At 73.7% G+C, this 56,677-nt stretch carries 48 protein-coding genes and 4 tRNA genes (2 of these 52 running past the window's edge); 27 read left to right on the forward strand and 25 right to left on the reverse strand.

Features of this window, described 5'->3' with window-relative positions; all coding sequences use genetic code 11:
• Positions 1 to 38, forward strand: partial view of a hypothetical protein gene (locus tag HNR61_RS17900; RefSeq protein WP_182844280.1) — the end only. 118 nt of this gene lie to the left of the window's left edge; 38 of the gene's 156 nt are visible here — the last part of the coding sequence; its start codon lies off the left edge, out of view; it ends in the stop codon at positions 36 to 38.
• 389 nt (positions 39 to 427) lie between these two features.
• On the forward strand, positions 428 to 901 hold the full coding sequence (locus HNR61_RS17905; RefSeq protein WP_312897947.1) for a site-specific integrase: 474 nt from the start codon (positions 428 to 430) through the stop codon (positions 899 to 901).
• A 186-nt stretch (positions 902 to 1,087) separates the two neighbouring features.
• On the opposite strand, the gene HNR61_RS17910 is transcribed toward HNR61_RS17905, so the two are convergent.
• On the reverse strand, positions 1,088 to 1,615 hold the full coding sequence (locus HNR61_RS17910; RefSeq protein WP_182844281.1) for a hypothetical protein: 528 nt from the start codon (positions 1,613 to 1,615) through the stop codon (positions 1,088 to 1,090).
• Between the two features lie 157 nt (positions 1,616 to 1,772).
• On the opposite strand from HNR61_RS17910, the gene HNR61_RS17915 reads away from it, so the two are divergent.
• The gene (locus tag HNR61_RS17915) at positions 1,773 to 2,252 is read left to right on the forward strand and encodes a DUF4352 domain-containing protein (RefSeq protein WP_182844282.1); all 480 of its coding nucleotides are present in this window, start codon (positions 1,773 to 1,775) and stop codon (positions 2,250 to 2,252) included.
• A gap of 277 nt (positions 2,253 to 2,529) precedes the next feature.
• Positions 2,530 to 4,026 (forward strand): MFS transporter, encoded by a 1,497-nt coding sequence (locus HNR61_RS17920; RefSeq protein ID WP_182844283.1) that lies wholly within the window; start codon positions 2,530 to 2,532, stop codon positions 4,024 to 4,026.
• Positions 4,027 to 4,431: 405 nt separating this feature from the next.
• On the opposite strand, the gene HNR61_RS17925 is transcribed toward HNR61_RS17920, so the two are convergent.
• Complete coding sequence (locus tag HNR61_RS17925; protein WP_182844284.1) at positions 4,432 to 6,369, reverse strand: tetratricopeptide repeat protein; 1,938 nt, start codon at positions 6,367 to 6,369, stop codon at positions 4,432 to 4,434.
• Between the two features lie 178 nt (positions 6,370 to 6,547).
• The gene (gene fxsA / locus HNR61_RS17930) at positions 6,548 to 6,715 is read right to left on the reverse strand and encodes an FxSxx-COOH cyclophane-containing RiPP peptide (protein ID WP_182844285.1); all 168 of its coding nucleotides are present in this window, start codon (positions 6,713 to 6,715) and stop codon (positions 6,548 to 6,550) included.
• 216 nt (positions 6,716 to 6,931) lie between these two features.
• On the opposite strand from fxsA, the gene fxsT reads away from it, so the two are divergent.
• Complete coding sequence (fxsT, locus tag HNR61_RS17935) at positions 6,932 to 9,478, forward strand: FxSxx-COOH system tetratricopeptide repeat protein (RefSeq protein WP_312897948.1); 2,547 nt, start codon at positions 6,932 to 6,934, stop codon at positions 9,476 to 9,478.
• On the opposite strand, the gene HNR61_RS17940 is transcribed toward fxsT, so the two are convergent.
• The 4 genes from HNR61_RS17940 to HNR61_RS17955 all read right to left on the reverse strand — a co-directional run bounded on the left by HNR61_RS17940 (position 9,475) and on the right by HNR61_RS17955 (position 13,404).
• Entirely contained in the window at positions 9,475 to 10,800 is a 1,326-nt protein-coding gene (locus HNR61_RS17940; protein ID WP_182844286.1) for an HEXXH motif domain-containing protein, read from the reverse strand. The two genes, fxsT and HNR61_RS17940, sit on opposite strands and share 4 nt — an antisense overlap.
• Positions 10,797 to 12,068, reverse strand: a complete 1,272-nt coding sequence (locus HNR61_RS17945; RefSeq protein WP_312897949.1) for an FxsB family cyclophane-forming radical SAM/SPASM peptide maturase — start codon at positions 12,066 to 12,068, stop codon at positions 10,797 to 10,799. The genes HNR61_RS17940 and HNR61_RS17945 overlap by 4 nt, the downstream gene beginning before the upstream one ends.
• Positions 12,069 to 12,140: 72 nt before the next feature.
• Positions 12,141 to 12,926, reverse strand: coding sequence for a class I SAM-dependent methyltransferase (locus HNR61_RS17950; protein ID WP_182844287.1), 786 nt, complete (start codon positions 12,924 to 12,926; stop codon positions 12,141 to 12,143).
• A gap of 169 nt (positions 12,927 to 13,095) precedes the next feature.
• Entirely contained in the window at positions 13,096 to 13,404 is a 309-nt protein-coding gene (locus tag HNR61_RS17955; RefSeq protein WP_182844288.1) for a hypothetical protein, read from the reverse strand.
• 154 nt (positions 13,405 to 13,558) lie between these two features.
• Between HNR61_RS17955 and HNR61_RS17960 the strand changes: the two genes are divergently transcribed.
• Both HNR61_RS17960 and HNR61_RS17965 read left to right on the forward strand, forming a co-directional pair.
• A complete protein-coding gene (locus tag HNR61_RS17960; RefSeq protein ID WP_182844289.1) occupies positions 13,559 to 13,936 on the forward strand; it encodes a helix-turn-helix domain-containing protein in 378 nt (125 codons plus the stop codon).
• A 147-nt stretch (positions 13,937 to 14,083) separates the two neighbouring features.
• Positions 14,084 to 14,356: a hypothetical protein gene (locus tag HNR61_RS17965; protein ID WP_182844290.1), complete on the forward strand. Its 273-nt coding sequence runs from the start codon at positions 14,084 to 14,086 to the stop codon at positions 14,354 to 14,356.
• On the opposite strand, the gene HNR61_RS17970 is transcribed toward HNR61_RS17965, so the two are convergent.
• Complete coding sequence (locus HNR61_RS17970) at positions 14,353 to 15,381, reverse strand: DUF1906 domain-containing protein (RefSeq protein ID WP_182844291.1); 1,029 nt, start codon at positions 15,379 to 15,381, stop codon at positions 14,353 to 14,355. The genes HNR61_RS17965 and HNR61_RS17970 overlap by 4 nt on opposite strands.
• A 192-nt stretch (positions 15,382 to 15,573) precedes the next feature.
• Between HNR61_RS17970 and HNR61_RS17975 the strand changes: the two genes are divergently transcribed.
• Entirely contained in the window at positions 15,574 to 16,872 is a 1,299-nt protein-coding gene (locus HNR61_RS17975; RefSeq protein ID WP_182844292.1) for a COG1361 family protein, read from the forward strand.
• Positions 16,873 to 16,969: 97 nt separating this feature from the next.
• Entirely contained in the window at positions 16,970 to 17,899 is a 930-nt protein-coding gene (locus HNR61_RS17980) for an LLM class F420-dependent oxidoreductase (RefSeq protein ID WP_182844293.1), read from the forward strand.
• Positions 17,900 to 18,073: 174 nt separating this feature from the next.
• Here HNR61_RS17980 and HNR61_RS17985 read toward each other — a convergent pair whose 3' ends face one another.
• The gene (locus HNR61_RS17985; protein WP_182844294.1) at positions 18,074 to 18,928 is read right to left on the reverse strand and encodes a TIGR02452 family protein; all 855 of its coding nucleotides are present in this window, start codon (positions 18,926 to 18,928) and stop codon (positions 18,074 to 18,076) included.
• A gap of 105 nt (positions 18,929 to 19,033) precedes the next feature.
• Here HNR61_RS17985 and HNR61_RS17990 point away from each other — a divergent pair, with 105 nt between their 5' ends.
• From HNR61_RS17990 to HNR61_RS18000, 3 genes are read left to right on the forward strand one after another with little or no spacing between them, the layout of a single operon-like run.
• Entirely contained in the window at positions 19,034 to 20,242 is a 1,209-nt protein-coding gene (locus HNR61_RS17990) for a DUF3152 domain-containing protein (protein ID WP_246442995.1), read from the forward strand.
• Between the two features lie 58 nt (positions 20,243 to 20,300).
• Positions 20,301 to 21,755 carry a 3' terminal RNA ribose 2'-O-methyltransferase Hen1 gene (locus HNR61_RS17995; protein WP_182844295.1) on the forward strand — a complete coding sequence of 485 codons (1,455 nt, stop codon included), beginning with the start codon at positions 20,301 to 20,303 and terminating at the stop codon, positions 21,753 to 21,755.
• Positions 21,752 to 24,307: a polynucleotide kinase-phosphatase gene (locus HNR61_RS18000; protein WP_182844296.1), complete on the forward strand. Its 2,556-nt coding sequence runs from the start codon at positions 21,752 to 21,754 to the stop codon at positions 24,305 to 24,307. The genes HNR61_RS17995 and HNR61_RS18000 overlap by 4 nt, the downstream gene beginning before the upstream one ends.
• Positions 24,308 to 24,358: 51 nt before the next feature.
• Here the strand turns inward: HNR61_RS18000 and HNR61_RS18005 are convergent, their stop codons facing one another.
• The 4 genes from HNR61_RS18005 to HNR61_RS18020 all read right to left on the reverse strand — a co-directional run bounded on the left by HNR61_RS18005 (position 24,359) and on the right by HNR61_RS18020 (position 30,272).
• Complete coding sequence (locus HNR61_RS18005) at positions 24,359 to 24,631, reverse strand: TFIIB-type zinc ribbon-containing protein (RefSeq protein WP_067831966.1); 273 nt, start codon at positions 24,629 to 24,631, stop codon at positions 24,359 to 24,361.
• A 79-nt stretch (positions 24,632 to 24,710) separates the two neighbouring features.
• Positions 24,711 to 25,637, reverse strand: a complete 927-nt coding sequence (locus HNR61_RS18010) for a phosphotransferase family protein (protein ID WP_312897950.1) — start codon at positions 25,635 to 25,637, stop codon at positions 24,711 to 24,713.
• A 12-nt stretch (positions 25,638 to 25,649) separates the two neighbouring features.
• A complete protein-coding gene (locus HNR61_RS18015) occupies positions 25,650 to 28,274 on the reverse strand; it encodes a PQQ-dependent sugar dehydrogenase (RefSeq protein WP_182844298.1) in 2,625 nt (874 codons plus the stop codon).
• A 297-nt stretch (positions 28,275 to 28,571) separates the two neighbouring features.
• On the reverse strand, positions 28,572 to 30,272 hold the full coding sequence (locus HNR61_RS18020) for an AMP-binding protein (RefSeq protein ID WP_182844299.1): 1,701 nt from the start codon (positions 30,270 to 30,272) through the stop codon (positions 28,572 to 28,574).
• Positions 30,273 to 30,353: 81 nt separating this feature from the next.
• On the opposite strand from HNR61_RS18020, the gene HNR61_RS18025 reads away from it, so the two are divergent.
• From HNR61_RS18025 to HNR61_RS18060, 8 genes are all read left to right on the forward strand, one after another.
• A complete protein-coding gene (locus tag HNR61_RS18025) occupies positions 30,354 to 30,902 on the forward strand; it encodes an NUDIX domain-containing protein (protein WP_182844300.1) in 549 nt (182 codons plus the stop codon).
• Positions 30,903 to 30,996: 94 nt separating this feature from the next.
• Entirely contained in the window at positions 30,997 to 32,301 is a 1,305-nt protein-coding gene (locus HNR61_RS49950) for a phytase (RefSeq protein WP_312897951.1), read from the forward strand.
• 101 nt (positions 32,302 to 32,402) lie between these two features.
• Positions 32,403 to 32,645 (forward strand): sigma factor-like helix-turn-helix DNA-binding protein, encoded by a 243-nt coding sequence (locus HNR61_RS18035; protein ID WP_312897952.1) that lies wholly within the window; start codon positions 32,403 to 32,405, stop codon positions 32,643 to 32,645.
• Positions 32,646 to 32,963: 318 nt separating this feature from the next.
• Positions 32,964 to 33,049: transfer RNA gene (locus HNR61_RS18040), tRNA-Ser, on the forward strand.
• A 4-nt stretch (positions 33,050 to 33,053) separates the two neighbouring features.
• Positions 33,054 to 33,126: transfer RNA gene (locus tag HNR61_RS18045), tRNA-Met, on the forward strand.
• Positions 33,127 to 33,162: 36 nt separating this feature from the next.
• A tRNA-Arg gene (locus HNR61_RS18050) sits at positions 33,163 to 33,235 on the forward strand.
• Positions 33,236 to 33,237: 2 nt separating this feature from the next.
• Positions 33,238 to 33,310 (forward strand) — tRNA-His (locus tag HNR61_RS18055).
• Positions 33,311 to 33,472: 162 nt separating this feature from the next.
• On the forward strand, positions 33,473 to 35,293 hold the full coding sequence (locus tag HNR61_RS18060; RefSeq protein ID WP_182844301.1) for a glycoside hydrolase family 3 protein: 1,821 nt from the start codon (positions 33,473 to 33,475) through the stop codon (positions 35,291 to 35,293).
• On the opposite strand, the gene HNR61_RS18065 is transcribed toward HNR61_RS18060, so the two are convergent.
• On the reverse strand, positions 35,274 to 36,179 hold the full coding sequence (locus tag HNR61_RS18065) for a Rossmann-fold NAD(P)-binding domain-containing protein (protein ID WP_182844302.1): 906 nt from the start codon (positions 36,177 to 36,179) through the stop codon (positions 35,274 to 35,276). The genes HNR61_RS18060 and HNR61_RS18065 overlap by 20 nt on opposite strands.
• 71 nt (positions 36,180 to 36,250) lie before the next feature.
• Here HNR61_RS18065 and HNR61_RS18070 point away from each other — a divergent pair, with 71 nt between their 5' ends.
• Genes HNR61_RS18070 through HNR61_RS18080 form a run of 3 tightly spaced genes read left to right on the forward strand, consistent with a single transcriptional unit; the run spans position 36,251 to position 38,984 of the window.
• Complete coding sequence (locus HNR61_RS18070) at positions 36,251 to 37,201, forward strand: GlxA family transcriptional regulator (protein ID WP_182844303.1); 951 nt, start codon at positions 36,251 to 36,253, stop codon at positions 37,199 to 37,201.
• Between the two features lie 5 nt (positions 37,202 to 37,206).
• Positions 37,207 to 38,184 carry an endonuclease/exonuclease/phosphatase family protein gene (locus HNR61_RS18075; RefSeq protein ID WP_182844304.1) on the forward strand — a complete coding sequence of 326 codons (978 nt, stop codon included), beginning with the start codon at positions 37,207 to 37,209 and terminating at the stop codon, positions 38,182 to 38,184.
• 47 nt (positions 38,185 to 38,231) lie between these two features.
• Positions 38,232 to 38,984, forward strand: coding sequence for a PIG-L deacetylase family protein (locus HNR61_RS18080; RefSeq protein ID WP_182844305.1), 753 nt, complete (start codon positions 38,232 to 38,234; stop codon positions 38,982 to 38,984).
• Here HNR61_RS18080 and HNR61_RS18085 read toward each other — a convergent pair.
• The 10 genes from HNR61_RS18085 to HNR61_RS18130 all read right to left on the reverse strand — a co-directional run bounded on the left by HNR61_RS18085 (position 38,964) and on the right by HNR61_RS18130 (position 50,593).
• A complete protein-coding gene (locus HNR61_RS18085; RefSeq protein WP_182844306.1) occupies positions 38,964 to 39,791 on the reverse strand; it encodes an SMP-30/gluconolactonase/LRE family protein in 828 nt (275 codons plus the stop codon). The genes HNR61_RS18080 and HNR61_RS18085 overlap by 21 nt on opposite strands.
• A complete protein-coding gene (locus HNR61_RS18090) occupies positions 39,788 to 40,933 on the reverse strand; it encodes an aldose epimerase family protein (protein WP_182844307.1) in 1,146 nt (381 codons plus the stop codon). Before HNR61_RS18090 ends, HNR61_RS18085 begins: the two co-directional genes overlap by 4 nt.
• A complete protein-coding gene (locus HNR61_RS18095) occupies positions 40,930 to 42,318 on the reverse strand; it encodes an aldehyde dehydrogenase (NADP(+)) (RefSeq protein WP_182844308.1) in 1,389 nt (462 codons plus the stop codon). The genes HNR61_RS18090 and HNR61_RS18095 overlap by 4 nt, the downstream gene beginning before the upstream one ends.
• A 28-nt stretch (positions 42,319 to 42,346) precedes the next feature.
• The gene (gene mmsB / locus HNR61_RS18100; RefSeq protein WP_182844309.1) at positions 42,347 to 43,624 is read right to left on the reverse strand and encodes a multiple monosaccharide ABC transporter permease; all 1,278 of its coding nucleotides are present in this window, start codon (positions 43,622 to 43,624) and stop codon (positions 42,347 to 42,349) included.
• Positions 43,621 to 45,159, reverse strand: coding sequence for a multiple monosaccharide ABC transporter ATP-binding protein (mmsA, locus tag HNR61_RS18105; protein WP_182844310.1), 1,539 nt, complete (start codon positions 45,157 to 45,159; stop codon positions 43,621 to 43,623). Before mmsA ends, mmsB begins: the two co-directional genes overlap by 4 nt.
• Before the next feature lie 4 nt (positions 45,160 to 45,163).
• Positions 45,164 to 46,291 carry a multiple monosaccharide ABC transporter substrate-binding protein gene (gene chvE, locus HNR61_RS18110; RefSeq protein ID WP_182844311.1) on the reverse strand — a complete coding sequence of 376 codons (1,128 nt, stop codon included), beginning with the start codon at positions 46,289 to 46,291 and terminating at the stop codon, positions 45,164 to 45,166.
• A gap of 18 nt (positions 46,292 to 46,309) precedes the next feature.
• Positions 46,310 to 47,269, reverse strand: a complete 960-nt coding sequence (locus HNR61_RS18115) for a hypothetical protein (RefSeq protein ID WP_182844312.1) — start codon at positions 47,267 to 47,269, stop codon at positions 46,310 to 46,312.
• Positions 47,270 to 47,291: 22 nt separating this feature from the next.
• Complete coding sequence (locus tag HNR61_RS18120; protein ID WP_182844313.1) at positions 47,292 to 48,299, reverse strand: zinc-dependent alcohol dehydrogenase; 1,008 nt, start codon at positions 48,297 to 48,299, stop codon at positions 47,292 to 47,294.
• On the reverse strand, positions 48,296 to 49,453 hold the full coding sequence (locus tag HNR61_RS18125) for a mandelate racemase/muconate lactonizing enzyme family protein (protein WP_182844314.1): 1,158 nt from the start codon (positions 49,451 to 49,453) through the stop codon (positions 48,296 to 48,298). Before HNR61_RS18125 ends, HNR61_RS18120 begins: the two co-directional genes overlap by 4 nt.
• Before the next feature lie 99 nt (positions 49,454 to 49,552).
• Positions 49,553 to 50,593, reverse strand: coding sequence for a LacI family DNA-binding transcriptional regulator (locus tag HNR61_RS18130; protein ID WP_220509463.1), 1,041 nt, complete (start codon positions 50,591 to 50,593; stop codon positions 49,553 to 49,555).
• Positions 50,594 to 50,956: 363 nt separating this feature from the next.
• On the opposite strand from HNR61_RS18130, the gene HNR61_RS18135 reads away from it, so the two are divergent.
• Together HNR61_RS18135 and HNR61_RS18140 are read left to right on the forward strand one after the other, a co-directional pair.
• Positions 50,957 to 52,354 carry a family 43 glycosylhydrolase gene (locus HNR61_RS18135; RefSeq protein ID WP_220509464.1) on the forward strand — a complete coding sequence of 466 codons (1,398 nt, stop codon included), beginning with the start codon at positions 50,957 to 50,959 and terminating at the stop codon, positions 52,352 to 52,354.
• Positions 52,355 to 52,365: 11 nt separating this feature from the next.
• Entirely contained in the window at positions 52,366 to 53,835 is a 1,470-nt protein-coding gene (locus HNR61_RS18140) for a family 43 glycosylhydrolase (RefSeq protein ID WP_182844316.1), read from the forward strand.
• Positions 53,836 to 53,871: 36 nt separating this feature from the next.
• On the opposite strand, the gene HNR61_RS18145 is transcribed toward HNR61_RS18140, so the two are convergent.
• Positions 53,872 to 54,240 carry a hypothetical protein gene (locus HNR61_RS18145; RefSeq protein WP_182844317.1) on the reverse strand — a complete coding sequence of 123 codons (369 nt, stop codon included), beginning with the start codon at positions 54,238 to 54,240 and terminating at the stop codon, positions 53,872 to 53,874.
• A 364-nt stretch (positions 54,241 to 54,604) separates the two neighbouring features.
• Here HNR61_RS18145 and xylB point away from each other — a divergent pair, with 364 nt between their 5' ends.
• Together xylB and xylA are read left to right on the forward strand one after the other, a co-directional pair.
• Positions 54,605 to 55,984, forward strand: a complete 1,380-nt coding sequence (xylB, locus tag HNR61_RS18150; protein ID WP_182844318.1) for a xylulokinase — start codon at positions 54,605 to 54,607, stop codon at positions 55,982 to 55,984.
• Positions 55,985 to 55,994: 10 nt separating this feature from the next.
• A protein-coding gene (xylA, locus tag HNR61_RS18155; protein ID WP_182844319.1) for a xylose isomerase crosses the window boundary here: on the forward strand, positions 55,995 to 56,677 show its 5' portion. It continues 481 nt past the right edge of the window; 683 of the gene's 1,164 nt are visible here — the first part of the coding sequence; it begins with the start codon at positions 55,995 to 55,997; the stop codon falls past the right edge of the window.

The following is a 56,677-nucleotide window of genomic DNA, read 5'->3' on the forward strand; positions in this document are numbered from 1 at the left end:
GGGGCCGGACGGCGACCGGGCGACCGCTGGCCCGCTGAGACGGCAGAAGACGGCCCGCCTCTCCATCTGCAGGAGGGGCGGGCCGTCGCTGTGTCCGGCGCCGAGGTCTACCGCCCGGCCACATCGCGCCATTCCGGAGCAGACCGCGTGTCCCGCGCGTACCGTCCCGCGCCTGCACCACCGCCTTCTCCTCCCGCTCCTCCTCGCCGTCCTGGCGTTCACCGCGTGCGGCGCTAACGGCCAGGCGTCGAAGATCGCCACGGCGCCCAGCTCGTCGGCTTCCCCACCACCAGCCGACGGCGGTTATTTCGACTCGCCGCGTGATCTGGTCGCCAAGGCGGGCAACGCGCTGCCCTGCTCCGACATCAAGGGCACCCCCGAGCCTGTGGGCGCACGGGCACAAGTCACCTGTTCCAACGGCGACATCGTGATCCGGGTCTACAACAACCGGGCGGATGCGACGAAGGCCGGGAACATCATGCACCTGACGGGCGGTAATCTGCTGTTCGGTCAGAACTGGACCGTGAATGCCCCGCCCGCGCCGCTACGCGCGGTCCGTGAGCGTCTGGGGGAGGCATCGAGCACTATCCGTGCGAGCCGCCGGAGTGCGCCCTGTCCCCGAAAGACTGAGGCTGAGCGTAACGAAACAGCCCAGCGGATCGATCCGATCCCGCGCCCGGACCCGCACGACTGCCGGCACACGGCGGCGAGCTGGCTCGTGCAGGAGGGTGTTCCGCTGTACCACGTGCAGGCGCTGCTGGGGCATGAGTCGGCGTCCACGACGGAGCGGTATGCGCATCTGGCGCCCGACCGGATGGACTCCATCATCGAGGCGTGGACGAAGATCCGCGCGTACCAGGAACGCATGGCGGTCCGGAACCAGGTGCGATCACAGGGCTGACCTGCTGGCCAGGCAATTTGCATGTGCTCCCCATGACCCAAGACGTGGAGTGCATGGCTACCCTGGTCAAGGGCTAGACCACGGCGCTGACCTCCTGCGATCTCCAGGTTCCTGGTGGGGCGAGCGGCCCGTCCGGCCCTCACCCCACCGGTCCGCCCTCCGGCATGACCGGGTGCGGGCGTCGGCTCACGCCCTGGTCAGGGTCCAGAACTGACCGACCCATGCCAGCAGTTCGACGAACATGAAGACCATGCCGACCACGAGCCACCACTGCAGTCGGCGAATCTTGAACTGGTTGGCGCGGGCCCACGCACCGAAATCCTGTATGAGCGTGCGGTAGAGGGCGTCGACGTCACGACCGTCGTCGATGGCCTGCAACAGAACGCCCGGTTGAACGACGAAATCCCAGCCGCGTCGTGGAGCGACGATGGCCAGGGCGCTCACCAGGACGACGGCGAGGGCGACCATACCCACCGCGGCCCACCATCCAAGATCTTGGTGGCGCTGTAGGGCGAAGCCTCCGAAGAGGGAGGTGACCAGCGCCGCGCCGGCGGTGAGCAGCGTTGCGCGAGTTCGCAGGCTGTCCAACGTGTTGATCTGCAGAGTCAGCACGCGGAGCGCCTCATCGTAGGCCACGATGAGCCGAGGGTCGGAAGCGGGTTGCCCGACAGGAGGAGTCGTCGACTCCGCGGACGTCGAGCCATCGTTGTTCACTGCTCGACGGTAGGCCAGAAAGCAACTCTTGCGAAGAGCGGGGCCAGTGATGGTCGCTGACAAGCCCCAACGGTGTGATTCCATATGGCCGTCACCGGTGAACGGGATTCTCGGTGTGCGCGTCACACCCATGCCACCCCCAGCACCGGGAGCGCCCGTGATCAAGCGTTTCGTGATCCCCTTCGTCGCTGTGTTCGTCCTCGCGACCGCCTGCGGGGGCGAGGACGAGCCCGTCCGCGTTCCGCCCGCCGCTCCGTCCGCCGACGGGGGTGGCGCGGCCAGCGGGACCGCCCGGGCGGAGAGGGCCGTGGTGAAGCTCGCCGCGGAGAAGACCAAGGCCCGGGAGACGGTGTTGAACGCAGGTGCGCCGTTGTCCTGTGTGAAGGTCACCGTGACCAACCAGGGCAGGCGGAACGTCACCGTGAGCCCCCTCTACTTCTCGATCACCGACGCCGAGGGAAAAAGGCATGACGGCGGTGAGGCGCTCGGCACCTACGAGAACCGGGTCCCCACCACCACCCTCGCGCCCGGCGGGAAGGCGACGGGCACGGTCTGCGGGAAGGGCGCGTTCGAGCCGAGGACCGTCGCGATGACCGACGAGGCGGTCCAGGAGATCGCCCGCGCCGAGGTCGGCTGAGTTCCCGGTTACGCGGCGAGATGAACCGCGGAACACCGGCGGCCCGCGGGCGGTCCAACGGGTATGCCACGTGAACCGGGGGACCTTGCCGTAGATCTAGCCGTTGCTGATCTTTTCCGCACCGGGTCCCGGGTAGACGGATCTCGGCGAATCGATCTTCGTGATTTCCGGGCCTCGGCGAGGCGCGATGGCTAAGCTTGCCCGCGTCCCTGTAGGACGCTGGCCGTTTCCCACCGCCGGAGCCCGGTCACCAGATGCTCTGGGGGAGAGGGAGAGGGTGATCGACCGTACCCTCCGCGCGTCACCGGCGAAGGCGCGGGGGACACCGTGGCCACGCGACTTCACACTGCTGTGGCGTGGCACGGCCGTCTCCCAGTTCGGGGCCGCCAACGCCGCGCTCACCGGACCCCTGCTGGCGCTCGCGCTGACCGGGTCGCCGGTGCTGGCCGGATGGGTCACCGCCTGCGGGGCGCTGCCGCGCATCGCGCTGCTGCTCCCGGCGGGGGTGCTGGTCGACCGGTGGGACCGCCGCCGCGTGATGATCGGCAGCCAGCTCGTACGGATCGCCGCCATCGTGGTGCTGCTGGGCGCGGTGCTGCTGCTGGACGCCTCCCCCTGGCTGATCGCGGTCTGCGCCGCGGTGCAGGGGGCCTGCACCACCTTCTACACCACCGCCGAGACCGCCGCCGTGCCCACCCTGGTCGAGCCCGGGCGGCTGCCGCGCGCCATCGGCCGCAACGAGACCCGGCTGCACGCGGCCGAGATGACCGGACGGTCCGGGGGCGGGCTGCTGTTCGGGCTGTGGCACGGTCTGCCCCCGCTCGCCGACATCGCCAGCGCGCTGACCGCGGTGCTGATGCTGCTCCGGATGCGGGGCCGGACGCCGCGTCCCGCGCGGGCCGCCCCGGCGCGCTTCGGCGACCTGGCCCGCGACCTGGGCGAGGGGTTCGGGCACCTGTGGGGCGACCGGCTCCTGCGGCGGGTGCTGCTGGTGTGCACCGTGACTAACTTCCTCTTCCAGAACCTGCCGCTGCTGCTGCTCTTCCTGGGGCGCGAACGCCACCTGCCCGGTGTGGTGGTCGGACTGCTGTGCGCGGCGTCCGGGCTGGGCGGGCTGGTGGGCGCGTCCGTCGCGTCCCGGCGGCGGTGGGTCCGCCCGGCCCGGCTGGTCATCGGCTGCGTGTGGGCCTGGGCGCTGCTGTCGGCCGGGCTGGCGCTCGCCGGGACCGTCTCCTCGGGCCTGCTGCTGGTGGCGCTCCCGCTGGCCTCGGGCTGCATCGGGTTCGTGGGGGCGCACCTGAACGTGGCCCTGGGCGTCTACCAGGCCACCGCGGTCTCGCCCGGCATGCTCGGCCGGGTGGTCAGCGCCAACCGCTTCTTCACCGGCGGCGCGGTCCCGCTGGGCGCGATGTTCAGCGGCTACCTGGTCACCTCCGTGGGTCTGCGGCAGGTCCCGACGATCGTCGCGGTGGTGGTCGGCACGCTGGCGCTGCTGCTCACCCTGCGGACCTTGCTGGACGCGCGCGGCGCCGGCCCCAACCGCCTGGGGACGGCGCGGGCGGTCCTGGCGCTCGGGCCGGCGTTCACCCTGCGGATCGTGTCGAGGGCGCGGGACTCGGCCGGGGGCGGTCGGGAGGCTCTTCGGGGCGCGGCGCGGGCACGAGCGGCGGGCCGGGCAGCACGGTGTCGGACACCACCTGCCAGCCCTCCAGGATCCGCCGCTGGGTCTCCTCGGGCCCCGTGGTCTGAGCCGCTCCCGGCTGCACGTGACTGAACGTCCCGCTGACGGCCGCGTTCAGGGCGTCGAGTTCCGCGCGGGTCTCGACCGGGCACAGCGGGCGCAGCCGGGCCAGCGCCTTCAACGCCTCGGTGTACTGCGCGCGGGCACGTTTCAGCAGGTCACCGGCTGACTCTTCGGCGACGGCGATGGGGTGGGGGCGGCGCGCCTCCAGGATGAGTCGCGCGGTCACGCCGAACTCCAGCACCGCCGCCCGCGCCTGTTCGGTGACCTCCTCCAGACGCTCCCGCCGGGCCCGCTCCTCGTCGGCGGCGCGCTGCGCGGCCTCGGCGGCCCGCTGCCCTTCGGCGCGGGCCTGCTCGGCGGCCAGGTTCTGCCGGGTGGTCAGGACCGTCACGACCCCGGTGATCAGGACGCCCAGCAGGGCGGCGGCCGCCGCGATCAGTGCCGTCGCCATCGGCGTCCCCTCCGCTGGTCGGCCATCTCCATCACGCGCTCGGCGTCGGGCCGCTGGTGCGGCGGCAGCGGCGGGTCGTCGGCCGACAGCGCCTGCCGCGCCAGCCCCGCGGCGCGTTCCGGCTCGCCCAGCCGCAGCAGGGCACGGGCACCGGTCAGCAGCACCGCGCCGCTCTGGGGGTCCCGGGCCACCGCCGCGCGCACGCCGCGCCGGGCGGCCTCGGCGTCCCCGATCGTGGCCTGCGCCAGCGCGCGGGTGGCCTCGTCGGACGGGGCGAACGGCCCGGACCTGATCCGCGAGTACTCGCGCAGGGCGCGTTCGGCGAACGTGCGGTCGTCGCTGTCGGCGAGGGCGGCGGCCAGCGCCCGCTGCGGCACCAGCGGGTCGTCGGCGCGCCGCACGGCCTTGTCCAGCAGGCTCACCGCCTGGGTGCGCATCCCCGCCTGCTTGAGGGCGACGCCGAGCCAGGTCTGCACGGCCGGGTTGTTGGGGTCGCGGTGGATCGCGTGCTCCAGCCACTCCACGGCCTCGTGCGGGTCCCCGGCGTCGAGGGCGACCCAGCCGCGCGCGGCCAGCAGCAGCACCGCCCGGGACTGGTCGCGGACCCGGTCGAACAGCCCGGAGGCGGCCTCGTAGTGCTGCTTGGCGTCGTCCGGCCGCCGCCGCAGCACGGCGATCCCGCCGAGCAGCGTCTCGGTCTCGGCGGGGGTGCCGGGGAGGACGGCCGACGGTTTCGTGGCCGCCAGCGCGAGCCGTTCGGCCCGGCCGAGATCGCCGGTGACGAACGTCCCGGCGGCGGCGTTCAGGACGCTCTCGGCGGTGGGGGCGGCCCGCGGCCACCGGTCGGGGTCCCACGGCCGCAGCGCGTCCTCCAGCAGCGGATGGCGCAGCCGGTAGGGGTGCGCGCGGTCCTCCGCCCGCCGGGTCAGCAGGTACCGGTCCTCCAGCGCGTGCAGCACCGCCTCGGTGACGGCGCCCCGGGCCTCGCCCGCCGGCCGTCGCAGCCAGTCGGCCAGGTCGGGCCGGTCCACGTCGTGGTCGGCGGCGACATCGGCCAGCGCCCGTTCCCCGAACGCCCGCAGCGCCCGCCTCACCTCGGCGGGCAGCTCGGACCCGGCGGGCGGATCGGGCGAACCCCACAGCCGGGCGCACGCCACCTGCAGCAGGACGGGATCGACGTCGCCGCCGCCCAGCCGTTCCAGCAGGTCGGGCGTCCACGGCACGTCGAACCGCCGTCCGGCCCCGCGCAGCGACCCCCGCACCACCTCCCGGGCGGCCTCGGCCGGCAGCGGTCCCAGCGCGAACTGCGCGTACTCGACCTCGTCCAGTTGCTTGGCCACACGCAGCACCGCGTCCAGCTGGTCGGTCCGCACGACCACCAGCAGGTGGGTCCGGGGCCGCTGGAGCAGCGCCGCGCACAGCTCCTCCAGGAACAGCCTCCGGTGCCGGCGCAGCGGGCCGTCGCCCCGGGTGATCCGCTCGGCCTGGTCGATGGCCGCCAGCGTGGGCTGCGCCGCGCCGCGCCGGTCGGCCCGCTCGCGGCGCTGGAGGAACCCGGCCAGGGACGTGGCGGCGAGCCGGGCGGGTGACTCCTCGGGCGCCCAGGAGCGCAGGAGGGTGAGCGAGTAGGGGTTGATCCGGGGGAGCGCGGCGACGGGATCGGCGGCGGTGGACTCACCGGGCGGCAGCACGTTGGCGCCCTCGGCGCGCAGCGCGGGAACGAGCCCGGCGCGCAGCAGCGAGGTCTTGCCGGTCCCGGTGTCGCCGTGCAGGACGGTCAGCCGGTTGGCGCGCCAGAGGCGGGCCACCTCCTCGGTCGCGTCGCGGCGGCCGAAGAACATCCCCTGCTCGTGGACGTCGAAGGGCCGCGGCCCGACGAACGGGCCCGGACGTCGCGGGAAAGGAGGGGAGGATGCTGTCATGGGGGCGGCTCTCGGTCACCGGGAATGGTGTCGTTCAATGGGACGGGAATTCGGCGCAGGGCCATATACCGGGACGCCCCCGGCGCGTTCCCCTGGTCCTGCGATGGTACGGCTCCTGCCGCCGGGCCGTGCCGCGACCCGTCATGCGGCCGGTTCCGGCCGTCGACGCACGGTCCCGTTACGAGTTGTCGAAGCCCGCGACCACCTCCGTCTCGCCGGGGGCCGGGTCGAGTACCTCGCGCAACGCCCACGCGATGGTGCCGTCGTCAAGATCGTCCAGGTCGTGGAGGGTGAGGCCGGAGATGTCGACAAGACCACTGGCCGGTACGGCGGTCTGTTCTGGCATATGCGCTCCCTGTGCGCCGTCATCTGTCTTCGATGGTCGCGTCCGGTCGGGGCGCTGACAATAGCGCGATCGCCATTCCCGTATTCGGTGGACCGGAATGGGTCAGGGTGTCGGCCGGAATTGGTAAGGGGCGAAGCGGCCTGTTGATGGTTCAAAAGAACGTTTATTGTCTTTACCCTGGCGAAGTCAGCACGCCGGTACCGGGAGGCGGGTCGCGTGACGAGTGTGGAGCCGAAACCACGGCGTTCCTCGGCCGTTCCCACGATCTGGGGCCGGGTGCCGCCGAAGAACAAGAACTTCACCGGCCGTGAGGACCTGCTGACACGGCTGCGGGAGGGGATCGCCGGCGGGGACGGCGGGCAGGTCACCGCCGTCGTTCCGCATGCGCTGCACGGCCTGGGCGGGGTCGGCAAGACCCAGCTGGCGGTCGAGTACGCCTACCGCTACCGGTCCGAGTACGACCTGGTGTGGTGGATCTCCGCCGAGCAGCCCGGACTGGCGCGCTCGACGCTGGCACAGCTCGCCCTGGAGGCCCCCGACCTGGGCGTGCCCGACCCGGCCACGCGGGGCATCGAGGAGGCCGCCGACCGCGTGCTGAACGCGCTGCGCCGCGGCGACCCCTACGACCGCTGGTTGTTGATCTTCGACAACGCCGACGAGCCCGAGGAGATCAACGACATCGTGCCGCGCGGCGGGCCCGGCCACGTACTGATCACATCGCGCAACCATCGGTGGGAGAGCGTCGTGGAGACGCTGCCGGTGGACGTGTTCACCCGCGAGGAGAGCGTGGCGTTCCTGATCGCACGGGTGCGCCGGGGGCTCACCGAGCAGGACGCCGACCGGCTGGCGGAGGCGCTGGGCGACCTGCCGCTGGCGCTGGAGCAGGCCGGGGCGCTCCAGGCCGAGACCGGCATGTCGGTGGAGGAGTACCTGCGGCTCCTGGAGGACCACACCGGTCAGGTCCTCGACGAGGGCAAGCCCAGCGAGTACCCGCTGTCGATGACGGCGGCGTGGGCGCTGTCGGTGTCGAACCTCCAGCAGCGCCGCCCCGAGGCCATGGAACTGCTGCGCTGCTGCGCCTTCTTCGGCCCCGAGCCGATCCCCCGCGGGGTGTTCACCCGGACCGACGACCCGGCCGTGCGGCCGGAACTGCGTGCCCTGCTGGGCGCGCCCCTCGGGCTCAGCAAGGCCATCAGCGAACTGGGCCGTTACGCCCTCGTGCGGATCGACGACAGCCGCAACATCCAGGTGCACCGGCTGATCCAGGCGCTGCTGCGCGAGGAGATGGGACAGGAGGAGCAGGCCCGCATCCGCGCCGAGGTGCACGCGCTGCTGGCCGCGTTCGCCCCGGAGAACCCTTCCGACTCCAACGCCTGGCCGCGCTACTCCGAGCTGCTGGCCCACGTCCTCCCCGCCCGGCTCCTGGAGAGCCGCGAACCGAAGGTGCGGGGGCTCGCGCTGGACACGCTGAACTACCTGTTCGCCTCGGGGAACTACCGGTCGGCCAACCGGTACGTCGACACGATGATCAGGTCGTGGACGCGGGACGCCACCGGCCCGCCGGACCTGGACGTCCTGCGGGCCCGGCACGTGCAGGGCAACCTGCGCCGCGAGATCGGCCAGTACGAGGACGCCTACCAGCTCGACGTCAGCACGCTGCGGCAACTCGACGAGACGGTCGGACCCGAACACGAGTTCACCCTGATCCTGCACAACAGCATCGGCGCCGACCTGCGGGCGCGCGGCGACTTCCCGGAGGCCCGCGAGCACGACGAGCGGTCGTTGGCGCTGCATCGGGCCGCGCTGGGCGAGAACGACCTGCGCACGCTGCGCGCGATGAACAGCCTGGCTCTCGACCACGGCCTCACCAGCGCCTACCTCAGGTCGAAGGAGCTGCACGAGGAGGCGTACGAACGACTGCTGGCGCTGGACGACATCCCCCCGGTGACCCGGGTGGTGTTCTGGAACGGGCTGGCCCGCGCGGTCCGGCTGTGTGGTGACTACATCTCGGCCGGCGACGTGGGCACCGACGCCTACTCGTTCGCCCGGCAGGTGCGCGCCGACCACCCGTGGACCCTGCGCACCGCCCGCGACCTGGCCATCGCCCGGCTCCGCGCCGGAGAGACCGAGGAGGCCCTGGAACTGGCCGAGGACGTCCACGCCCGCTGCGTCCGGCAGTTCGGGCTCGACACCCCCGACACCCTCGCCTCCGCCGTGAACCTGGCCAACGTCCTGCGCTCCGCGGGCCGGGCCCAGGAGGCGTTCAACCTGGCCCGGGACACCATGAACCGTTATCCGCGGATCTATGGCGACCAGCACCCCTTCCACCACGGCTGCGCCAGCAACGTGGCGGTGCTGCACCGCGTGCTGGGCGACCCGGAGGCGGCCCGCAGGCTGAACGAGCGGTCGCTGGCGGGCCTGGAGGCCAAGCTGAGCCGCGACCACCACTACACCCTCACCGTCGCCGTGAACCTGGCCAGCGACCTGGCCGCGCTGGGCGAGCGGGAGTCGGCCGTGCGGCTCGGCCGCGGCACGCTGCGGCGGCTGCGCGCGCTGCTCGGCGAGGACCATCCGACGACGCTGGCGGGCGCGGCGAACCTGTCGGCCGACCTGCTGGCGTCCGGCCTGAAGGAGGAGGCCGAGACCCTGCGGGCCGACACCCTCGACCGGTACGCGCGGACGCTGACGCTGGACCACCGGGACGCCGAGGTGTTCCTGGAGGGACGCCACCTGGACTGCGACTTCGACCCGCCGCCGATCTAGGTCGCCCGCTGGAGGGCCGGGAGCGGGCCGTTGCGCTCCCGCCAGTCCGCCAGCCGGCGGGCCTCGGCCGCGCGCGCCGCGGCGAGCGCGGCGGGCGGCACCGGCTCGGCCGCCCAGTCCTCCAGCGTGCGGGTCATGCCCGCGACGAAGACCCGGCCGTGCGGCGTGAGCCCGCCGCTCGCCGCCAGGGTGCGGCACACCCACAGCGCGGCGTCGCGCCAGCGGGCGAAGCAGGTGTGCGCGTACGTCGCCATGTCGCCGCTCTCGTGGTGCCGCTGCCGACGCCAGAAACCGGCGATGCCCAGATGGGCGTAGGCGCCCTGGAGCAGCCCCGCGACCGGGCGCGGGTCGTCGCGCCACGGGGCCCGGTAGCGGGCGCCGTCGTCGGGCGCCGTCAGCGGCACCGCGTCCAGCAGGGCGGTCAGCTTGGTGTGCTGCACCTCGTGCGCGAACGTGACGGCGAAGAAGTGCCGGTGCGGCGGCTCGGACAGGCCGATCCCGCCGAACGCGTGCTGGGCGGTCGCGCTGGACTGCCCGCCGCCCTCCGGCGCCGGCAGCGGGCTGAGGGTGCGCAGGACCGCCGCCGTCTCCGCGCAGATCGTCCAGTGCCGGGGGACCAGCAGCTCCCACGCCCCGCGCAGGGTGGCCCGCCAGCGCTCCACCTCCGCCTCCGGCAGCCGGTCGCCGAGGCGGGCGGTGCCGGGCATCCGGTACGGGTCGTGGTCGTCCAGCAGCAGGTCCAGGCGGCGGCCCCCGCTCTCGGCGGTCAGCCGGCGCAGCGCCTGCCAGCCGGGCGCGTCGCGGTGCGGGTCGGCCGGGACGGCGACGGAGGCGTCGCCGCCGGTCACCGCCGCGCCGTGCGGGCCGCTCCGCACCCGCGCCGTGGTCGCGCCGGGCAGCAGCGCGCGCCCCAGCGACGGCAGCGTCACCGCGCCGTCCCGCACCGGCACCCCGATCTCGGCCGGGAACCGCGCACGGACGGCCGCCGCGGCGGCGAGCAGGGCCATCCCGTCGGCCCGGGGGTCATCGGAACGCCCGTCCTCCAGCGCCCGCGCGGTGCGCCACGCCCACACCCCGACGGTCGGGTACCGCAGCACCCGGTCGGCGGCCTCCCGGTCGTTCTTCTGGACCTCCTTGAGGAGGTCGTAGCCGGTCGCGGTGCGCGGGGCCAGGGCACGGATGTGGCGGACCAGCAGCAGGTGCTTGCCGTGCTGGACGGCGTTCAGCAGTTCGAGGGCGGCGTTCCCGCCGGAGCCCGCCGCGAGCGCGCGCAGGATCTCGTCGGGCACCGTGCGCCCGGGTGCGGTGTGCGGGGACGTCATCGCCCGCCTTTCCGCAGCGCGGCCACGTCGCGGGCCACGGCCGCGTGGATGTGGGTGATCAGCCGGTAGAGGTCGGGGCAGTACACCGACGGGTTGCGGAAGCCGCTGCCCGCCCGGTGCCGGTGCGGGTAGAGCCCGCCGCCGCACACCGGGCGCAGCGCGCAGGCCGTGCAGCGCTCCGACAGCGCGCGGACGCCGATCTGCCGGGCGACGATCGGCGGCAGCAGCAGCGCGGCGTCGAACGCGTCGCGCAGCACGTGCAGCGCCGTCGCGGCGGCCCCGTCGTAGGCGGCCTTGAGCGAGTCCACCTGCTCCAGCGACCCGTCGGTCTCCACCACCACCATCGCGGCGGGCGACAGCCCGACCGACTCGCTGCGCGAGGGGCGGCCCAGCAGCAGCCGGATGATCTCGCCGAACAGCCGGACCCGGGTCTCGCGGGCCGGGACGCGGTACCAGCGGTCGAACACCGCCGCCAGCCAGTCGCCGTAGGGGGTGGCGGGGTCGTCCGGGACGCGGCCCGGGGGCGGGGCGTCCCAGGTGCCGTGCGGCAGGTGGAAGTCCACCATGGGCGGGTCGAACTCCAGCAGCGCCTCGTAGGTGGCGACCGGGTCGTTGCGCAGGTCGATCGTGCACAGCAGGCCGCCGAACAGGTGCCGGTAGCGGGGCGCGGTCAGCCGCTCCAGCCCGGCCCGCACGTCGGCGTGGCTGCCCCGGCCGCCCCTGCGGCGGCGGTGCCGGTCGTGCCCGGCCTCGTCGCCGTCCAGGCTGACGCCGACCCGCACGTCGAACTCCGCCAGCAGGTCCAGGAACAGGGTGTCGAGCAGGGTGGCGTTGGTCTGGACCGACAGCGCGCACTCGACGCCGCCGGGGACCGCCGCGCGCAGCGTCGCCAGGGTGTACCGCAGGTGTTCCACGCCCGCCAGCAGCGGTTCGCCGCCGTGCAGGATGATCTCGACGCGGGTCAGGCCGTGCGCGCGGGCGTGCTCGGCGATGCGCCCGGCGACGGCCGCCACGACCGGCCGGGACATCCGGCGCGGCCGGGCGCGCCAGCCCTGGTCGGCCATCTCGTACAGGTAGCAGTAGTCGCAGGCCAGGTTGCAGCGGCCGTGCACCTTGACGATGAACTGCCGGAACGGGGTCGGCCGCCAGCCCTCCGCCAGCAGCGCGCCGACGTCGAGGGTCGCGGGCCACTCGGTCCCGGCCCGGTCGTTGGGGCCGACGTCGATGGCCACGCTGACCAGCTCCCCGATGAGATCCGAGCGCGGCACTGCGCGGGGCTGTTGTCGTTGATCAGTCTGCTCTGTCAGAAAGGCCGTCAAACCTGGACGGACCGGTCCCGGTCACCCCCCGTTCGGGGCGGGCCGGGTGACGCGGAGTTTGGACTGCTTGTGGGGGTTCTTCTCCCAGTCGTCCATCAGCCGGGCGGTCAGGCCGTGCTTTTCGGCCAGGGCCGTCAGGCTCTCGGTGCGGTAATAGAAGTCCTCGCGCAGGACGTGGTGCTCCCGGCCCGTGGTCCGGTTGAAGGTGAAGTCGAAGAAGCCGTCCGGGGCGAGCAGCCGGTCCACGTGGGCCAGGCACTCGTCGATGACCTCCGGCGGCGAGTGCGAGAAGACGCTGTGGGCGTGGATCACGTCGAAGTGCCCCTCCGGCAGGAACGCCAGGCGCAGGTCGCGGACCGGGGTCAGGTGCGGCAGGCGGTCCTGGAGGCCGTTCCGGGTCACCGTCTCCTGCGCGGCGAACAGGATGTCGGGGGAGATGTCCACGCCGTAGTAGTGGCCCGGCTCCAGGTGGCCGATGAACAGGTGGCCCGCGCGCAGGTTGCCGCAGCCGATCTCCAGCATGCGGTGCGACGGCTTCAGCCCGTGGGACAGCAGGTAGTCGAACTGGAGGCGGCCGATCGCGAGCCAGTGGTCGTGGTCGGCGGTGCCGACGGCGCCGTAGGGGCTGCGGGCGGCGTCGGAGCGCATCACCGCGCGGTAGTAGGCGACGTGGTCGCGTGCACGCAGCCGCAGCCAGGTGTCGCGGGCGAGGCGGCGGGCGTAGGGGGCGATGCGGTCGGGGTTGCGGGCGGCGTAGCGGAGACGGTGGGCGATGCTGGCGCGGTTGCGTGACAGGCGTTCGGTCATCGCCTCAGTGAAGAACGGACCGGCCCGCCTGACAAGGACGGGGGCGGCGTGTCGGGAGGTGTGTCGACCCGGGGAGTCCCGGCACGCCGTGCCCCCGCCGGTCCTGCGCGTCCGTCGGCTCCGTGGTGCCCGCCGGCTCCGTGGTGCCCGCCGGTTCGCGGAGCGCCCGTCAGTTCAGCACGGTCGCCCAGAGGGTGACGGCCGCCGAGGCCGCCGCGGCGAGCATCGACAGCAGGGCCACCGTGTGGCGGAAGCGGGCCTCCAGATGGCCGCGGGTGACCTGCTCGCGTTCGGCGCGGGTCAGGCGGTCCTCCACCTCGGAGAGCAGACGGACCTGATCGGTGATCTGGCGTTCGTGGTGTTCGTCGCGCTGGAGCAGGAGGGCGAGCTGGCCCTCCAGGCTGGTGAGCCGGACGTCCATCCCCCGCCGCAGCTCGGCCAGCGCCAGTTCGACGGTGAGGGGTCCTTCCTGGTGCACTGTCCCACCCCTTCGGTCGTGGGCCTGCCCCTCAGCCTAGGAATGACCCGGTAAGACATCAAGGGATGACCGGAAATAACAAGAAATAGCGATGAAGGAAATATGCACCCGCCGGTTACTGGATGTTCCTTACTGTTTCCGCCATCCTGAAGGCATGGCCGGAGAGCTGGACCGGGAGCGGGTCGCCAAGTACGTGGTGGCGCGCCGTGGCTCGCTCGGCCTCACCCAGGAGCGGCTGGCCGAGCAGGCCGGGGTGACGGTCAAGACGATCTACAACCTGGAGTCCGCCGGGCGCTGGCCGCAGGCGCGGACCCGGGCCGCCGTCGAGGCCGCGCTGCGCTGGCGGCCCGGCGACCTGGCCCGGATCGGCGAGGGCGGCGAGCCGGCCGGCGCGGTGTCGCTGGGCGAGGCGCTGCGCGAGCTGGAGGAGCTCGACTCCTACTTCGCCGACCTGCGCGCCGACGAGGGCGGGAGGCGGCGGATGGCGCTGGCGTTCCTGCGCGCGCTGTACGGGGAGCCCGACGGCCGGTGACTTTCCTCGCAGTCTGAAAAAGTTTCTGGAACTGACTGGTTGTTGCGCCCTTGACAACCGGCCAGACTGGGAAGGCCGGTCCAGGTCAGGAGCGCCGCCCCGCACCCCTCCGGGCGGCGGATCCCCGGTCGCGAAGGAGAGTCCGTGATGCGCGTACGCGCGACCTGTGTCCGGTGGGCGCTCGGCACCGCGACGGCCTGCGCGGGGGCCGCCGCGGTCGCCGTCGCCGCCCCCGTGGCCCTTCCGCCGGACGTGCTGCGCGCGACGCTGGCGTCCGCCGCCGTCGTCGTGCTGAGCGCGGCGGTGTGGGCCTACCGCGACCTGCGCGCCCGGCAGCGCCGCATCCTGCGCCACATGGAGACCCAGACGCGGGTGCTGCACAGCGCCGCCCGCGCGGCGGGCCGCCTGGAGGACCGCTAGCCCTTCCAGAACAGCAGCCTGGCGCCGCCACCGGTGATCCGCGCCGGGGCCGGGCCGTGCTGGAACACCTGGAGCCGGACGCGGCGGTCCTTGCCGACGACGTCGGCGGCGAGGCCGTACAGCAGGTTCGTCTCCTCGCCCGCCGCCGTGAAGTCCCGCACCGGCCCCGCGTCGAACCGGTCCGGCGCGGCGGCCTCGGCCTCGACCGCGCGGGCCCGCAGACGCGTGCCCTCGGGCAGGCCCCGCACCCGCACCGCGGCGGTCAGCGCGTACCGCGCGGGCCCCGACAGCACGTCCGGTCCGCCCGCGGGGTGCTGGTCGTCGCCGTCGGCGTACTCCCGGTCCCACGTCACGGTCGTCCACACGCCGGGCGGCAGCTCCTGTTCGGCGGCGAGGCCGACCGAGACGTAGCCGGGCCGGTCCTCCTCCCGGGGCGGCGCGTCGCCCACGCGCCACTGGCCGTAGTCGTCGGCGACCGCGCGGTTGTAGTCGACGCTCACGCCGTTGAGCCGGTGCTCGTTGGAGTACTGCTGGAGCTGCGCCCGCCGGTCCCAGCGGCCGCCCGACCAGGCGTAGGTCTGCCACGCCCACGCGGCCCTGCCCGCGTCCAGGGCGCGCTTCACCGGCCCGTACCCGCCGTACAGGCCGACCCGGAAGCGCCCGAGCACGCCGGCCGCGCCGTCCAGGTAGGCGTTGATCGCCGCCTGGTGGGAGGGCCCGGCGTCGAAGTCGACGGCGAAGTAGATCGGCCGCCCGGCGGGCATGCCGACGGCGCTCGCCTGCCGCTGCGCCTCGCGGGCGTCGGCGACCCCGCCCGCCCGGCCCGACAGCGCCCGGCTGGCGGTGGTCTCCCACACCACCACCAGCCAGATCCCGGCCCGCGACAGCTCCTCGGCCTCGGCGCGGGTCAGGTTCTTGCCGGTGCGGTCATGGGACAGGTAGCGGCACACGAACTTCGCCCCGGCGCGCTTCAGCGCCGCCGGGCCGGGACGTCCCCACGCGTAGTCGATCCCGAAAACGGCCATGCGCGCGATGATCCCCCAACGGCCGGCGGCATGCCACCGCACGGCCGGGGAGGCTTTCCTTGCCCCGCGCGGATGACCAAAGGTTGACGTCACCATGGGTGAGGACACGCCGACGGGGCGCTAGGTGATCTTCGGTGGCCGGGTTACAACGGAGACGGTCATGAAGTCCGGCCGGCTCACGGGGGAGCAGCAATGATCCACAAGCACCACGGACGCCCCGGCGGGGGGTGGGGCGTCAGGGGACTGGCCGTGCTGGCGGCCGCTCCGCTGCTCGGGGTCGTCCCGCTGCCCGGCGCGGGGGCGCCGGCGAGCGCCGACGGGCCCGTCCAGGTCCGCGACCGCCGCGACCACCAGCCCGCCGAGCACCGCTCCGGCAAGGGCCGCGCCAAGAAGCGCACCAAACCCGGCAAGGCGGGCCACCCCGTCCGGGCCGTCAGGGGCGCGCGGTCGCGCGCCGCCACGGTCCGGCTCGACACCGCGGGACCGGGCGTCCCGCTGGTGCCCGGACGCGTCTACACCTGGCCGTTCTCGGTGACGGGGAAGGGCCCGTCGAGGAACGCCCCGGCGACGCTCACCGCCGAGCTGCCGCGCTCGCTGGAGTTCGTGTCCGGCACGCGGGACTGCTCCTACGTCCCCGCGTCCGGCGACGCCATGGGCCGGGTGGTCTGCGAGCTCGGCGCGGTGCGGTCCGGCGAGACCGAGAAGGGCGCGCTCACCGCGAAGGTCGCCAAGAACGCCCAGCCGGGCAACCACGTCGTCGGCACCGCCTCGGTGTCGTGGGCCGGGGCGCGGGCGTCCCGGGCGTTCCCGGCCGCCACCGTGGCCGACATCGCCGACGTGTCGGTGGCCGGACGGGCCCCGGCGGTGATCCGGCCCGGCGAGGCGATCCCGTACACGATCGAGGTGCGCAACGAGGGCCCCTCGCCCGCCCGGCAGGTGACCGTCACCTCCGAGATGCCCGCCGAGATCGCCGACCGCGACGGCGCCTGCACCGCGACGGGCCGCCGGCTCGTGTGCGCGGTCGACCGGCTGTCGGCGGGCGGGACCAGGACCTTCCACGCCCGGGTCCGGCCGCGCCAGCGGCCCCGGCCCGGCACCGTCCTGGAGGCCCCCTCGCGGGTCGCGACCACGACCGCCGAACTGAACCTGGACAACAACCGGGCCACCGCCCGCACCAAGGTGCTGCGGCCCCAGCTGACCCCGGTGAGCCGCCCGCTGGTGACGCCGGAGCGCGCGCGGCCCGGCGCGGCCCCGGACCGGCGGTCCACGGCCAAGGTCCGGCGGGCCGGCGTCCCGGCCGGCCCGGCCCGGCCGGCCGAGCCGTCCGCGCCGTCCGCGGGGGGCACGGCGCCCGCGCCGACCCGGACGCTGCGGGAGCTGCCGCGCACCGGCGCGGAGACCGGCGTCATGCTCGACCTGTCCCTCGCTCTGGTCGGCACCGGCCTGATCCTGACCCGTCTCGGCCGCGCCCGCCGCCGCGAACAGGACTGAGCGGGGCGCGCCGCCGGACGGGCGGCGACCACGGGGCCCGGCGGCGCGCGCCGGGCCCCGTTTTCCGTGAGGTGAGCAGGGGTAGCAGGATGGGACCATGCGTCTTCGGATCTTCACCGAGCCCCAGCAGGGGGCCACCTACGACACGCTGCTGTCCGTCGCCAGGGCCACCGAGGACCTCGGCTTCGACGCCTTCTACCGTTCCGACCACTACCTGAAGATGGGCGACGTCACGGGCGAGCCCGGCCCGACCGACGCCTGGATCACCCTCGCCGGGCTGGCCCGCGAGACCCGGCGGATCCGCCTCGGCACGCTGATGACGGCCGCGACGTTCCGGCTGCCGGGCCCGCTGGCCATCGCCGTCGCGCAGGTCGACCAGATGAGCGGCGGCCGGGTGGACTTCGGCGTCGGCACCGGCTGGTTCGAGGAGGAGCACACCGCCTACGGCATCCCGTTCCCCGGCCTGAACGAGCGGTTCGAGAAGCTGGAGGAGCAGCTCCAGATCATCACCGGACTGTGGCGGGCCCCCGCCGGCGAGACGTTCGACTTCGAGGGCGCGCACTACCGGCTCAGGGAGTCCCCGGCGCTGCCCAAGCCGGTCACCGCCGACGGCCCGCCCGTCCTCATCGGCGGCTTCGGGGCCAAGCGCACCCCGCGGCTGGCGGCGACCTACGCCGACGAGTACAACGTGCCGTTCCACAAGCCCGACGACACCGCCGCCGCGTTCGGCCGGGTCCGCGCCGCCTGCGAGGCGCAGGACCGCACGCGGCCGATGGTGTACTCGGCGGCGCAGGTGGTGTGCTGCGGCCGCGACGAGGCCGAGGTGCGCCGCCGCGCCGACGCGATCGGCCGCGAGGTGCCCGAGCTGCGCGAGAACGGCCTGGCCGGGACCCCGCAGGAGCTCGTCGACAAGATCGGCCGGTTCGCCGAGCTGGGCGCCGGCACGCTCTACCTCCAGGTCCTCGACCTGTCGGACCTGGACCACCTGGAACTGATCGCCACGGAGGTCATGGCGAAGCTGTCCTGACCCGGCGCGACGGCCCGGACCGCGCACCGGTCCGGGCCGCTCCGCGCCGGGCGGCCCCGCCCTCCGGCCGCCCGGGCGCCACGCCACGATCGTCCCAAGGGCCGATGGGCCGACCGGCGGTGATGGGGAACGCTCCGGGCGCCCTCCCGGCCCGTTCACGCGCGGCGCCGCGTCCTACGGGGTGGAGAGCCCCGCGAACGCCTCCTCGAACGCCACCTGGCGCGGCGCGCCCGGCGCGGTGTCCCACACCGCGAACACCACGTGCGCGAACCGCCCGTCGAACTCCGCGCCCGGCCGCAGCAGACCGGCGAACGTCCCCGCCACCTCGGCCGGGTCGTTGCGGAACACCCCGCAGCCCCACGCGCCCAGCACCAGGCGGCGGTGCCCGCGCGCCACGGCCACCGCCAGCAGCCTGCGGGCGCGCTCGCGCAGCACCTCGGGGACGCGCGCGGCCTGCTCGGGACGGCGGATCGCCCCCCGGTTGGGCGCGGGCGAGGTCAGGAACGCGACCCGGTACGGCTCCTCCAGCAGCGCCCCGGAGTCGTCCCGGAACACCGGCACGCCGGGGGAGTAGATCATGTGGTCGCTGTAGAGCAGGTCGCCCTGGGCCCGGTGGAAGTCGTAGTACTCGCGGGCCGCCAGCAGCGACGCGTACAGGCCCGAGGACCGGGCCAGGCCCTCCTCCTGGGCGTGGGCGCCGTTGAGGAACCCGCCGCCGGGGTTCTTGGCGGAGGCGAAGTTCAGCACGAACGGCATGCCGCCGTCCGCCGGGCCGTCCGCGCACAGCCGCCGCGCGGCGGCCAGGGTCGTCTCGCCGGTCACCTCCAGCCGGGTCGACACGCCCGGGATGGACGGCGACCGGGACAGCAGGGCGTCGAGTTCGGCGGGACGGTACAGGACGGTGTTCCGTACGCAGTCCGTGACCTGGTCGGCGAGGCGCACCTCCCGGCCCGAGGGCGCGCGATACCCGCCCTCGTCGAGGATCCGGACGGTCTGCTGGGCGACGGCGCGCCGGGGATGTCTGCTCATGACGTTACGGATTGTCATGGTTTGTCCGACAACTTCGCCACCACTTTTCGGGCGTCGGCGGGTCCGGACTCATGGGATTTGATCATAAAGCCCCGGATATCTGGCATGCTGGCGAGCGCCATGCAGCCCGAACGTCCCCGCGCGGGCCGCCGTCGCCGGAACGCCTCCGGCCGACGGGACGCGCCTCCCCCCGCCCCCGCCGATCGCGCGCCGACCGGCCACGAACCGACCGGTTACGAGCCCTCCGGTTACGAGGCTCCCGGTTACGGAGCCCCCGACCACGGGGCTCCCGACCACGGGGCTCCCGACCACGGGGCTCCCGGCCGCGGGGCCCCCGGCCCCGCCTACCCCGGATACCCGCCGGACCCCGCCTCCCCACCGGACGCCGGGTACCCGCCGGACCCCGGATATCCGCCGGACGGGTACGGGCCCGACGGGCACGGACCGGCGCGGCGGGCGCAGGACGACCCCTTCGGGGTGACCTCCAAGCACGGCATGGGCGGCGACCTGGACCGCGCCTTCGAGGGCGCGCGCCGGGAACGGGCCAAACAGGTCGTGGTGACCGTGCTCGCCGTGACGACCGTGGTGGCGATCGGCGGCGCGGGCTTCGCGGTGTGGGCGACCTCGGGCGCCGCGCCCCTGCCGCCGGGCGCCCCCACCGACGCCGGGCCGTCCGGCTCCCCCTCCGGCGACGCCCACCACCCGCCGAGCGAGCCGCCCGTGGCCCCGACCCGGCAGCCGGTGTACATCCCGGAGCGGGGCAGCGGGAAGTTCACCCGGCCGATCGGCGGCGGACGCGTGTTCGGGCGCGGCAAGCTGATGCGGTACATGGTCCAGGTCGAGGGCGGCCTGCGGCAGAACCCGGTGACGTTCACCCAGGAGGTGGACCGGGTGCTGGCCCACCGCCAGGGCTGGACGGCGGGGGGCAAGTGGGCGTTCCAGCGGGTCTCGGCCCCTCCCTACGACTTCGTGGTGCGGCTGGCCTCGCCCGGCACGACCGACAAGCTGTGCGGCGCCTACGGCCTGACCACCGAGGGGAAGGTCAACTGCAGCGCGGGCAAGCAGGTCGTGGTGAACCTGCGCCGCTGGCTGCTGCTGACCACCTACTACGCGGGCCAGCCCAGGCAGTACCACGCGCTGGTCATCAACCACGAGGTCGGCCACCGGCTCGGCGTCAAGCACATGACCTGCGCCGGGAAGGGGCGCCTCGCGCCGGTGATGATGCAGCAGATCTACGGGCTGAAGGGCTGCCGGATCAACGGCTGGCCGTACGACGCGCGCGGCCGGTTCGTCAGCGGCCCGGTCGTTCCGTGAGCGTTCGCGGCGGAAAAACCGGTGCGGGGGCGAGAGCCCGTTCTGTCATCCTTGACCGGTGCTTCTGACCCTCACCACGACCCTGGAACCGGCCACGGACCTGGGTTTCCTGCTGCACAAACACCCCGACCGGGTGCAGCGGTTCGACCAGGCGTACGGCGCGGCCCACGTCTTCTACCCGGAGGCGGACCGGGCGCGCTGCACGGCGGCGCTGCTGCTGGACGTCGATCCGGTCAGGCTGGTGCGCACGCGCGGTAGGAACAGCCCGGACTTCTCCCTCGGCCAGTACGTCAACGACCGCCCCTACGCGGCGTCGTCGCTGCTGGCCTCGGCGATGGCGGGCGTGTTCCGGACGGCGATGCGCGGGCGCTGCGACGCCCGCCCCGAGCTGGCGGCGTCCCCGATCCCGCTGGAGATCACGCTGCCCGCGCTGCCCGCGCGCGGCGGCCCCGCCCAGGTGGAACGGTTCTTCGCCCCCCTCGGCTGGCGGGTCGCCGCGACGCCGGTGCCGCTGGACCCGGCGTTCCCCGCCTGGGGCGACTCCCGGTACGTCACGCTCACGCTGACCGGCGAGCGGCGCCTGTCCGACGCGCTCAACCAGCTGTACGTGCTGCTGCCCGTCCTGGACGACGCCAAGCACTACTGGATGGCGCCCGACGAGGTGGACAAGCTGATCCGCGCGGGGGAGGGCTGGCTCGCCTCCCACCCCGACCGGGCCGCGATCACCCGCCGCTACCTGGCGAACCGGCGCGCCCTGGTGCGCACCGCCCTCGGCCGCCTCGCCGACTCCGACGACTCCCCCGAGGACGCCCTCGACCGGCACGACATCGAGGAGGAGGCCCCGGCCACCGAACCGGCGGCCACCGATGCGGCCTCCGAGCAGGCCGGGGAGCCCGAGGTCGCCGCCGCGACGCCGCTGGCCGAACGCCGCATCCAGGCCGTCGCCGAGGAGCTGCGCCGCGCCGACGCCCGCCGCGTCATCGACCTCGGCGCCGGCTCGGGCAAGCTGGTGGCGCGCCTGCTCCAGGACGCGTTCTTCACCGAGGTGACCGGCGCGGACGTGTCCTACCGCGCCGTCGAGGCCGCCGAGCGCCGGCTGCGCCGGCACCTCCGGCCGCACCGCGACGCCGAACGCGCCGCGGGCGTCTTCCAGGCGTCGCTGACCTACGCCGACGACCGCTTCCACGGCTACGACGCCGCCGTGCTCATGGAGGTCGTCGAGCACGTCGACCCGCCGCGCCTCGGCGCGGTCGAGCACGTGGTGTTCGGCGACGCCCGCCCGCGCGTGGTGATCGTGACGACCCCGAACGTCGAGCACAACGTGCGCTACGAGGGCCTGGCGCCCGGCGCGATGCGCCACTCCGACCACCGTTTCGAATGGACCCGCGCCGAGTTCCGCGCGTGGGCCGACCGCGTCGCCGCCGAGCACGGCTACCGGGTCCGCCACGTACCCGTCGGCGACGACGACCCCGAGGTCGGACCGCCGACGCAGATGGGGGTGTTCACACGATGAGCCGTGAGCTCAGGCTGCCCGAGATGGGGCTGGTCGTGCTGGTCGGCGTGTCGGGGTCCGGCAAGTCGCACTTCGCGCGCAGGCACTTCGCGCCCACGCAGGTGGTGTCGTCGGACTACTGCCGCGCGGTGGTCGCCGACGACGAGAACGACCAGTCCGCGACCGGCGACGCGTTCGACCTGCTGCACTACATCGTCCGCAAGCGGCTGCGGCGCGGGCTGCTGACCGTCGTGGACGCCACCAACGTGCAGCCGCGCTCCCGCCAGGCCCTGGCGCGGATCGCCAAGGAGCACGACGTGCTGTCGGCGGCGATCGTGCTGGACGTCCCCGAGCACGTCGCCGCCGAACGCACCCGGGCCCGCCCCGACCGCGACCTGCCCGACCACGTCATCCCCCGGCAGCGCCGGGAGCTGCGGCGCGGGATGCGCGAGCTGCACCGCGAGTTCAAGCGCGTGCACGTGCTGGAGGGCGTCGAGGAGATCGACGCGGCGACCGTCGTGTACGAGAAGGCGTGGAACGACAAGCGGGAGCTGACCGGGCCGTTCGACGTCATCGGCGACGTCCACGGCTGCCGCGCCGAGCTGGAGGACCTGCTGCGCGACCTCGGCTACGAGATCGGCCACGACGCGCTCGGCCGTCCGGTCGGGGCCACCCACCCCGGCGGGCGCACCGCGGTGTTCGTCGGCGACCTGGTGGACCGGGGCCCCGACACCCCCGGCGTGCTGCGGCTGGTCATGGGCATGGTGCGCGACGGCGACGCCCTGTGCGTGTCCGGCAACCACGAGAACAAGCTGGTGCGGGCCCTGCGCGGCCGCAAGGTCCGGGTCGCGCACGGCCTGGCCGAGTCGCTGGAGCAGCTCGCCGCCGAGCCCGAGGGGTTCCGCGCCGAGGCGATGGCGTTCATGGACGGCCTCATCAGCCACTACATGCTCGACGGCGGGAACCTGGTCGTCGCGCACGCCGGGCTCAAGGAGGAGTACCACGGGCGCGCCTCGGGCCGCGTCCGGTCGTTCGCGCTGTACGGCGACACCACCGGCGAGACCGACGAGTACGGGCTGCCGGTGCGGTACCCGTGGGCGCGCGACTACCGGGGCGGGGCGCTGGTGGTGTACGGGCACACGCCCGTCCCGCGCGCGGAGTTCATCAACAACACGATCTGCCTGGACACCGGCGTGGTGTTCGGCGGGAAGCTCACCGCGCTCCGCTACCCCGAACGCGAGATCGTCTCCACGCCCGCCCGGCGGGTCTGGTACGAGCCGGTCCGGCCGCTGGAGGCCCGGCCGGCCGCGGGCGACGGGCGGCGCGCCTCCGGCGTGCTGAAGTTCGCCGACGTCATGGAGGTCGGGGGCGTCGAGACCCGCCTGATGGGCCGGGTGTCGGTCCGCGAGGAGAACGCCCTGGCCGCGCTGGAGGTCATGAGCCGCTTCGCGGTCGACCCGCGCTGGCTGGTGTACCTGCCGCCGACCATGGCCCCGGCCGCGACCTCCGCGCTGCCCGGCTATCTGGAGCACCCGGCCGAGGCGCTGGAGGACTACCGGAAGGCGGGCCTGAGCAGGGTGGTCTGCCAGGAGAAGCACATGGGCTCGCGCGCGGTGGTCGTCGTCGCGCGGGACGCCGGGGTCGCCGCCGGGCGCTTCGACGTCACCGACGGCTCCCTCGGCGCGGTCTACACCCGCACCGGCCGCGCGTTCTTCCGCGACCCCGCCCTGACCGCGGCGGTCCTGGACCGGGTCCGGGCCGCCGTCGGCGCGGCCGGGCTGTGGGAGGAGCTGGACACCGGCTGGCTGGCGCTGGACACCGAGCTGCTGCCCTGGTCGGCCAAGGCCATGGATTTGATCCGCACCCAGTACGCGGCGACCGGGGCGGCCGCCCGCGCCGCGCTGCCGGCGGCCTCCGCCGCGCTGGCCGGGGCCGCCGCACGCGGGCTGGACGTCGCCGGGCTGCGCGAGCGCGTGGACCGGCGGGCCGCCAACGCGGCGCTGTTCCGCGACGCCTACGCGCGGTACTGCTGGGAGGTGGACGGCCTGGACGGCATCCGGCTGGCGCCGTTCCAGGTCCTGGCGGGCCAGGGCACCGCCTGGGCCGCCGCGCGCGACCACGGCTGGCACATGGAGATCGCCGGACGCCTGGCGGGCGCCGACTCCTCGGGGCTGCTCCAGCGCACGGCGTTCCAGGTGGTGGACCTGGCGTCGCCGGAGTCCGAGAAGGCCGTGACCGGGTGGTGGGAGGAGCGCACCGCCGCCGGGGGCGAGGGCATGGTCGTCAAGCCGCTCGGCCCGTTGCCCGAGGACCACAAGGTCCAGCCGGGCATCAAGTGCCGGGGCCGGGAGTACCTGCGGATCATCTACGGCCCGGACTACACCGAGCCGGCGAACCTGGACCGGCTGCGCGGCCGTTCGCTGGGACGCAAGCGCTCCCTGGCCATGCGCGAGCACGCGCTGGGGGCCGAGGCGCTGGACCGGCTGGCCGCCGGGGAGCCGCTGTGGCGGGTCCACCAGGCGGTGTTCGCGGTCCTGGCGCTGGAGTCCGAGCCGGTGGACCCGCGCCTGTGACGCGCGCGTGCGCGGGGCCGGGCTCTCCGGAAGGCCCCGCGCACGTCGCGGTCAGGTCGAGAACAGCATGTGGAACACGCCGCCGCCGTGGTACGGGCGGTGGTGGTGGACCGGCGCGCCGTGGTGGTGGTGCACCTGGACCGGGGGCGTGCCCGCCGCCGGCGGCGGGGCCGCGGCCCAGCCCGGGCCCTGGGCCTCCAGACGGCTCAGCGCCTCCAGCTCCCCGTAGTCGAGGAAGATGCCCCGGCAGTTGTCACATTGCTCGATGTGGACGCCGCTGCGGGTGTAGGTCCGCATGACGCCACGACACTTAGGGCAGTGCATCGCTTTGTCGTCCTTCCGTGTGGAATCCCCAGGTAGAGGCTAAATGTAGGGCAGACGTCGCCGCACGTCATGCTGGGCGTCACGTCGGGCCGGTGTTCACCGCCACCATCCTGGAGATCCTCGTGCAGGCGTCGACCAGGGCCGTCTCGGCCTCGTCGAGCGGGCGATCCGTCCCCCGCGCCGATATGACGCACGTGGCGGCGATTTGGATCGCCAAAGTTCGGGCCGGAATGTCCAGCCGTGCCCACGGGTCGCCCAGCAGCGGCACCGCCGGGCCCCCGGCGGCCCGGTAGGAGGTCAGGAACGCCGTCCAGTCCGCCGGGCGCAGCACCCCCGCCGAGTACAGCGCGGCGGGCCGGGCCAGGTCCCAGACCGGGTCGCCGCGCCCCAGGTCCTCCACGTCGATGAACCGCCAGGACCCGTCCGGGAGCCGCACCATCTGCCCCAGGTGCCAGTCGCCGTGGATCAGATGCTCCCCGGCCGGTTCCGGGTCGGGGGATCCCTCGCGGATCCAGGCCGGGAGGGTGGCGAACGCCCGCCGCACCTCCCCGGCCGCCGGGCCGTCCGGGAGGCGTTCCACCAGGCGCGCCACCCGGGTCGGGCGGCCCCAGCCCGGCGCGTCCGGCGGGACGGGCCGCCGGTGCAGGCCGGCCAGCAGCCGCGCGGCGGCCTCCCAGGGAAGATCATCGGGGCGGACGGGCTCGCCGAACGCCGTGACGGTGACGGTGCGTTCGCCGAAACCGCCGGTCACGCGCAGCGGCGGCCCCAGCGGCGCGGCGAACAGCTCCGGCAGGTCCCCGGCGAGCGCGACCCGCCGCCCCAGGTCCGGGTCGTCGCCCCGGTCGGCCTGGTGCGCCTTGACCACCACGCCGCCCACCCGCACGACCAGCACCCCGTGCCGGTCGTAGAGCGGCTCGGGGGGAGGCGTCCCGCCGGGACCGGCGCGTTCGCGGCCGATCCCGGCGAGCAGGTCGAAAAGCTCAGGCTGGGAGATGTCGGGAGACACCGGCCCAGTCAATCACCTCTCGTAGACCTCCATCTCCCACAGCGAGTAGCCGTAGCTGGACCTGACGCGCTGGGTGCCGTACATCCGCACCCAGCGGGCGTCGGCCGGGGTGAAGCCCACCCAGTCGTATTTGCCGTTGCCGTTGGTGCGGCTGTGCACGGTGGTCCACCGGCCGCCGCCGGTGGAGATCTGGACCCGGTAGGCCTTGCCGTAGGCGGTCTCCCAGTTCAGCAGCACGAACCCGACCTTGCGCACCGAGCCGAGGTCCACCTCGATCCACTGGGGGTCGCTGTGCCTGCTGGCCCAGCGGGTGGTGGCGCTGCCGTCGAACGCCTTGGGACCCTCGCGCCCGGTGGCCTCGACGCTGGAGACCTTGGACCCCCTGTCCCGCGCCAGGTTGGTCATCTTCCGGTAGGTGGCCGTCAGCGTCACGTCCTGGGTGGGCGTGATGTTGTGCGCCGACGCGCCGCCGTCGGACCAGCCCACGAACTCGTAGGGGACGTCCCCGAGCATGACCCGCTGGGTCGGCGCGGCGATCGACACCGTCGAACCGGTGATCACCGAGCTGTCGAACGGCGCGGCCCTCGTCGTCTCGAACAGCGTCAGCGGCACGCCCGCCGGGCTGCTCCGCAACGTCACCCTGGTGACCTTGGGGTGCAGCTCGACGCTCCGGGTGCCGGTCAGCCCGTCGGCGTCCCGGGCGGTGACCTTCAGCTCGATCCACGAAGGGTTCTCGTGGTCGGGCGCGGTGAACTCGCCGGTCGCGCCGTTCTGCCCGGTGATCGTGTGGGTGTGGCAGTTGCTCGGGCAGTGGTGCATGATGATCTCCCATTCCAGGGAGTCGCCGGTCAGCGCGCCGTCCTCGGCGTCGGTGGCCTCGGCCGCGAACTCCACCCGGTCGCCGACCGCCCACCTCAGGTCCGTCCCCGGCTTGGTGATCCGGACGGTCGGCGGGGTGGACCCGGCGGTGATCACCAGGGTGGTGGTGTCGGTGGCGCCGCGCGTGTCGGTGACCCGCAGCCCCACCGTGTAGCGGCCCTTGGCGGTGTAGGTGTGGGTCGGCTTGGCGGCGGTGGAGTCGTCGTAGGCTCCGTCGCCGTCCAGGTCCCAGGCGTAGGTGAGCGGGGTGTTGCCGTCGGCGTCGCTGGAGGTGGACCCGTCGAACCGCACCGCCAGCGGCAGGTTCCCGCTGGTCACGTCCGACTTGATCGCCGCGACGGGCGGGTTGTTGACGCCGTGGTAGGTGTAGCGCACGACCGCGCCGCCGATGACGTCCACGGCGAAGATGTCGCCGTTCGGCCCGGCCTGGAGGTCGACGATCCCGCGGGAGCCGGTCGCGAACGTGGAGATCTTCGTCTTGTCCGGCACCCCGTTCGTGCCGGGCTTCATCACCCACACGCACTTGCGGGCGTAGTCGGTGAAGAACAGCGCGCCCCGGTAGTCCCTGGGGTAGACCGTGCCGGAGTAGAACGCCATGCCGCTGGTGGAGGAGCTGCCGGTGCCGCACGCCTCACCCGAGACGATCTTGTTGGCGTGGTTGTAGACGAAGTGCGGCGCGGTGATCGAGCCCGATCCCGCCCGGTAGAGGTTCTCGCAGACCGTGAGGTTGGCGGCGTCGTAGCCCTTGGTGCGGCCGTTGCCCTCGTAGCAGGGCCAGCCGAAGTTGCGGACCTTCCGGGTCGGGTCCGGGTGCCGGTTGACCTCCTCCCAGGTGGTCCAGCCGACGTCGCCCGCCCAGATCTCGTCGTTGCCGGGCCGCAGCGTGAACCGGTAGGGGTTGCGCAGGCCGAAGGCCACGATCCGCCGGGCGTTGTCGTCGCCGGAGGTCGCGGGGTTGCCCGCGGCGGCCTTGCCGGTGTCGGGGTTGATCCGGATGATCGTCCCGTCCAGCGTCGTGGGGTCCCTGGTGGTGCGCAGGTCCTGGGCGCGCAGCGCGCCGCCCTCGGCCGACGGGGCCTTCAGGCCGGTCCCGGCCCTGCCGGGCGGGTCGCCGCAGGCGTTGTTCTTCTGGCCCCAGTCGGCGTAGCCGAAGCTCGCCCCGTCACCGCCGCTGGCGTACAGCGCCCCGTCCCGGCCGAACGCCAGCGTGCCCACCGAGTGGCTGGAGAACTGCTGGCACCAGTCCTCCAGCAGCACCTTCTCGGTCACCGGCCCGGCCTCGGCGCGGGTGGCCAGCGCCCCCGCCGCCGGGCTGGCCTGGCTCAGCACCGAGATGCGGCCCGCCACGACGCAGCCGGCGTTGTTGGCGCCGGGCGGGTCGGGGCAGTTGTCGTTGGACCCGTCGGGGGAGGGCCACTTCGGGTAGGGGCCGCCGAGCGGGCCGTTGTAGGTGTACATCACGTACACCCGCGGGTCCACGGGGAACTTCGGGTGCAGCGCCATGCCGAGCATGCCGCGGTCCCAGCCGTTGAACACCTGCCGGCGCAGGTCCGCGTAGATCTCCGGCGTGGTGTCGGTGAGCGAGGAGTAGAGCTTGATGATCCCGCTCTTCTCCGCGACGAACACCCGGCCGTCCGGGGCGAACCGCACCGCCGTGGGCCGGGTCAGGCCGGAGATGACGGCCTTCTCCTGGAAGTTGGCCGGGAGCGCCGCGGCGGCGGGCCGCGGCCAGGCGACCACCGCGATCAGCGTGGCCATGAGCGACAGTACGACGAGAACGGCTGCCGAACGGCGCGGTCCCCCGACCGCGAACCCCGTTGACGGACGTCCCCCCAGCAGAGCGTGAGAGGGCATGGTCCACCTCTTCGTCCGAGACCCCTGGCGGGACGGAGGCGAAAAGTCCCACCTGAGCGCAGAATGAAGCACTTCGACAGGGAGTGAACCTTCTGGACCGCTTGTGGTCATCAGGACAACGGGCCGCGCGTTCGCGGCGTCGTCCCCTTGGGTGGGCGTCGAAAAGCGGGAGGAACCGGGGCGTCGCGGACGCGTTTCATCTCACGGCACGGGCGGGCGCTCCCGCTCGCGCAGCCGCCGGCGCAGGACCTTGCCGAGGACGCCGCGGGGCAGCTCCGCGCACGGGCGGAACTCCGCCGGCACCTTGTAGTGCGACAGGTACCGCTCGCAGTGGCGGCGCAGCTCGTCGGCCGAGAACGGGTAGGCCGGGTGCTCCACGACGTGGGCGATCACGCGTTCGCCGCGCCGGGGGTCGGGCACCCCCACCACCGCGCAGTCGATCACGGCGGGATGGCGGCGCAGCACCTCCTCCACCTCGCCGGGGAACACGCTGAACCCGCTCACCTTGATCAGGTCGCGGCGGCGGTCCAGGATCGAGAAGAACCCGTCCTCGCCCATCACCGCGATGTCCCCGGTGCGCAGCCAGCCCTTCGACAGCACCCGCGCGGTCTCCAGCGGCCGGTTCCAGTACCCGGCGAACACCTGCGGGCCGCGCACCACCAGCTCGCCCGGCTGGCCCGGCGGCAGCAGCCGGGTCGGCTCCCGCGGATCGACGACCACCGCGTCGGTCAGCGGCAGCGGCACGCCGACGGTGAGGTTGCGGGCGTCGGCGGTCAGCGGGTTGGCGGTGACGGCCGGGGACGCCTCGGTCAGGCCGTAGCACTGGATCAGCCGGTGGCCGCCGAGGGACTCCAGGCGTTCCACGGTGCGCTGCTCCAGGGGGTAGGTGCCGCAGACGAACACCCGGACCGGGCGCAGGAGGCGGGGCTTCATCCCCGGCGCGTCCAGCACCTCGTCGTACAGCAGCGGCACGCCCGGAAAGATCGTCGGCCGGTACCGCCGGATCGCCCGCACGGTCCGCCTCTGGTGGAACCGGGGCAGCAGCACCACCGCCCCGCCCGTCATCGCGGGCGCGACCAGGCTGCTGGTCAGCCCGAACGCGTGGAACAGCGGCAGCACGGCCAGCGTGACGTCCTTCGGGCCGCTGGCGCTGTCCCAGGAGTTCTGCTGGACGGCGTTGGCGACCAGGTTGCGGTGGGTGAGCATCACCCCCTTGGGGCGGCCCTCGGTGCCGCCGGTGTAGAGGATGACGGCCAGGTGCCGCGCCGGGTCCAGCGGGTACTGCCGCACCCCGCGGCGCGGGGGCCGCTGCATCTCGGCGAACGGCACCACGTCGGCGTTGCGGATCTCGGCGGTCAGCGCGCGGCGCATGCGCTGCGCCTGGAGCAGCGGCAGCCGCAACGCCAGCCGGGCCCGCAGCGGCAGGTAGTCCAGCAGCGAGGTGACCACCACCTGCTCCAGCGGCAGCCGGTCGCGGATCGCGGCCACCGTCGGATGGGAACGGTCCAGGACCACCGCGACGCGCGCGCCGCAGTCGGCGAGCTGGTGGTGCATCTCCTCCGCGGTGCACAGCGGGTTGACCGGCACCGCGATGGCGCCGCGCCGCCAGACGCCGAAGAACGCGATGACGGCCTGCGGGCAGTTCGGCAGCACCAGCGCCACCCGGTCGCCGGGCTGCACGCCGAGCCGGTGCAGCCCGGCGGCGAACCGTTCGGCGGCCCGGTGCAGTCCCCGGTAGGTGAGGCGGCGGCCGAAGTAGTGCAGCGCCGGCCGGCGGGGGTGGCGCGCGGCCGAGTCGTCCAGCAGCCCGGTGACCGGGACGTCGGGTACGTCAGGTCGCGTGGGAACGGTCGGGGGATACCACTTGGTCCACGGCAGGGGGCGACGTGACGAGGGCCACATACCCGGCGATTCAATCATCAAAGCGGCGCCGATGCCCGCCGCCGGCGGCCGGATCCCGGGGGCTGGCTAGGGTGGTGGCCCATGAGCGATTTCCGTCGGGTGTCGTCCCGCGTGGTCTACGAGAACCGTTGGATGGCCGTCCGCGAGGACGAGTTCGAACGCCCCGACGGCTCGCGCGGCGTCTACGGCGTGGTCGACAAGCCGGACTTCGCGCTGGTCATCCCGTTCGAGAACGACGGCTTCCACCTGGTCGAGGAGTACCGCTACCCGGTCGGCCGCCGCGCGTGGAACTTCCCGCAGGGCTCGCTGCCCGACCGCGCCGCCGGCGCCCCCGAGGAACTGGCCCGGCGCGAGCTGGCCGAGGAGACGGGGCTGCGCGCGGGCACGCTGACGCGCCTCGGCACCCTGCACGCCTCGCACGGGACCAGCAACCAGCACGTCCACGTCTTCCTGGCGACGGACCTGACGCCGGGGGAGCCGTCCCGCGAGCCGGAGGAGCAGGACATGCGGCAGGCGTTCGTGTCCCGCGACGAGTTCAGGAAGCTGGTCCGCGAGGGCGTGATCGCCGACGACTCCACGGTCGCCGCCTACACCCTGCTGCTCCTGCACGAGGAGGGCCTCGCCCGGTGACGGGCCGGGGGCGACAGGGGCGTTAACGGGATGACAACCGAACCGTTGCCTCCAGGGCCCTCGGACGTTATCGGCCCGCTCCACGATCGCTCGCGTGATCCCGACATTCGTGACAGACAGGGCCCGCTGGCCGCTCGCGACGGCCGGGGCGGTGCTCGCGGCGACCGCCGTGGCCGTCCCCGCCCACGCCTCCGCGCCCCTGCCCGCCCTCACCCCCAGGGCCGAGACGCCCCCGCTCCACGACGACGAGGCGGGCGGTAACTCCGACGCCGACGACCCCGCCATCTGGCGGAACGACGCCGACCCCGACCGCAGCCTGGTGATCGCCGCCGTCAAGGAGGGCGGGCTGCGCGTCTACGACTTGGACGCCCGCCCGGTGCAGTCGGTCGCCCCGCCGCCCGCCCCCGGCCCGGACGACGCGCCCGGCCGGTTCAACAACGTCGACCTGGTGCACGGCCTGCGCCTCGGACCGTCCCGCGCCGACGTCGCGGTGACCAGCGACCGCGGCCACGACCGGCTGCGGATCCACCGGATCGACCCGGCGCGCCCCGGCGGCCCGCTGACCGACGTCACCGACCCGGCCGCCCCGCGCGTGTTCTCCGCGGACCAGGACGAGGTCAACGAGCAGGCCACCGCCTACGGCCTGGCCACCTGGACCGACCGGGCGACCGGCCGTTCCTACGCCCTGGTCAGCCGCCGCAACCGCACCGCCGTCGCGCTGCTGGAGCTGACCGGGACGGCCACCGGCTCGGTGACCTACCGCAAGGTGCGGACCCTGGAGCTGCCGTCGGCGTTCCGGCTGCCCAACGGCGCCACCTGGACCCCGTGCGCCGAACCGGGCGAGCTGCCCCAGGTGGAGGGCATGGTGGTGGACCCCGCCAACGGCATGCTCTACGCCGGGCAGGAGGACGTCGGCGTGTGGCGCGTGCGCGCCGACCTCACCGGGACCCCGAAGCTGCTGGACAGGGTCCGCGAGTTCGGCGTCCCCGGCGAGTACGACGAGGAGACCGAGGAGTGCGTCCCGGGCCCCGACCCCGGCTACGGCGGCACGCGGCTGTCGGCCGACGTGGAGGGCCTGACCCTGCTGGCCGAACCCGGCGGCGACGGCCACGTGCTGGTCTCCAGCCAGGGCGACGACACCTTCGCCGCCTACGACCGCGAGCTGGACGAGGGCAACGAGTACGAGGGCGGCTTCCGCGTCACCGCCGCCTCCACGACCCTCGACGGCTCCGAGGAGTGCGACGGCGCGGCCGCCCTCGACAAGCCCCTCGGCAGGCGCTACCCCCACGGCCTGCTGGTCGTCCAGGACGGCCGGGAGACCCCCGCCGCCCCCGACCGGGAGGCCACCGGCTTCAAGTTCGTCGACCTGGCCAAGGTCCGCAAGGCCCTGGACGACTGAGGGCACACCGCCGGCACCGCGGCTTTCGCGGGGCCTTAGCGGTTCCTTAAGCGGGCCCTAAACGGGTGTTCGCGTGGGACGGGCGGTGCGAGGTTCGTCCCGTGGCACTGCGAGAGAAGACCAACGGGCTCGGTTCCGGCGTCGTCGCGGAGCGGGCGGTGATGGTGCGGGCGCTGCGGGCACTGCCGGCGGCGCACCGGGAGATCCTCGACGAGACCCTGTTCCGGCGGCGGAGCGTCAACGAGGCCGCCGCCGCGCTCGGCGTCCCCGTCGAGACGGTCAAGGTCCGCGTCTACCACGCGCTGCGCGCCCTGCGGATCGCGCTGGACACCCCCCGGCCCTGAACCGGGGAACGGCGCGGACGAAACCGGTTCCGGTGACCGGGCAGGGGGGCCGCCCGCGCCCCGCGGCCCTTTGTCCGGGGCGTCGATTCCGCCGCTCCGAATAAAGGGTTGCGATCCGGGAACCCGTCGGGCAGAGTAAACGTCGTACAGAACAGCGGGACCAACGGAAGGGAGAGGGCGATGCGACGTCATCACCGAATGCGCAGCAGTAGCCGTCCCCACGGTCCCGGGAGGCGTGCCATGCGGTAGCGAACCGCACGGCCGAACGCCATCACCGCCCACGGACCTGGGGATCCGTCGGGCGGTTTCGTTTTCCCCGGAGGGTTGGCCGAGCGGTAAGGCAGCGGCTTGCTAAGCCGTCGTCAGGGTCACCCCCTGCGTGAGTTCGATTCTCACACCCTCCGCCGAGATGGATGGGAGCGCTGGTGTGCTCGACGGTCTCATAAACCGTAACAGGCAGGTTCGATTCCTGCATCCATCACGAATTGATGCTGACCTGTCAAAAACCGAATAGCAAGTCCCCGTGGCGTAGTGGATAACGCGTCGGACTACGAATCCGAAGATCGCAGGTTCGAATCCTGCCGGGGACACGGCGGCCGTGGTGTGGTGGTCTGCACGTCAGGTTGTGGTCCTGAAGGTCCACGGTTCGACTCCGGGCGGTCGCCCTTCGCGGCCCCGTCGGCATCCCCCTGCCCGGCGGGGCCGCGTGCCGTGCGCGGGACGGAAAGTGGGTCTTGCCGGGGGCGGGAGATCGACCTACGGTGCGTTTGTTGGTGGCGACAACCAATTGCGCCGGTTCGTGCGAGCTCCCACCCCGGAGGCGGATGATGCGCCGAACACGACCGTCCCGAGTCCTCACCCTCGCCCTGTCGTCCGTGCTGGCGTTCTCCGGAACGACCGTCGCGGCCGGGGCCGACACCGGCCGCGACCCCGTCAAGCGGCGGGTCGAGGCGTTGCTGAGGGGCATGACCCTCGACGAGAAGATCGGCCAGATGACCCAGGCCGAACGGGCGAACATCACGAACGAGGAGGTCACCCGCTACCGCATCGGCTCGATCCTGTCGGGCGGCGGCTCCACGCCCACCCCGAACACCCCGCAGGCGTGGGCCGACATGTACGACGGCTTCCAGCGCGCCGCGCTCGCCACCCCGAAGAGGATCCCGCTGGTCTACGGGGTGGACGCCGTGCACGGCCACAACAACGTCGTCGGCGCGACGATCTTCCCGCACAACATCGGGCTGGGCGCGACCCGCGATCCGCGCCTGGTGCGGCGGATCGGCCGCGCCACCGCCGAGGAGGTCGTGGGCACCGGTCCGACCTGGAGTTTCGCGCCGTGCCTGTGCGTGGCCCGCAACGACCGGTGGGGCCGCACCTACGAGTCGTTCGGTGAGATCCCCGAGCTGCCGACCCGCATGTCCACGGTCATCACCGGGCTGCAGGGCCGCCCGGGCGGGCCCGCGTCGGTGATGGCCACCGCCAAGCACTACGTCGGCGACGGCGGCACCACCGGCGGCAAGGACCAGGGCGACACCCAGGTGTCGGAGGCCGAGCTGCGCCGGATCCACCTGCCGCCCTACCGCGAGGCCGTGCGGCGCGGTGTCGGGTCGGTGATGGCGTCGTTCAGCTCGTGGAACGGCCTGAAGCTGCACGCCCACAAGTACCTGATCACCGATGTGCTCAAGCGCGAGCTGCGGTTCGACGGCTTCGTGGTCTCCGACTGGAACGGCATCGACCAGATCGACGGGCAGCCCGGCTTCACCGCCGAGGAGGTCCGCGCGGCCGTCAACGCGGGCATCGACATGTTCATGGTGCCGCAGGAGTGGCGGCGCTTCATCGAGACGCTGCGCGCCGAGGTGCAGGCCGGGCGCGTGCCGATGGCGCGCATCGACGACGCCAACCGCCGCATCCTCACCAAGAAGATCCAGTTCGGCCTGTTCGAGCGTCCCTTCGCCGACCGCCGGTACCTGGGGACGGTCGGCAGCGCCGAGCACCGGGCCCTCGCCCGCGAGGCCGTCGCCCGGTCCCAGGTCCTGCTGAAGAACGACCGGAACGTCCTGCCGCTCGACCGCCGGAACAACAAGATCTTCGTGGCGGGCAAGAGCGCCGACGACATCGGCATCCAGTCCGGCGGCTGGACGATCACCTGGCAGGGCTCGCCGGGGAACATCACGCCCGGCACGACGATCCTGCAGGGCATCCGGCAGACGGCCGGGCGCGGCACGACCGTGACCTACTCCAAGGACGGGACGGGCGTCGACCGTTCCTACAAGGCCGCCGTCGCGGTCGTCGGCGAGCTGCCCTACGCCGAGTTCGAGGGCGACCGGCCCGGCTCGATGGGGCTGGACGCGACCGACCTGGCCACGCTGGAGCGGCTGCGCGCCTCCGGCGTCCCGGTGGTCGTCGTGCTGGTCTCCGGCCGCCCGCTGGACATCGCCGCCGAGCTGCCGAAGTGGAACGCGCTGGTGGCGTCCTGGCTGCCGGGCACCGAGGGCCGCGGCGTCGCCGACGTGCTGTTCGGCGTCACGCGTCCCACCGGCAAGCTGCCGGTGACGTGGATGCGCAGCGCCGACCAGCAGCCCATCAACGTCGGCGACGGCAAGAAGCCGCTGTTCCCGTTCGGCTACGGCCTCACCTACCGCCGTCGCTGAGCGTCTCCGCCAGCACCTGGCCGGGCACGGTCGGCTTGACCCCGAAGGTCTCCTCGATCCGGGTCGAGTCGACCGTGAACGGCCGGTGCGACATGTACGAGGTCTCCCACAGCTCCTCCCAGAACGGGTCGGAGAGGGCGAGGAGGGTCAGCTCCCGGTCGGACATGGTCTCCAGCCGGGGCCGCGGGGCTCCGGCGAGGTCGGCCAGCGTGGTCGCCAGCTCGCGGACCGGGACGTTGCCGACCGGCGCGTGCCAGGCCCGCCCGAAGGCGCGCTCGTCGCGGGAGACCGCGACGAGCGCGGCGGCGGCGTCGCCGATCGCGGTGAACGCGTGCGGGACGTCGAACTCGGCCGGGACCAGCGCGAGCCGCCCGGCCAGCACCTTCGGGACCACCATCATGTTGAAGATCGAGTACGCGCCCGGCCCGTAGAACTGACCGGCGCGCACCTCGGTCACCGGGACGCCGCTGTCCAGGGCCTCCCGCCACATCCGCGCCCGCACCCTGCCCTTGGGGCCGGTGGCGTCCAGCGGGTGGTCCTCGGTGAGCGTCCCCTCGGGCGGCCCGTAGCCGTAGAGGTTGCCGAGCATGACGTAGTTCGCGCCGGTGCGGCGGGCGGCCTCCAGGATCGCGCCGAACAGCGGCGGGATCGTCTCCGGCCAGGTGTGGTAGGGCGGCATCGCCGCGTTGAACAGGGTCGCCGACCCCTCGGCGGCCTCGGTGAGCCGGTCGGCGTCGTTGGCGTCGAGCGCGATCCGCTCGACCAGGGGGTGGTCGGGGCCGTTCCCGCTCCGGCTCACCATGCGGACCCGGTCGCCGGACCCGGCCAGCAGCAGCGCGGTGGCGCGGGCGGTGGCGCCCGCGCCGACGATCGTGTGTGAGGTCATGTGCCCACCCTCGCGCCGGGCGGGGAGAATCGGCAGGGGAGAGATCGCCAACCGACCGGAGGATCGGGCCAATGCACCGCATCGTGTTCGTCGCAGTCCCGCCGGTGATGGCGTTCGACCTGGCCATCGCGCAGATGGTGCTCGGCGCGGCGGCCGTGGACGGCCGTCCCGGCTACGCGGTGCGGGTGTGCTCGGCCGAGCCGGGGCCCGTCGAGACCGTGGGCGGGCCGCCGCTGCTGACCGAACTCGGCCTGGACGCCGCGGCGGGCGCCGACACGGTCGTCGTGATCGGCGGCGGGGGACGCGAGGACGTCGACCCGCGCGTGCTGCGGACGGTCCGCGACGCGCACGCCGCCGGGCGGCGGGTGGCCGGGATCTGCACCGGGACGTTCGTCCTCGCGCGGGCGGGCGTGCTGGACGGCCGCCGCGCGACCACCCACTGGGGCCTGACCGGCGACCTGGCCCGCCGCTTCCCGGCCGTGCGGGTCGAGCCGGACGTCCTGTACGTCGCCGACGGCCCGGTCGTCACCTCCGCCGGGGCCGCCGCCGGCGTCGAGCTGTGCCTGCACCTGGTGCGCGAGGACCACGGCGCGGCCGTCGCGGCGGAGGCGGCGCGCGGCACGGTCGCCGCCCCGCCGCGCCCCGCCGACCAGCCCCAGACGGTCCGCACCCCGTTCCCGCCCGACCGCGACGCCTCCCTGGCCGCGACCCGCGCGTGGGCGCTGGAGCGGCTGGACGAGCCGCTGACCCTCGCCGTCCTGGCCGCGCACGCCAACATGAGCACCCGCACCCTGACCCGCCGCTTCCACGACGAGACCGGCCAGAGCCCGTTGCAGTGGCTGCTGCACCAGCGCCTGGCGCGCGCCCGCGAGCTGCTGGAGCGCACCGACCTGCCGATGGACCAGGTCGCGCGCCGCAGCGGCCTGGGCGGCGCCGACTCGCTGCGCGCGCACATGGTGCGCCGGCTCGGCGTGACACCCAGCGCCTACCGCGCCGGCCGCGCGGTGGCCGGTAGCGTGTGACGACCATGAGAGGGAAGCGGAACGGGCACGGCCGCCGCGGGGCGACCGTGCTGGTATGGATCATGGTGTTGCCGTTCGCCGCCTGGGCCGTGCTGCGGTGGACGGGGTACGAGCCCGGCTTCCGGTGGCGGCAGCTGGTGGCGTTCACCCCCTACGTGGCGGCGGCCGCGCCCGTGGTGCTCGTGGCGGCGCTGGCGCTGCGCCGCTGGCCCGCCGCCGTGGTCGCGGGCGCGGTGTCGGTCGCGCTGGCGGCGGCGGTGCTGCCGCGCGCGGTCGCCGACGACTCCCCGGGGGCGCGCGGCCCCGCCCTGCGCGTGCTGGCCGCCAACCTGCTGTACGGCCAGGTCCCCACCAAGAGCGTCATGGACCTGCTGCGCCGCACCGGGCCCGACGTGCTCACCCTCCAGGAGCTCACCCCGCAGGCCCTCGCCGACCTGCGGAACGCGGGCGTCGACGCGCTGTTCCCCCACAGGGTCCTGCACGCCCGCCACGGCGCGGGCGGCTCGGGGATCTACTCACGGTACCCGCTGCGCGGGCGCGGGCCGATCGACATCGGGTTCCTCCAGGCCCGCGCCGAGGTCCTGGTGCCCAAGGCCCCGCCGGTGGAGGTCGTCTCGGTCCACCCGTGCGCCCCGGCCGTCCCCGCCTCGGCGGACTGCTGGCGCAAGGGGCTGGCGGCCCTGCCCGGAGCCGAGCCCCGGGGGAGGCCGCGGATCCTGGCGGGCGACTTCAACGCCACCCTCGACCACGCCTACCTGCGGCGCCTGCTGGACACCGGCTACCGCGACGCCGCCGACGCGGCGGGGGAGGGTCTGCGCGGGACCTGGCCCAACATCGGGAAGTACAGCCGGACGACCCCGCGCGTGACCCTGGACCACGTCCTGGTGGACCCGCGCGTGGCCGTGCACGACTTCACCACCCACACCCTGCCGAAGACCGACCACTCGCCGGTCCAGGCCGACCTGGTCCTGCCCGCCCGCTGAGCCCTGCCCGCCCGCTGACCGGTGGCGAACCGAAGGAGACCTGACCGATGGCGACCGTCGTGGCGTTCCACGCCCACCCCGACGACGAGGTCCTGCTGACCGGCGGCACCCTCGCCCGCGCCGCCGCCGAGGGGCACCGCGTGGTCATCGTCACGGCCACCGACGGGCTGATGGGCCCGGTCCCGCCCGGGGGCGCGCCGCGCCTGGCCGAGCTGCGGGCCAGCGCCGCCGCGCTGGGCGCGCACCGGGTCGAGCACCTCGGCTACGCCGACAGCGGGCACGGCCCCCTGCTCTACCCGGACCCGCCGGACCGGACGCGGTTCGCCCGCGCCGACACCGAGGAGGCCGCGCGGCGGCTCGCCGCGCTGCTGCGCGAGGAGGACGCCGACGTGCTGCTCGGCTACGACGCCAACGGCGGCTACGGCCACCGCGACCACGTCAAGGTGCACCACGTCGGCAGGCGCGCCGCCGAGCTGGCCGGGGTGGGGCGCGTGCTGGAGGCGACGGCGCCCGGGGAGGCCGTCGCCCGCGTCATGCGGACCGCCCGCGCGCTCCGCCTCCTGCGCCACCACGAGGAACCGGACGGCCTCTACACCCCCGGCGCGGCCATCACCCACCGGGTGGACACGCGGCGGTTCGCCCGGCGGAAGCAGGCCGCGTTGGCCGCGCACCGTTCCGTGGTGGACGGGAACGGCCGCGCCTCGGCGGTCGTGCGGGTCCTGGTCCGCCTTCCGGCACCGGTGTTCGGGCTGCTCCTCGGCCGCGAGTGGTTCGTCGCCTCACCCCGGGAAGGGCGGTGAGGGCAGGCCCGCGCCGATGCCGGGGAAGACGAACAGCGCGCCCGCGTGCGGCTCGTCGGCGGGGGCGTCCAGGGCGGCGGTCGTGACGTACAGGTCGCGCAGGTCCGGGCCGCCGAACGCGCACGCCGTCGTGCGGGCGACGGGCAGGTCCAGGACCCGGTCCAGCGCGCCGGTGGGCGTGTAGCGCAGCACCCGGCCGCCCTCCCACACCGCGACCCACACGCAGCCGTCGGCGTCCACGGCCAGGCCGTCGGGGATGCCGGGGCCCGGCAGGTGGGCGAACGGGCGGCGCCCGCCCTCGTCGAGCACGTCGACGCGGCGGGTCGGGCTGTCCACGTAGTACATGAGCCGCCCGTCGGGGCTCCATCCGAGGCCGTTGCTGACCGTCACGTCCGGAAGGACCGTCTCGACCGTCCCGTCCGGATGGATCCGGCGCAGCCGCCCGCCGCCGGGGGCCTCGTCGTAGCGCATCGTCCCGGCCCACAGCGCCCCGTCGGGCGCGACGGCCGCGTCGTTGCCCCGGCAGCCCTCCTCCGGGAACTCCGCCAGCCAGCCGAACGCGCCGTCGGCGTCGTACAGGCCGACGCCGTCGCGCAGGTTCACCACCAGCCCGCCGCCCGCGCGGGGCCTGGCCGCGCCCACGTGCTGCCCGGTCCGGCGCAGCAGGGTGTCGCCGGTGGCGGGGCCGTAGGCGTGGATCTCGCTGGACAGGATGTCCACCCACAGCAGCGTCCCGGTGGTCGGATCCCAGACGGGCCCCTCGCCGAGAAGGGCCCGCCCGGGAACCGCGATGTCCCATTCGGTCATCGGGCGGAGAAGGCGTACGTCGTGGTCGTGTCGTAGGTCTGGCCCGGCCGCAGCACCGTCGAGGGGAACGACGGCTTGTTCGGCGAGTCCGGGAAGTGCTGGGTCTCCAGGCAGAACCCGTCGCCCTGCCGGTACATCCGGCCGCCGGTGCCGACCAGGCGGCCGGTCAGGAAGTTGCCCGAGTAGAACTGGATGCCCGGCTCGGTGGTGTGCACGTCCATCACCCGGCCGGTGCGGGGCTCGGTGACGCGGGCGGCGTGGCGGCCGTCCAGGACGAAGTTGTGGTCGTAGCCGCGGCCGAGCACCATCTGCGGGTGGCCGTCGCGGATGCGCTCGCCGATGGCGCGCGGTTTGGTGAAGTCCAGCGGCGTGCCCGCCACCGGGTCGATCTTCCCGGTCGGGATGAGGGCGGAGTCCACCGGCGTGTACCGCTTGGCGTTGAGCTGGAGGCGGTGGCCGTAGACGTCGCCGGAGCCCTCGCCGGCCAGGTTGAAGTAGGTGTGGTTGGTCAGGTTGACGACGGTCGGCTTGTCGGTGGTGGCGCGGTAGCCGATGCGCAGCTGGCCGCGCTGGGTGAGGGTGTAGGTGACCGCCACCGACAGCTTCCCGGGGAAGCCCTCCTCGCCGTCGGGGCTGACGCGGGTGAGCCGCAGCGCGACCTCGTTCCCCTTCCTGACCGGCTCGGCCTTCCAGACGCGCTCGTCGAAGCCCGCGTCGCCGCCGTGCAGGGTGTTGCCGTTGTCGTTGGCCGGGAGCGTGTAGGTCTTGCCGTCGAGCGTGAAGCGGGCCTTGCCGATGCGGTTGCCGAACCGGCCGATGATCGCCCCGAAGTAGGGGTTCTCGGTCTTGTAGGCCTCGCTGAGGTAGCCGTCCAGGGTCTTGAAGCCGAGCGCGACGTTGCCGGAGCGGCCGCGCCGGTCGGGGACCTCCAGCGACTGCACGATGCCGCCGTAGGTGAGGACGCGCACCCGCATCCCCTTGCCGTTGGACAGGGTGTAGCGCTCGATCGCGGTGCCGGAGGGGAGTTTCCCGAAGGCCTCCTTGCTGATCTGCGGGGCGCGGGTGGCGGCCGAGGCGGGCAGGGCGGCGACGGTTCCGGCGGCGACCAGCGCGGTCGCGGCCAGGGTCGGGATGAGCCTCATGAACGTCCTTCCAGGGGGGAGAGGGAATCGGGAACGTTCTGGTAGACGACGGGGACGAGGAAACGGCGGATCGCGGCGGTGCCCACCGAGGTGTGCAGCGGCGCGGTGGTGGCGGGCCAGGGCCCGCCGTGGTGGATGGCGGCGGTGACGGCCACGCCGGTCGGCCAGCCGTCGAACACGATCCGTCCCGCGCGCCGCCGGACGCGGGCCACCAGGTCGCGGGCCAGCGGCTCGCCGCCCTCGGTGTGGATCGTGGCGGTGAGGGAGCCGGGCATGGCGGCGGCGGCCGCCAGCAGCTCGTCGTCGGTGTCGTACTCGACGACCAGCGACGCCGGGCCGAAGTGCTCCTCCCACAGTTCGGGGGTCAGGTCGCGGGCGGCCACCGCGAACAGCACCGGCGCCGGGTCGCCGGCGGGGTCGCCGGCGGGGTCGTCCGCCGTGCCGGGCACGTCTCCGGCGAGGACCCGCACCTCCGGCCGTTCGGCCAAACCGGACACGCCCGCAACGTACGCCTCGTGGATGCCGGACGTCAGCAGCCGGTTCCGGACACCCTCCTCCACCGGCCGCCGCAGCGGCTCCTCCAGCCCGTGCCCGGACGGCAGGAACAGCAGGCCGGGCTTGGTGCACATCTGCCCGGCGTTGGCGGTGAACGAGGCGGTGAACCCGGCCGCGATCTCCTCGCCGCGCGCCTTCGCGGCGGCGCGGGTGACGAAGACGGGGTTGACGCTGCCGAGCTCGCCGTAGAACGGGATCGGGTCGGGCCGCGCGTTGGCCAGGTCGAACAGGGCGCGCCCGCCCCGCGTCGATCCGGTGAACGCCGCCGCCCGGATCACCGGGTGCCCGACCAGCTCCACCCCCGCCTCGAACCCCTCCACCAGCGCGAACGTCCCCTCCGGCGCCGCGGCGAGGGCGTCGTGGACGAGTTCGGCGGTGCGGCGGGAGGTGCGCGGGTGGCCCGGGTGCGCCTTCACCACGACGGGGCAGCCCGCCGCCAGGGCGGTGGCGGTGTCGCCCCCGGCGACCGAGAACGCGAACGGGAAGTTGCTCGCCGCGTACACCGCCACCGGGCCGATCGGCTCGTTGACCCGCAGCAGCGACGGCTCGCCGTCCTCGGCCACCACGTCCAGGAAGCCGCCGTCCCGGACGAGGTTCGCGAACAGCCGGAGCTGCCCGGTGGTGCGGGCCATCTCGCCGGTGAGGCGCCCGGCGGGGATGCCGGTCTCCTCGGCGGCCAGCTCGACCAGCTCGGCGGCGTGCGCGTCGAGCCGGTCGGCGATCCCGTCCAGGAACGCCGCCCGCTCCGGCAGCGGCAGCGCCGCGAACGGTTCGAACGCCCGTCCGGCCGCCGCGCACGCGGCGTCCACGGTGGTGATGGGGTCGGTCATGTCGTCCTTTCGGAGATCTTCGGACGGGCTAGCGGAGGATGGGCGAGCCGGAGCGGCGCTTGGTCCAGATGTCGAAGGCGACGGCGGCCAGCAGGACCAGGCCCTTGACGAGCATCACGCGCTCGCTGGGCGCGCCGATCAGCGACATCCCGTTGTTGATCACGGCCATGATCAGGCCGCCGGTGATCGCGCCGACGACCTTGCCGACGCCGCCCTGCACGGCCGCGCCGCCGATGAACGCCGCCGCGATCGCGTCCAGCTCGAAGGAGTTCCCGGCGGTGGGACCGGCCTGGTTGAGCCGCCCGGCGAACACGATCCCGGCGATGGAGGCCAGCACGCCCATGTTGACGAACAGCCAGAACACCACCGACTTGGCCTTCACGCCGGACAGCACGGCGGCCTGGAGGTTGCCGCCGACGGCGTAGACGTGGCGGCCGAAGACCGTGCGGCCGGTCAGCAGCGAGTAGCCCAGCACCAGCGCCGCCAGCAGCACCAGCACCCACGGCAGGTTGTGGAACCGGGCGAGCTGCACCGTCACCACCATGACCAGCAGCGCGGCCGCGCCGATCCGCAGCAGGAACACCGGCATCGGGTCCACGGTCTGGGAGTAGCCGAGCCGCGCCTTGCGGGTGCGCCACTGGGTGACCGCCAGCGCCGAGCACAGCGCGACGCCGACCAGCAGGCTGAACAGGTCGGCCCCGCCCAGCGGCCCCAGCCCGACGTTGCCGAGGTAGCTGCCGGTGAACCCGTTGGACAGGGTCCGCACCTCGTCGGGGAACGGCCCGATGCCCTGGTTGCCGAGCACGGTCAGCGTCAGCGCCCGGAACAGCAGCATCCCGGCCAGCGTCACGATGAACGACGGGATCCCGAAGTAGGCGGTCCAGTACCCCTGCCACGCCCCGATCAGCGCCCCGGCGACCAGCGTCACCAGCAGCGCCAGCGGCCACGGCACGTCGTGGTTGACCATCAGCACCGCCGCGACCGCGCCGGTCACGCCGACGACCGACCCGACCGACAGGTCGATGTGCCCGGAGATGATGATCAGGATCATCCCGATCGCCAGGATCAGGATGTAGGAGTTCTGGACGATGATGTTGGAGATGTTCTGCGGTTGCAGCATCGCGCCCTCGGTGAGCACCGAGAACAGCGCGACGATCAGCGCGAGCGCGACGTAGATGCCGCTCTGCCGCAGGTTGATCGACAGGCGCGGCCGGGGCGTCCCGCCGCGCGGCCCCGCCCCGGCCGGGGCCGGGCCGCGGTCCCGGCCGCCGTCCCGGCCGGCCGCGGGGGCGATGGGGCTGCTCATCGGGCGGCCTCCTTCTCCAGTGTCATGTGGCGCATGAGCAGTTCCTGGGTGGCGTCGGCGCGGGCGACCTCACCGGTGATCCGCCCGGCGGCCATGGTGTAGATCCGGTCGCACATGCCCAGCAGCTCCGGCAGCTCCGAGGAGATCAGCAGGATCGCCTTCCCCTCCCGGGCCAGCCGCTGCACGATCGTGTAGATCTCGTACTTGGCGCCGACGTCGATGCCGCGCGTCGGCTCGTCGAGGATCAGCACGTCGGGATCGGTGTGGATCCACTTGGCCAGCACGACCTTCTGCTGGTTGCCGCCGCTGAGCTTGCCGGTGACGGCGAGCACGTCGGGGGCCTTGATGTTCATCTCGGCGCGGTACCGCTCGGCGACGGCGTGCTCCTCGTGGCCGTTGACCCAGCCGCGCCGCGCCAGCCTGCGCAGCGACGCGGCCGAGACGTTCTGCCGGATGTCCTGGATGAGGTTCAGGCCGTACCGCTTGCGGTCCTCGGTGGCGTAGGCGAGGCCGTGCCGGATCGCGTCGCGGACGTCGCGCACCTCGATGGAGCGGCCGTCCTTGAACAGACGGCCGGAGACGTCGGTGCCGTAGGTCCGGCCGAACACGCTCATCGCCAGCTCGGTGCGGCCCGCGCCCATCAGCCCCGCCAGCCCGACGATCTCGCCGCGCCGCAGCGTCAGGGACGCCCCGTCCACGACCTTTCGGTCGTGCTGGACGGGGCTGTGCACGGTCCAGTCCTCGATCCGCAGCACCTCCTCGCCGATCCGCGGCTCGTGCGGCGGGTACCGGTGCTCCAGGTCGCGGCCCACCATCCCGGAGATGATCCGGTCCTCGGTCACCGCCCCGGCCGCCGGGTCCAGCGTCTCGATCATCTGGCCGTCGCGCAGGATGCTGACGGTGTCGGCGACGGCCAGCACCTCGTTGAGCTTGTGCGAGATGATCACGCTGGTGACGCCCTCGTCGCGCAGCCCGCGCATCAGGTCCAGCAGGTGCGCGGAGTCCTCGTCGTTGAGGGCGGCGGTCGGCTCGTCGAGGATCAGCAGCCGCACCCGCTTGGCGAGCGCCTTGGCGATCTCGACGAGCTGCTGCTTGCCGACGCCGAGGTCGGCGATCACGGTGGTGGGGTTCTCCGGCAGCCCGACCCGCTCCAGCAGCCCGGCCGCCTCGTGGTTGGTGCGGTTCCAGTCGATCAGTCCGCGCCGCCGCCGCTCGTTGCCGAGGAAGATGTTCTCGGCGATCGACAGCTGCGGGCACAGCGCGAGCTCCTGGTGGATGATCACGATGCCGAGCGCCTCGCTGTCGCGGACGCCGGAGAACCGGCACTCCTCGCCGTCGAAGCGGATCTCGCCGTCGTAGGAGCCGTGCAGGTACACCCCGGACAGCACCTTCATCAGCGTGGACTTGCCCGCGCCGTTCTCCCCGCAGATCGCGTGGATCTCGCCGCGCCGCACCTTCAGGTTCACGTCGCGCAGCGCGTGCACGCCGGGGAACGACTTGGTGATCCCCGTCATGGTGAGGATGTGATCGGTCATGGGATCAGCCGCCGAGCTGGGCCTGGGTGTAGTAACCGCTGTCGACCAGCGCCGGCCGGGCGTTGTCCTTGTTGACGATCACCGGCTCCAGGAGCTGCGACGGCACGACCTTGACGCCGTTGTCGTAGTCCTTGGTGTTGTTGACGGTGGGCTTGCCGCCCTTGAGGACCGTGTCGGCCATCTTCACGGTCTCGTCGGCCAGCTTGCGGGTGTCCTTGAAGATCGTGGAGTACTGCTCGCCGGACAGGATCGACTTCACCGAGGCCAGCTCGGCGTCCTGCCCGGTCACCACCGGGTACGGCTGCCCGGCGGTGCCGTAGCCGTTGCTCTTCAGCGCCGACAGGATGCCGATCGACAGGCCGTCGTAGGGCGACAGGACACCGTGGACCTTGGCGCCGCCGCCGTAGGCCTTGGTGATCAGGTCCTCCATGCGCTTCTGCGCGGTCGCCGGGGCCCAGCGCAGGATGGCGATCGTCTTGAAGTCCTTCTGGCCGCTCTTCACGACGAGGGTGCCCTTGTCGATGTAGGGCTTCAGCACCGACATCGCGCCGTTGTAGAAGAACGTGGCGTTGTTGTCGTCGGGGGAGCCCGCGAACAGCTCGACGTTGAACGGCCCCTTGGCGTCGCCCTCGGACCCGTCGGGCTTCTTCAGCTTCAGCCCGACCAGCAGCGACGTGGCCTGCTGCACGCCGACCTTGTAGTTGTCGAAGGTGGCGTAGTAGTCGACGTTCTGCGTCTTGCGGATCAGCCGGTCGTAGGCGATCACCGGGATCTTCTGCTGCCCGGCCTGCTCCAGCTGGGTGGTCAGCGCGGTGCCGTCGATCGAGGCGACCACCAGCAGCTTGGCGCCCTTGGTGATCTGGTTCTCGATCTGGCTGACCTGGGTGGGGATGTCGTCCTCGGCGTACTGCAGGTCGACCTTGTAGCCGAGCTGCTCCAGCTTGGACTTGAGGTTGTTGCCGTCGTGGACCCAGCGCTCGGACGACTTGGTCGGCATGGTCACGCCGATCAGCGCGCCCTTGGCGCTGCCGGTGCTCTTCTTGTCGATGTCCTTCTCGGCCGAGCCGCAGCCGGTCAGCGCGGCGCCCAGCAGCAGCGCGGAGGCCGCGGCGGTGAGGTGGCGGAATCGCATGTCGTTCTCCTTCGGGTGTCAGGGGGTGGGAACGGCCTCGGTCGCCGGGAACCGCCGCAGCGGGCCCGGGTCGCGCGAGCCGGGTGGGGACATTCCGCCGCCTGCCCCGAGCCGGGCGAGGGTGTCCAGGACCAGGCGGCCGCGCCGTACCCGCTCCCGCCCGCCGTCGACGGCGAGGGAACGCAGGTGCTGCCCGGCCGGGTAGATGGGGGCCGCGTTGCGCAGCCCGAACTTCAGGTAGATCGGCGCGCCGCAGCGCACCAGCTCCGCGGCGTCGTACATCCGTACGAAGCCGCCGAGGTCGTCGGGGGTCTCGACATAGAAGTCGATCGGCGCGGCGCTCACCGCGCGGATCTCCGCGAGCTGCGCGACGGTGAGGTCGCTGGGCACGTTGAGCGAGTCGCCGCCGAGCATCTCCCACACCGCGAACGAGGCGGGGTTCACCGGCCCGACCAGCGCCGACACCTTGAACGTCACGTCGGCGGGCAGCTTCCCGGCCACGCGCATCCGGTGCAGCGTCCACAGCACGCCCTCGTCGGCGACCAGCAGGCACCGCACGCCGAGCGCGACGGCGCGCTCGGCCTCCTCCACGCACTGGGCGAGCTGGTCGCGGCCCCGGGCGCGCGGCCCGGAGGCGGTGTAGGAACGGCCGCCCGCGCCCGGCTCCCAGGTGCCGCGCGGGCCGAGGAACAGGCACAGCTCGACGCCCCGCTGGTCGCAGGCCGCGACCATCTCGGAGATCTCGGCGTCGGTCAGCATCCACACGCCGCTGCCCTGGCTGATGCGGTGCAGCGGGACGTCCAGGCGCTCGCTCTCGGCGAGCACCGCCTCCAGCACCGCCGGGCCCTCGCAGGACGGCAGCTCGGTCCGCCAGGTCCCGCCGTCGGGGAACGCGGCGGGCGAGGGCGGCACGGTCGTGTCGCGGGCGGGGAACCCGAGGTCGGTCAGGGCGTGTTCGCCGGGAAGTCGGTGGGTCATCTCTTCTTCCTCAGTCGTGTTCTCAGGTCCAGTCGGGGCGGAGCAGGACCTTGCCCGCCTCGGGAGAGGCGCTGAGCTTCAGCGCGTTCGCGAAGTCGGCCAGCGGCAGCTCGTGGGTGACCAGGGAGGCGGGCCGCAGCACGCCCGAGTCGAACGCGCGCACCGCGTACGCCCAGTCGGCCGGGCCCGCACCGAACACCGTGTGCAGCCTCAACGCTCGCGTGACCAGCAATGATGTCGGAACGTGGTCGGCCGGGTCGGCGGGGATGCCGGTCACCACGACCCGGCCGCCGCGCCGTACCAGCCCGACCGCCGCGTGCGCGGTCCCGACCGCTCCGGCGGTCTCCACCACCACGTCGAACGAGCCCTCCCCGGCCTCGCCGGGGCCCAGGAACACCGTCGCGCCCGACGCCAGCGCGGCCTCGCCGCGCTCGCGGCGCGGGTCGATCGCGACCAGCCGCGCGGGGGAGGCGGCCGACAGCAGTTGCAGCGCCAGCATCCCCAGCGTCCCGGTGCCGATCACCGCGGCCGTCTCGCCGGGCCGCAGCGCCGCGTGCCGCACCGCCGCCGCCACCACGGCGGCGGGCTCCAGCAGCGCGGCGGCGCGCAGGTCGGCGTCCGGGCCGAGCACGTGCAGCATCCGCGCGGGCAGCAGCAGATGGTCGGCGAACGCGCCGGGCCGGGTGAAGCCGGTCTCGTCGTACCCGGCGGCGCACAGGTTCGGCGCGCCGTCGCGGCACGGGCCGCAGCCCTGGCAGCCGGGGAAGCCCTCGCCCACCACGCACGCCCCGACCAGCCCCGGATCGGTGTCCGGGCCGACCGCGGCGACCGTTCCCGACCACTCGTGCCCCGGAACGATCGGGTAGTCGGCGAAACCGGCCGGGCGCGCCCCGTCGTACAGCTCCCGGTCGCTGCCGCACAGCCCGGCGGCGGCGACCCGCACCAGGGCCTCGCCCGGCCCCGGCTCGGGAGGGTCGGCGGGGACGACGCGGAACCGTCCCGGCTCCTCCAGCAGCAGGGCGCGGCTCACCGGGTGCCCTTCCCGCGGCGGAAGTGCCAGTCCTCGTCGTACAGGTCGAAGTCGGCGTGCTGCTGCGGGAACTCCGCCACCGCGTCCAGGTCCAGCTCGACGCCCAGGCCGGGGCCCTCGGGCAGGCCGAAGTAGCCGTCCACGACCTCCGGCGCGCCCTTGGCGATCTTCTTGATGGCGGCGTCGGCGAAGTCGTTGAAGTGTTCCAGGATCTTGAAGTTGGGGACGCTGACGCCCAGGTGCAGCGAGGCCATCGTCAGGACCGGGCCGCCCACGTTGTGCGGGGCGATCTGCATGTAGTGGGTCTCGGCGGTGGCGGCGAGCTTGCGGGTCTCGTTGATGCCGCCGAAGTGGCCCACGTCCGGCTGCACGATGTCGGCGGCCTGGAGATCGAACAGCTCGCGGAACTCGATCCGGTCGTGGATGCGCTCGCCGGTCGCGATCGGCAGGTTGGTGTGCGCGGCGACCTTCGACAGGGCCTTGAGGTTCTCCGGCGGGACCGGCTCCTCGATCCAGCCCGGGTTGTAGGGCTCCAGCAGGTCCGCCAGCCGGATCGCGGTGGCGGGGGAGAAGCGGCCGTGCATCTCCACCAGCAGCTCGCGCTCGGGGCCGATGGCGTCGCGGACCGCCTCCACCAGCGCCACCGACCGCATCGTCTCGTCGTGGTCCAGCTCGAACTGGCCCGCGCCGAACGGGTCGAGCTTCAGCGCCTGGTAGCCGCGCTCGACCACCCGCTTGGCGGCGGCGTGGAACTCCTCGGGCGTGCGGTCCACGGTGTACCAGCCGTTGGCGTACGCCTTGACCTTCTCGCGGACCCTGCCGCCCAGCAGCTTCCACACCGGCACGCCCAGCGCCTTGCCGACGATGTCCCAGCACGCCATCTCCACGCAGGCGATCCCGGACATGACGATCTCGCCGGCGCGGCCGTAGTCGCCGTACTTCAGGCGCTTGACCAGGTCCTCGATGTCGAACGGGTCGCTGCCGATGATGTGGCGGCGCGACGCCTCCCCCAGGTAGCCCAGCAGCGCGTCGGTGTGGCCCAGCATGCGGGCCTCGCCGACGCCGGTCAGGCCCTCGTCGGTGTGGACGACGACATAGGTGAGGTTGCGCCAGGGCGTCCCCACGACGTGCGTGCTGATCTCGGTGATGCGCACGGAACCGCTTCCTCCGGTCTATCTATCGGTCGCTAGCTTGTGTTAGCGCTAACATTGAGCCCGGCACGGGGTCGGGCGTTCTGCGATGTGTCGTTGTCGTCAGTCGGCGCGGGCGGCGGTGCTCTCCCGCACCACGAGTTCGGGCTCGACGGTGCGGCGGGGCACGCCCTCCGCGCCGTCGATGCGTTCCAGCAGCATCTGGAAGGCGAGCCGTCCGACCTCGCCGAACGGCTGGCGGACGCTGGTCAGCGGCGGGGCGAAGAACGGGGCCTCGGGCACGTCGTCGAACCCGGCCACGCTCACCTCCCCCGGGACGTCCCGGCCCGCCTCGCGCAGCGCGCGCAGCAGGCCGAGGGCCATCGGGTCGTTGGCGGCGAACACCGCCGTCACCTCGGGGTCGGCGGCCAGGACCCGCCCCTGCTCGTAACCGGAGCGGGCGCTCCAGTCGCCGGGCAGCGGGTCGGGGGCCTCCCGGCCCGCCTCCGCCAGCGCGTGCCGCCACCCGGCGACGCGCGCGTCGGAGTCCACCCAGTCCATGGGGCCGGCGATGTGGTGCACCGTCCGGTGCCCCAGGCTGAGCAGGTGGCGGGTCGCGCGGACCGCGCCCGCGCGGTGGTCCACGGCCGCGACCGGGACCGGCAGGTCGTCGGCCGCGCCGACGGCCACCAGCGGCAGGTCCGGCGGCAGCCGCCGCAGCCCCTCGGCCGCCGACAGGTGCGGGGCGATCACGATGACGCCGTCCACCGACTGCGACCGCAGCCGGTCCACGCCCTCCTCGATCGCGCCCCGCGTCAGCGTCCGCAGGCTGGCGATGGTCACGGTGTACTCGGCGCCGCGCGCGGCCTGCTCGATCCCGTACAGCATCGAGGCCGGTCCGTACAGGGTGGTGTCGAAGCTGACCACGCCCAGCACCCCGGACCGGCCGGTGGCCAGCACCCGGGCCGCCGAGTTGGGCCGGTAGTCCAGCTCCCGCATCGCCGCCAGGACGCGGGCGCGGGTCTGGGGGCGGACCTTCTCGGGGGTGTTGAGCACCCGCGACACCGTCATGGCGGAGACGCCGGCCCGTGCGGCCACGTCCTCCATGACGGCGGCCCGCGTCCGTCCGGCGGGGGCCGGGGACGGGGTGGACGGGGTGCTCATGTGATCTCCTTCACGCTCGGCTCGGTGTGCAGATGTTTGCGCTACCACGACGCCGTGTCAACACCCTGGAAACAACTCGGTGGTAGCGCAAACATCCTTCGTGAGCGGCCATAACTCCGAAAGTGGGCGCTGACCTGCACGGATCCGGCGGGCGTGCCGGAGTGGGGCGCGGAATGTTAATCGCTAACATCGAAGCGGCCGGGTTCGGGCATTGACGCCCCCGGAACGGCCTGCTTACAGTCGCGGCGTTCGCTCCCCGCATACCACCCCCGCGCCGAACGCCTGTCGGCCCCTTCCGAGGAGATTTCCATGCCGGGGTACCGCCATGCCCGAACGGCCCTTTCCCTCGCGCTTTCCGGCGCGTTGACGGTCGCTTTCTCCCCTTCGGCTCCCGCCGCCGTCCGCTCCCCTTCTCCCGCCGTTCACTACACCAATCCCATCGCCCCGCAACGCGCCGACGCCCACATCGTCAAACACACCGACGGCCACTACTACCTCACCGCCACCGTGCCCGAGTACGACCGCATCGTGATCCGGCGTTCCCCCACGTTGCAGGGGCTGTCCACGGCCCCGGAGAAGGTCGTCTGGACCAAGCACGCCACCGGCGAGATGGGCGCGCACATCTGGGCCCCGGAAATCCACTTCCTCGACGGCCGCTGGTACGTCTACTTCGCCGCCGGGAGCACCGACGACATCTGGCGCATCCGGATGTACGTGCTCGAAAGCTCCGGTCCGGACCCGTTCTCCTCGACCTGGACGGAGAAGGGCCGGATCCGCACGCCGCACGATTCGTTCTCCCTCGACGCGACCACTTTCACGCATGGTGGAAAGCGCTATCTCGCATGGGCGCAGAAACCCCCGGGAAGCGACGTCAATTCCGGGATCTACCTCGCCCGGCTGCGGAACCCGTGGACGATCGAGGGCGACCCGGTCCTGCTGGCCACCCCCACCCACGACTGGGAGACGCGCGGCTTCAAGGTCAACGAGGGCCCGGCGTTCCTCGTCCGCGGCGGCCGGATGTTCCTGACGTTCTCGGCCAGCGCCACCGACGCCAACTACTGCCTGGGCCTGCTCACCGCGCCCGCGACCGCCGACCCGCTGGACCCCGCCGCCTGGCGCAAGACGCCGACCCCCGTGTTCACCAGCAACGACGCCACCCGCCAGTACGGGCCGGGGCACAACTCGTTCACCGTCTCCGAGGACGGCCGCAGCGACGTGCTGGTCTACCACGACCGCTGGTACCGGGACATCCAGGGCGACCCGCTCAACGACCCCAACCGCCGCACCCGCGTGCAGAAGCTGTACTGGAACGCCGACGGCACCCCGAACTTCGGCGTCCCCGTCCCCGACGGCCCCACCCCGTACCGGCTGGCGGCCGTCAACCGGCCCGGCCACGTCGTCCGGCACCGCGACGGCCGCGCCGTCCTGGAACGCGACGTCACCGCGCTCGCCACCTCCCAGTTCCGCGTCGTCCCCGGCCTGGCGGGCTCGGGCACGGTCTCCCTGGAGTCGATCGACCGCCCCGGCCACTACCTGCGCCACCGCGGCTTCGAGGTCTGGCTGGACCGGAGCGACGGCTCGTCGCTCTTCGGGGCCGACGCCTCCTTCCGGCGCCGCCCGGGGCTGACGTCCGCGTCCGCGGCCTCCTTCGAGTCCGTCAACCACCCCGGCCGCTACCTGCGCCACCGGGACTTCGCGCTCCGGCTGGACCCGGCCGACTCCCCGCGGGCCCGCGCCGACGCCACGTTCGACCTCCAGTGAGGAGCCGCCCGATGAGCCGGTCCCGTCCCCTGGTCCTGCTGCTGGTCCTGCTGGCCGCGCTGCTGCCCGCCGCCCCCGCGTCGGCGGCGCCGGGCGCGCCGTTCACCAACCCGCTCAAGCACGTCAAGGGCGCCGACCCCTGGATCGTGCACCACGACGGCGATTACCACCTGATCGCGACCTCGTTCACCGGTGAGCTCCAGATGCGCAGGTCGCCCACGCTCGCCGGGCTGGCCACCGCGCCGAGCGTCCGCGTGTGGTCCGACGCCACGCCCTCGCGCGGCACCAACATGTGGGCCCCGGAGCTGCACTCCTTCGACGGCCGCTGGTACCTGTACTACTCGGCCGGCGCGGTCGGCGAGCCGTGCTGCGACTCCCAGCGCACCCACGTGCTGGAGAGCGTCGGCTCCGACCCGATGGGCCCCTACCGCTACAAGAGCATGCTGACCGGCCGCGAGCTGGGCGTGAACGGCTGGCTGATCGACGCGAGCGTGCTGCGGCTGAACGGCCGCATCTACCTGCTGGGCAGCTCGTTCATCAACGGCGGCCCGCAGAGCCTGGTCATCGCGCCGATGTCCGACCCCTACACCGTCAGCGGCCCGTTCCGCCTGCTGTCGAGCCCCACCCACGACTGGGAGAAGCAGGGCGGCGTCGTGAACGAGGGCCCCGAGGTGCTGCAACGCGGCGGCCGCACGTTCCTCTTCTACTCCGCCAGCGCCTGCTGGGGCCCCGACTACAAGCTCGGCCGCCTCACCTACACCGGTGGCGACCCGCTGAACGCGTCCTCCTGGCGCAAGGAGCCGAACCCGGTCTTCCAACGCAACGACGCGGCGGGCGTCTACGGCCCCGGCCACAACGGGTTCTTCACCTCGCCCGACGGCACCGAGGACTGGATCGTCTACCACGCCAACGACGCGGCGTCCGACGGCTGCGACAACGGCCGCACCACCCGCGCCCAGAAGGTCACCTGGCGCGCCGACGGCACCCCCGACCTCGGCACGCCGGTCGCGCTCGGCACCCGCCTGCCCGGCCCGTCCGGCGAGACCGCCGCCACCCCCACCGCCCACACCCTCACCAACCGCAACAGCGGCAAGTGCCTGGACGTGGTCGGCGGCACGGGCGACGGCGCCGACGTCGTGCAGGCGACCTGCACCGGCGCCGCCACCCAGCGCTGGCGCTTCACCGACCTCGGCGACGACACCAGCCGCCTCACCAACGTCGGCACCGGCCGGGTCCTCGACGTGGCGGACTGCGGCACCGCCGACGGAACGAACGTCCGCCAGTGGTCCTGGCTGAACAACGCCTGCCAGCGCTTCCGCCCGGAGGTCGGCGACCAGGGAGGCTGGGTGCGGCTGGCCAACCCGCACAGCGGCAAGGTCCTGGACGTCGCGGACTGCGGCACCGCCGACCGCGCCGACGTGCGCCTGTGGTCCTGGCTGAACAACCCCTGCCAGCAGTGGCGCCCGAACCCCGTCGCCTGATCCGGCCGGTCCACGGGCAGGCGGTCGTGGAACCGGTCACGGTCCGGTGGCGGCATGCCGGGCGGCTCCCGGGCGGCCGCTCGGACGCGGGGGAGCCGGGTAGCCCTTGAGGGCGATGGCGGCGGCGGCCCTGGTGCGAAGCCTGTCCAGCAGGACCGGCATCGGGCCCTTGGCGAGCGCCCTGCGGGTCAGGGCGCGGCGGCGGACGTTGGTGGGCGCGAAGAACGCCCCGGTCTCCCCGGCGATCCGTCGGCACGCCCTGGCGAGCTTCGCGACCTGCCGCCCCGGCCCGGGGCGTCGCGTTCCCGCCCCCTGGGACGGGGAGCGGCACATGACCGACCGGCCCCGCGTCACGCCGCCGCCCGCGGAACGCAGCGCCGAACAGCGGCGGCCCGTGGAAGCCACCGGAACGGAGATTTCGCCACGCTGGTGCGCCACCCGAGATCGCCCGCGGTGTCGGCCTGCCCGAGGACGTCATCGGCGCGTTGTGACCGACGACCCCCGCGGCCTCGACCGCGGGACCGCCGTCATGGCCGCTGCCGCGGACCGGCTGGGCGCGCACCTCGATCCCGATGACCGGACCTGGACGGCCCTTCGGGAACGCTTCGGCATCCGGGAGATGATCGGGCTGTGCATGCTGGTGGGTGACCACGCCATGATCGCCGGTGTGGTGAGGCGCCGCCCCGGGCCTGATCTGGGCGGTCGGCCGTTGTGCGGTGGGTCACGCCGGGCTAGAGTGCGCGTCGAAGCGCTTCGACGAGGGAGGGACATGCTGGTCGCCGGGATCGACTCCTCGACGCAGTCCGTCAAGGTCGTGCTGTGCCGGGCCGAGGACGGGACGGTGGTCGCCGAGGCGTCCGCGCCCCACCCCGACGGCACCGAGTGCGCCCCCGCGCACTGGTGGGACGCCCTCGGTCAGCTCCGCGAGCTGCTGGAACGCGCCGACGCCGTGGCCGTCGCCGCCCAGCAGCACGGCATGGTCGCCCTGGACGAGGCGGGCGAGCCGGTCCGCCCGGCGCTGCTGTGGAACGACGTGCGCTCCGCCCCGCAGGCCCGCGCGCTCGTCGCCGGGCTCGGCGGGCCGAAGACCTGGGCGGAGCGGACCGGCAGCGTGCCGGTGGCGTCGTTCACCGTCACCAAGCTGCGGTGGATGGCCGAGCACGAGCCGGAGAACGCCCGCCGTACCGCCGCCGTGCTGCTCCCGCACGACTGGCTCACCTGGAGACTCGGCGCCGACGGGTACGTCACCGACCGGGGCGACGCCTCCGGTACCGGCTACTGGTCGCCCGCCGAGGGCCGCTACCTGCCCGACCTGCTGGAGGCCGCGCTCGGCCACGCCGCCGAGACGCCCCGCGTGGCCGCGCCCGGCGCGGCGGTGGGCGAGACCCCCTGGGGCGCGCCGATCGCGCCGGGCACCGGCGACAACATGGGCGCGGCGCTCGGCCTCGGGCTGCGCGAGGGCGACGTGGTGGTGTCGATCGGCACCTCCGGGACGGCGTTCGCGGTGGCGGACACGCCCGCCGCCGACCCGACCGGGGCCGTCGCCGGGTTCGCCGACGCGACCGGGCGGTTCCTGCCGCTGGTGTGCACGCTGAACGCGGCCCGGATCCTCACCTCGACGGCCCGCATGATCGGCGCGGACCTGGCGGAGCTGTCCCGGCTCGCGCTCGCCGCCGGGCCGGGCGCGGGCGGGCTGACGTTCCTGCCCTACCTGGACGGCGAGCGCACCCCCGACCGCCCCGACGCCACCGGCGTGCTGGCGGGCATGACCACCGCCAACACCGACCGCGAGAACCTGGCGCGCGCCGCCGTGGAGGCGCTGCTGTGCTCGCTCGCCGACGCGGTGGACCATCTGGCCGCCCACGGCGCGCGCCCGCGCCGCACCCTGCTGATCGGCGGCGGCGCGCGGTCGGCGGCGGTCCGCGCGCTCGCCCCCGACGTCTTCGGCACGCCCGTCACCGTCCCCGAACCCGCCGAGTACGTGGCGCTCGGCGCGGCCCGCCAGGCCGCCTGGGCCCTGGCCGGAACGCCCGAGCCGCCCGCCTGGCCCGCCCCGCCCGCCACCGACCACGAGCCCGACCCCGGCATGGCCGACGCCGCCCGCGGGGTACGGGCCCGGTACGCCGAACTGCGCGACAAGCGCGTCTGAGGAGGAACCCATGAGCGACGACCGCTTCACCCCCCGGCCCGAGGACCGGTTCTCGTTCGGGATCTGGACGGTCGGATGGCAGGGCGTCGACGTGTTCGGGCCCGGCACCCGCCCGCCGATGCCCGCCGAACGCGCCGTCCGCGAGCTGGCCGAGCTGGGCGCCTACGGCGTCAACTTCCACGACAACGACGTGTTCGACTTCGACGCCACCCCGGCCGAGCGGGACGAGCGCGTGGGCGCGTTCCGCAAGGCGCTGGAGGAGACCGGCCTGGTGGTGACGACCGCGACCACCAACCTGTTCTCCCACCCGGTCTTCAAGGACGGCGCGTTCACCAGCAACGACCGCGACGTCCGCCGCTTCGCGCTGCGCAAGACCATGGACAACATCGACCTGGCCGCCGAGCTGGGCGCGCGGGTGTACGTGGCGTGGGGCGGCCGGGAGGGCGCCGAGTCGGGCGCGGCCAAGGACGTCCGTACCGCGTTGGACCGTTACAAGGAGGCGTTCGACGTCCTCGGCTCCTACGTCCTGGACCGGGGCTACGACCTGCGCTTCGCCATCGAGCCCAAGCCGAACGAGCCGCGCGGCGACATCCTGCTGCCCACCGTCGGCCACGCCCTGGCGTTCATCGAGGAGCTGGAGCACCCCGAGCTGGTCGGCGTGAACCCCGAGGTCGGCCACGAGGAGATGGCCGG

Origin of the sequence: Actinomadura kijaniata, assembly GCF_014138665.1 — a bacterium.
Taxonomy (GTDB): domain Bacteria; phylum Actinomycetota; class Actinomycetes; order Streptosporangiales; family Streptosporangiaceae; genus Spirillospora; species Spirillospora kijaniata.

What these genes read in the sequence shown, in the direction of transcription:
- HNR61_RS17925 (WP_182844284.1), bottom strand. Translation starts at nt 6,369, where the DNA reads ATGACAGCATCCTCCCCTCCTTTCCCGCGACGTCCGGGCCCGTTCGTC.
- fxsA (WP_182844285.1), bottom strand. Translation starts at nt 6,715, where the DNA reads ATGCCAGAACAGACCGCCGTACCGGCCAGTGGTCTTGTCGACATCTCC.
- HNR61_RS17940 (WP_182844286.1), bottom strand. Translation starts at nt 10,800, where the DNA reads ATGACGTCCCCGCACACCGCACCCGGGCGCACGGTGCCCGACGAGATC.
- HNR61_RS17950 (WP_182844287.1), bottom strand. Translation starts at nt 12,926, where the DNA reads ATGACCGAACGCCTGTCACGCAACCGCGCCAGCATCGCCCACCGTCTC.
- HNR61_RS17960 (WP_182844289.1), top strand. Translation starts at nt 13,559, where the DNA reads ATGGCCGGAGAGCTGGACCGGGAGCGGGTCGCCAAGTACGTGGTGGCG.
- HNR61_RS17965 (WP_182844290.1), top strand. Translation starts at nt 14,084, where the DNA reads ATGCGCGTACGCGCGACCTGTGTCCGGTGGGCGCTCGGCACCGCGACG.
- HNR61_RS17970 (WP_182844291.1), bottom strand. Translation starts at nt 15,381, where the DNA reads ATGGCCGTTTTCGGGATCGACTACGCGTGGGGACGTCCCGGCCCGGCG.
- HNR61_RS17975 (WP_182844292.1), top strand. Translation starts at nt 15,574, where the DNA reads ATGATCCACAAGCACCACGGACGCCCCGGCGGGGGGTGGGGCGTCAGG.
- HNR61_RS17980 (WP_182844293.1), top strand. Translation starts at nt 16,970, where the DNA reads ATGCGTCTTCGGATCTTCACCGAGCCCCAGCAGGGGGCCACCTACGAC.
- HNR61_RS17985 (WP_182844294.1), bottom strand. Translation starts at nt 18,928, where the DNA reads ATGAGCAGACATCCCCGGCGCGCCGTCGCCCAGCAGACCGTCCGGATC.
- HNR61_RS17990 (WP_246442995.1), top strand. Translation starts at nt 19,034, where the DNA reads ATGCTGGCGAGCGCCATGCAGCCCGAACGTCCCCGCGCGGGCCGCCGT.
- HNR61_RS18000 (WP_182844296.1), top strand. Translation starts at nt 21,752, where the DNA reads ATGAGCCGTGAGCTCAGGCTGCCCGAGATGGGGCTGGTCGTGCTGGTC.
- HNR61_RS18005 (WP_067831966.1), bottom strand. Translation starts at nt 24,631, where the DNA reads ATGCACTGCCCTAAGTGTCGTGGCGTCATGCGGACCTACACCCGCAGC.
- HNR61_RS18015 (WP_182844298.1), bottom strand. Translation starts at nt 28,274, where the DNA reads ATGGCCACGCTGATCGCGGTGGTCGCCTGGCCGCGGCCCGCCGCCGCG.
- HNR61_RS18020 (WP_182844299.1), bottom strand. Translation starts at nt 30,272, where the DNA reads ATGTGGCCCTCGTCACGTCGCCCCCTGCCGTGGACCAAGTGGTATCCC.
- HNR61_RS18025 (WP_182844300.1), top strand. Translation starts at nt 30,354, where the DNA reads ATGAGCGATTTCCGTCGGGTGTCGTCCCGCGTGGTCTACGAGAACCGT.
- HNR61_RS18060 (WP_182844301.1), top strand. Translation starts at nt 33,473, where the DNA reads ATGCGCCGAACACGACCGTCCCGAGTCCTCACCCTCGCCCTGTCGTCC.
- HNR61_RS18065 (WP_182844302.1), bottom strand. Translation starts at nt 36,179, where the DNA reads ATGACCTCACACACGATCGTCGGCGCGGGCGCCACCGCCCGCGCCACC.
- HNR61_RS18070 (WP_182844303.1), top strand. Translation starts at nt 36,251, where the DNA reads ATGCACCGCATCGTGTTCGTCGCAGTCCCGCCGGTGATGGCGTTCGAC.
- HNR61_RS18075 (WP_182844304.1), top strand. Translation starts at nt 37,207, where the DNA reads ATGAGAGGGAAGCGGAACGGGCACGGCCGCCGCGGGGCGACCGTGCTG.
- HNR61_RS18080 (WP_182844305.1), top strand. Translation starts at nt 38,232, where the DNA reads ATGGCGACCGTCGTGGCGTTCCACGCCCACCCCGACGACGAGGTCCTG.
- HNR61_RS18085 (WP_182844306.1), bottom strand. Translation starts at nt 39,791, where the DNA reads ATGACCGAATGGGACATCGCGGTTCCCGGGCGGGCCCTTCTCGGCGAG.
- HNR61_RS18090 (WP_182844307.1), bottom strand. Translation starts at nt 40,933, where the DNA reads ATGAGGCTCATCCCGACCCTGGCCGCGACCGCGCTGGTCGCCGCCGGA.
- HNR61_RS18095 (WP_182844308.1), bottom strand. Translation starts at nt 42,318, where the DNA reads ATGACCGACCCCATCACCACCGTGGACGCCGCGTGCGCGGCGGCCGGA.
- mmsB (WP_182844309.1), bottom strand. Translation starts at nt 43,624, where the DNA reads ATGAGCAGCCCCATCGCCCCCGCGGCCGGCCGGGACGGCGGCCGGGAC.
- mmsA (WP_182844310.1), bottom strand. Translation starts at nt 45,159, where the DNA reads ATGACCGATCACATCCTCACCATGACGGGGATCACCAAGTCGTTCCCC.
- chvE (WP_182844311.1), bottom strand. Translation starts at nt 46,291, where the DNA reads ATGCGATTCCGCCACCTCACCGCCGCGGCCTCCGCGCTGCTGCTGGGC.
- HNR61_RS18115 (WP_182844312.1), bottom strand. Translation starts at nt 47,269, where the DNA reads ATGACCCACCGACTTCCCGGCGAACACGCCCTGACCGACCTCGGGTTC.
- HNR61_RS18130 (WP_220509463.1), bottom strand. Translation starts at nt 50,593, where the DNA reads ATGAGCACCCCGTCCACCCCGTCCCCGGCCCCCGCCGGACGGACGCGG.
- HNR61_RS18140 (WP_182844316.1), top strand. Translation starts at nt 52,366, where the DNA reads ATGAGCCGGTCCCGTCCCCTGGTCCTGCTGCTGGTCCTGCTGGCCGCG.
- xylB (WP_182844318.1), top strand. Translation starts at nt 54,605, where the DNA reads ATGCTGGTCGCCGGGATCGACTCCTCGACGCAGTCCGTCAAGGTCGTG.